The following is a 57,671-nucleotide window of genomic DNA, read 5'->3' as shown; positions in this document are numbered from 1 at the left end:
TCGCAGCGCGCGTCGTGGGTGAGCACGGCACCGGAGACGTACGGCTGCCACGCCTGCGCCGCCCAGTGCAGTTCGCCGCGTTCGGGTTCCGCCTTGAACAGCAGCAGGTCACCTCGGAAAACGCCGGGCCGGAAGGTGTACCGGCGCAGGCGGGTGTTGTCGGTCAGGGTCTCCGCCAGAGCCGTCACGAGGGGCTCTTCCAGCAGAGCGGCCAGCGCGCTGCCCCGGTCGCGCAGGATTTCCGCCGCGCGGGCCGGGTCGGGGCCGCAGGCCGTGCCGGGTCCGCGTGCCCTTCCGGAATCGGGGCGGCCGACCGAGTCGACGAAGAGTTCGGCCACGTCCTGCGCGGTGTGGCGCGGAAGTGCGCGGTCGGGGGCGGCCTGGAGGGGAGCCGAGTCCAGCAGGGCCAGGAAGGCGACCTCTTCGCCCTGCTCCTGGAGGCGGGTGGCCATCGCGTGGGCGACGGCGCCCCCGAAGGACCAGCCGAGCAGGTGGTAGGGGCCGGAGGGCTGGACGGTGCGGATCTGCTCCAGGTAGTCGGCGGCCATGTCCGCGATGGCCGCCGGGCGGGCGGCGGGCTCGGTCAGGCCGCGGGCCTGGAGGCCGTGGACCGGGCGGTCGTCGAGGTGACGCATGAGGCCGGCGTACGGCCAGCTGATGCCCGACGCGGGGTGGACGCAGAACAGCGGCGGGCGGCTGCCCCGCGGGCGCAGCGGCAGCAGGACGCCCAGTGCGTCGGCGGTGGCGGTGGCCTCGTCGCCCGCGGCGCCCAGGGCCCGTACCAGCCCGGCGGGCGACTGGGCCTCGAACAGGGCGCGGATGCCCGGGTCGGTGCCGAAGACCGCCCGGACGCGGCTGGTGAGGCGGGCCGCCAGCAGCGAGTCGCCGCCGAGGTCGAAGAACCCGTCGTCGGGGCCCACGGACGGCAGGCCGAGCACTTCGGCGAAGAGCGCGCCCATCATCTCCTCGGGAGGGGTGCCCGGTGCCCGGCCGTTCTCCGCCGTGGTGAAGACGGGGGCGGGCAGCGCGCGCCGGTCCAGTTTGCCGTTGGCGGTCAGCGGCAGGTCGTCCAGGAGGACGACGGCGGCCGGGACCATGAACTGCGGCAGCCGGGCCCGCAGGAACCGCCGTACCTGCGCGGGGTCCGGCTCCGCGCCGGGCGCGGGGACCGCGTACGCGACGAGCTGTCGGCGGCCGGGGGTGTCCTCACGGACCGCCACGGCGGCGCGGTGCACGTCCGGGTGGGCGAGGACCGCGGCCTGCACCTCGCCCGGCTCGATCCGTACGCCGTTGACCTGCACCTGGTCGTCCAGCCTGCCGAGGTACTCCACGACGCCGTCCGGGCGCTGCCGTCCCAGGTCGCCGGTGCGGTACATCCGTTCGCCGGGCGCGCCGAAGGGATCGGCGACGAAGCGTTCGGCGGTGAGCGCGGGGCGGTGCAGATAGCCGCGGGCCAGGCCGGTGCCGGTCAGGTGGATCTCGCCCGGCACCCCCGGCGGTACCGGGCGCAGGGTGGCGTCCAGGACGTGTACGCGGGTGTTCCAGACGGGCCGTCCGGCCGCCACGTCGGGGCCGTGCGCGACGGCGTGCAGACTGTCGCCGCTGGCTTCGGACGCGCCGTAGAGGTTCACCAGCCGGGCGTGCGGGAGGGCTTCGGCGAACCGCTGCGAGAGGGCGGGCGGCAGGGCCTCGCCGCTGGTCACCCACAGGCGGCAGGTCACCAGCAGCCCCGTGTCCCCGTCCAGGAGGGCGGCCAGCAGGCTGGGCACGACGGTGATGCGGGTGGCGCGGTGCCGGGCGACGAGGGCGGCCAGTTCCGCCGGGCTGCGGGCGGTGAGGGAGTCCGCGAGGATCACCGGCGCGCCGTGCAGCAGTGCGCCCAGCAGTTCGGTGGTGCCGTCGATGAAGCTCAGCGTCGTCTTGGCGAGCACCGGCTGCCCGGGGTGCCAGGGGTAGGCGCGGGCGCACCACAGCAGGCGGTTGACGCATCCCCGGTGCAGGCCGACGACGCCCTTGGGGGTGCCGGTGGAGCCGGAGGTGTAGATGACGTACGCGGGGTGCAGCGGTTCGAGGGGGGCACGCCGGTCGGCGTCGGTGAGGTTGGTGGCGGGGAGGTCGGATGCGGGGAGGTCGGCGGCGGGGAGGTCGGCGGCGGGCGTCCCGTCCAGGACCAGGCGCGGGATGTCCGTGGCCGGGAGCGCCGGTGCGGTGGCCCGGTCCGTGACCAGCAGGACGGGACGGGTGTCGCCGAGCATGAAGGCGAGGCGTCCGGCGGGGTGTCCGGGGTCCAGGAACAGGTAGGCGGCGCCCGCCTTGAGGACGGCGAGGACGGCGGTGACCATGGCCGGGGTGCGGGGCAGCGCCAGGGCGACGACGCTTTCCGGCCCGGCGCCGCGGGCGGCCAGCAGGCGGGCCAGGCGGTTCGCCGAGGCGTTCAGTTCGGCGTAGGTGAGGGTGCGGTCGTCGGAGACCAGGGCGGGCGCGTCGGGTGTCGTGGCCGCCCGGTCCTCGAAGAGGCGCGGGAGGACCAGGCCGGGCACGCCGTGCGCGGTGTCGTTCAGCTCGCGCAGGGTGCGCCGTTCACGGTCGGTACGGAGGTCCGTACGGCTGATCCGCCGGCCGGGGTCGTCCGCCGCGGCGTCGGCGATCCGGCGCAGCCGCGCCACGAAGGTCTCGACGGTGGGGCGGTCGAAGAGGTCGGTGCTGAATTCGACCATCGCCTCGACACCGGCGGGGGTGCCGTCCGGCGCGCGGTGTTCGGTGGCGTTGATCTCCATGTCGAGCCGGGCGGTCCCGGTCCCGGCGGACAGCGGGGTGACGGTGACGCCGGGCAGTTCCCGTTCCCGGCCGGTGGCGGACTGCCAGGTCAGCAGCGTCTGGAAGAGCGGGTGGCGGGCGGCCGTGCGGGGCGGGTTGAGGGCTTCGACGAGGCGCTCGAAGGGGACGTCCTGATGGGCGTACGCGGCGAGGTTCACGTCCCGTACGCGGGCGACGAGTTCGCGGAAGGCGGGGTCGCCGGAGGTGTCGGTCCGCAGCACGAGGGTGTTGACGAAGAAGCCCACGACGTCGTCGAGCGCCGCGTCGGTCCGTCCGGCGGCGGGGGTGCCGATGGGGATGTCGGTACCGGCGCCCAGCCGGGTCAGCAGCGCGGCCAGCGCGGCCTGCACGACCATGAACACGCTCGCCCCGCAGTCCCGGGCGAGCGCGGCGAGCCGCCGGTGTGCCGTCGCGTCCCAGGAGAAGGCCAGAATCTCGCCACGTCCCGAGGGCACGGCCGGGCGCGGCCGGTCGGTGGGCAGCGTCAGCTGGTCGGGCAGGTCGCGCAGGTGCCCGGTCCAGTAGGCGAGCTGTTCGGCGAGGAGGCTGTCCGGGTCGTCGGGATCGCCGAGGAGTTCGTGCTGCCAGAGGGTGTAGTCGGCGTACTGGACGGGTGGCGGCGGCAGGCCGGGCAGGCGGCCTGCGCGGCGGGCGGTGTAGGCGTGGGCGAGGTCGCGCCACAGGGGGCCGAGGGACCAGCCGTCGGCGGCGATGTGGTGGACGACGAGCACCAGGACGTGTTCCCCGGGGCCGAGGACGAGCAGGTCGGCGCGGAGCGGGAGTTCACGGGTCAGGTCGACGGACCGGCGGGCCGCCGCGCGGACCCGCGCGCTCACCTCCGCCTCGTCCGCGCCGGTCGCGTCCGTGACGGTGACGACGGCGTGCGCGGCGTCCCGGCCGAGCACCTTCTGCCGGGGCACGCCACCGGTCTCGGGCAGTACGGTGCGCAGCACCTCGTGCCGTTCCATCACGTCCACCAGCGCCGCACGCAGCGCTGAGGCGTCCAGCGGGCCGGTGAGCCGCATGGCCAGGGGAATGTTGTACGTGGCGCTCGGCCCCTCCATACGGTGCAGGAACCAGAGGCGGCGCTGGGCGTGGGACAGCGGCACCGTCTCCGGCCGGGCCGCGGGGCGCAGCACGGGCCGGGCCCGCCGGGCGGTACGCAGGCGCCCGGCCGTGCCGGCGACGGTCGGGGAGGCGAAGAAGCCCCGGAGGTCGAGTTCGGTGCCGAGGACGGCGCGGATGCGCCCGGCCAGCCTGGTGGCCAGCAGGGAGTCGCCGCCGAGGTCGAAGAAGTCGTCGTCCACCCCGGCCGAGGGCAGTCGCAGTACCTCGGCGAACAGGCCGCACAGCACTTCTTCTTCAGGTGTGCGGGGTGCGCGTCCGGCCGGTGCCGGGGTGAAGCCCGGGTCGGGCAGGGCGTCCCGGTCAAGTTTGCCGCCGAGCGTCAGCGGGAGCGTGTCCAGCGTGACGACGGCGGCCGGGACCAGGTGATCGGGCAGCCGGGCGCGCAGGAACTCCCGTACGGGGCCGGGTCCGGGCGCGGGGCCCTCCGGTGCGGCGACCACGTAGCCGACGAGCCGCGCGGTGCCGGACGCGTCCGTGCGGACGGTGACGGCGGCGCGGGCGACGGCGGGGTGGGCGGTGAGGGCCGCTTCGATCTCGCCCGGTTCGACGCGGAATCCGCGTACCTTCACCTGGTCGTCCGCCCGCCCGGCGAACTCCAGCTGCCCGTCGACGCGCCACCGTGCCAGGTCCCCGGTCCGGTACATCCGCTCCCCCGCGGCCCCGAACGGGCACGCCACGAACCGCTCGGCGGTCGGCCCCGGGCGGTTCGCGTAGCCCCGGGCCAGTCCGGCCCCCGCCAGGTACAGCTCCCCCGCGACGCCCGGCGGTACCGGCCGCAGCGCGGCGTCCAGCACGTAGGCGCGGCTGTGGGTGACGGGCGCGCCGATCGGCGGGGTGCCGGTGCTGTGCAGGGGCTCGCTGAGGGTGGCGCAGACCGTCGTCTCGGTCGGGCCGTACGCGTTGATCATGCGGCGGCCGGGCGACCAGCGGGCCACCAGCTCTCCGGTGCCCGCCTCGCCTCCGATGACCAGGGTTTCCAGGTCCGGCAGCGCGGTGTGCGGGACACCGGCCAGCACCGTCGGCGGGACCAGGCAATGCGTGACACGCTCCCGGGCCAGGAAGTCCGCCAGGGCTTCGCCGCCCAGCGGACCGGCCGGCGGCACGACCAGGGCGGCCCCCGACGCGAAGGCCATCAGCGTCTCCATCACCGACGCGTCGAAGCTGGGTGAGGCGAGCTGGAGCACCCGGCTGCCGGGGCGCAGGCCGAAGCGGGCCACCTGGGCGGCGGCGAGGGCGTGCAGGCCCGTGTGGGTCACCACGACGCCCTTGGGCGTGCCGGTGGAGCCGGAGGTGTGGATGACGTAGGCGGGGTGCGCGGGCCGGAGGGGCGCGAGCCGGTCGGCGTCGGTGGGGTCGTGGTCCGGCTGCCCGGCGAGGGAACGGATCGTCCCGGCGGTGTCCAGGACGAGGTGCGGCGGCCCGTCCGGCGGCACCTTGCGGGCGGCGTCGGCGGTGGTCACGACGACGACGGGGGCGGTGTCGCGGAGCAGGTACGCGATCCGCTCGCGCGGCAGCGCGGGATCCACGGGCAGGTGGGCGGCGCCCGTCTTGGCCACGGCGAGGGCGGCCCGGACGGCCGTGGCGGAGCGCGGCAGGCAGAGGGCGACGACGCGTTCCGGTCCCGCGCCGCGGGTGGTCAGGAGGTGGGCGAGGCGGTTGGCGTCGGCGTTGGTCTCCGCGTACGTCGCCGACCGCGCCCCTTCGACGAGGGCGGGCGCGTCGGGTTCCCTGGCGGCCCGTTCCTCGAACAGCGTGGGCAGGAGGCCCGTCGGCAGTCCGCGTGCCGGGCCGCTCCACCGGTGCAGCAGCAGGCGGCGCTCGCCCGCGGAGAGGATGTCCGCCTGCCCGATGGGCCGGTCGGGCCGGGTGACGACCGCCGTCAGGAGCCGTCGCAGCCGTACGGCCAGGATTTCGGCGGTGCCGCGGTCGAACAGGGCGGTGGCGAACTCCACCGAACCGTCGATCCCGGCGGGCCGCCCGCCCGGTCCCCGCTGCTCGGTGAGGCGGAAGGAGAGGTCGAACTTGGCGGTGCCGGTGTGCGCCTCCTCCCGCTCGACCGCCACCCCGGGCAGGGCGGGCGCGTCGCCGGACGCCGTGTCCACGGCGAGGGCCACCTGGAAGAGCGGGTTGCGGTCGGCGGAACGGTCCGGGTTCAGTGCCTCGACGATCCGTTCGAAGGGCACGTCCTGGTGCGCGTACGCCCGCAGGTCACGCTCCCTGACCCGCTGGACCAGATCGTGGAACGACGGGTCGCCGGAGGTGTCGGTGCGCAGCACCAGCGTGTTGACGAAGAATCCGACGACCTCGTCCAGTGCGGCGTCGGTACGGCCTGCGACGGGTGTGCCCAGTGGGATGTCCGTCCCCGCTCCGAGCCGGGTCAGCAGCGCCGCCACGGCGGCCTGCACCACCATGAACACGCTCGCCCCGTGTGTCCTGGCCAGTTCCATCACCCGGCCGTGCAGCTCCGTGTCCCACCGGAACGGGACGACCGCGCCCCGGCGGCGGGGGTCGCTCGGCCGCGAGCGGTCGTACGGCAGCGTCAACTGGCTCGGCAGACCGGCCAGTTCCTCCCGCCAGAACGCGATGTGCGGCGCCGCGTACCCGGTGTCCCCCGCCACCTCATCCCCCGCCGCCTCCCGCTGCCACAGCGCGAAATCCGCATACTGCACCGGCAGCGCAGCCCACTCCGGCGCACGGCCGCCTGCCCGCGCCTCGTACGCCGTCGCCACGTCCCGCCACAGCGGCGCCATGGACCACCCGTCCGCGGCGATGTGGTGGACGAGGAGCACCAGCACCGACTCGCCGCCGTCGGCGCACGGGAACAGCGACGCACGGAACGGGAGTTCCGCTGCGAGATCGAACCTGTGGCGCGTCGCGCGGCACACCGCGCTCGCCAACACCTCGGCCGACCGGTACGCGGCCGGTGCCCGGACGAGGAAAGGCCCGACGGCCGGCCGCGTCACCTGGTACGGCTCGCCGTCCGCCGCCTCGGCGAACACCGTCCGCAGCACCTCGTGCCGCTCCATCACGTCCCCCAGCGCCGCGTCCAGCGCGTCGGCGTCCACCGCGCCGCGCAGCCGCAGCACCAGCGGCACGTTGTACGCGGGGCTCGGCCCCGTCATGCGGTGCAGCGTCCACAGGCGCCGCTGGCCGAACGACAGCGGCACCCGGGCGGGCCGGGGGCGCGGGCGGAGCGCCGGGCGCGGGCGGGCCGCGGTGCCGAGCCGGGCGGCCAGGGCGGCGGGGGTCGGTGTCTCGAAGACGGCGCGGAGTTCGAGTTCCGCGCCCAGGGCGGTGCGGACCCGGTCGACCAGCCGGGTGGCGAGCAGGGAGTGGCCGCCGAGCGCGAAGAAGCCGTCCTCGGCGCCGACCGCGGGCACGCCGAGCACCTCGGCGAACAAGCCGCACATCGCCTCTTCCCCGGGCGTGCGGGGGGAGCGGCCGGAGGCGGCGCGCTCAGCGGTGTCCGGGGCGGGCAGCGCACGGCGGTCCAGCTTGCCGTTGGGGGTGAGCGGCAGGGCGTCCAGGACGACGACCGCCGAAGGCACCAGGTGGGCGGGCAGCCGGTCGCTCAGGTATCGGCGCAGCCCGCCGGGCGTCGGCGCCCCCGCGCCCGAATCCGCGCCCGTTCTCGTTCCCGTGCCCGTTCCCGTGTCTGCGAGTGACACGTACGCGACCAACCGCCGGTCCCCCGCACGATCCTCACGCACCACCACCACAGCACGAGCAACACCCGGATGACCAACAACAACCGCCTCCACCTCACCCGGCTCCACACGAAAACCCCGCACCTTCACCTGCTCATCCACCCGCCCAACAAACTCCAACTGCCCATCACCACGCCACCGCACCAAATCCCCCGTCCGATACATCCGCTCCCCCACCCCACCAAACGGACACGCCACAAACCGCTCCGCCGTCAACCCCGCACACCCCACATACCCCCGCGCCAACCCCACCCCCGCCACATACAACTCCCCCACCACACCCACCACCACCGGCCCCAACCCCCCATCCAACACAAACACCCGCACCCCAACCAACGGCACACCAACCGACGGCACACCACCACCAACACCCAACACCCCCACCGACAACAACCCCGACATCAACACACACACCGTCGCCTCCGTCGGCCCGTACGCGTTGACCATCGAGCGGCCAGGGGCCCAGCGTTCCACCAGGTCGGCGGGGCAGGGCTCCCCCGCCACCACGAGCGTGATGCCCGCGGGGAGGCTGCCGGGGGCGAGCGCCGCCAGGGACGAGGGCGGCAGCGTCAGATGGGTCACGCCGTGCGCGGCCACGGTCTCGGCCAGGGGGGTGCCCGGCAGCAGGCGGTCCGGGGGCGCGGTGACGAGGCAGGCGCCCGTCAGGAGAGCCATGCACAGCTCCCAGAACGACGCGTCGAAACCGGGTGAGGCGAAGGCCAGCACCCGGCTGCCCGGCCCGGCGCCGAGGCGTTCGCGCTGGCTCGCGGCGAGGGAGGCGATGCCGCGGTGGGAGACCACCACGCCCTTCGGCGTCCCGGAGGAACCGGAGGTGTGGATCACGTAGGCGGGGTGCGCGGGCCCAAGGGGCGCGAGCCGGTCGGCGTCGGTGAGGTCGGTGTCCGGCCGGTCCGCGAGGGCGCGTCCGGTGTCGTCCGCGTCCAGGAGGAGGCGGGGTACGGACGACGGGCCGGGGAGCGCGGTGCCGGTCGCGTGGTCGGTGACCAGGAGGGCGGGGGCAGCGTCGTCGAGCAGGAAGGCGATGCGCGCGGCCGGGTGGGCGGGGTCGAGGGGCAGGTGGGCCGCGCCGGCCTTCAGGACGGCGAGCACGGCCGTGACCAGGTCCGGGGAGCGCGGCAGCGCCAGCGCCACCACGCCTTCCGGGCCCGCGCCCCGGGCGGCCAGCAGCCGGGCCAGGCGGTTGGCGCGGGCGTTCAGTTCCGCGTAGGTGAGCCGGGTGTCGGGTGACGCGACCGCCACCGCGTCGGGGGTACGGGCCACCTGGGCCGCGAACAGTGCGGGCAGCGTCGCCGCGGGTACCTCGCGGGAGGTGTCCTGAGCGGTCCCCAGCAGCGCGTGCCGTTCGGCGGAGGTCAGGATCTCCAGGCTGCCGATGGGCCGGTGCGGGGCTTCGACGGCCGCCTCCAGCAGCCTGCGCAGGCGCGCGAGCAGGCTTTCGACGGTGGCCGGGTCGAACAGGTCCGTACGGAACTCCGCCTCCCCTTCGAGTCCGGCCGGAGCCCGCCCGTCGTCCCGGCGCTCCCGTACGGTGACGGTGAGGTCCATCTTCGAGGTGCCGGTGGCGAGGTGGATCTGCTCGGTCCCGACGCCCGGGAGCCCGTACCCGGCCGGGGCTGTGCCGTTCATGGCGAGGGCGATCTGGAAGCGCGGGTTGCGGTCGGCCGCGCGCTCCGGGTTCAGCGCCTCGACCAGCCGTTCGAACGGTACGTCCTGATGAGCGTAGGCCCGCAGGTCCGTCTCCCGCACCCGGCCCACCAGTTCACGGAACGCGGGGTCGCCGGAGGTGTCGGTGCGCAGCACCAGCGTGTTGACGAAGAACCCCACCACGTCGTCCCAGGCCGCGTCGGTCCGGCCCGCGACCGGCGCCCCCAGCGGGATGTCCGTCCCGGCCCCCAGCCGCGTCAGCAGCGCCGCCAGCGCGGCCTGCATCACCATGAACACGCTCGCCCCACACCCCCGGGCCAGCTCCACCACCCGGCCGTGCAGCTCCGCGTCCCACCGGAACGGAACGACCGCGCCACGGTGGCCACCGGCTGCCGGTCGCGGACGGTCGTACGGCAACGACAACCCGTCCGGCAGACCGGCCAGTTCCTCCCGCCAGAACGCGATGTGCCGCGCCGCGTACCCGGCATCCCCCTCCGCCTCATTCCCTGCCACCTCCTGCTGCCACAGCGCGAAATCCGCGTACTGCAGCGGCAGCTCACCCCACTCCGGCGTGCGACCCTCTGCCCGCGCCTCGTACGCCGTCGCCACGTCCCGCCACAGCGGCACCATGGACCACCCGTCCGCGGCGATGTGGTGGACGAGGAGCACCAGCACCGACTCGGCCCCGGGGCCCTGGAAGAGCTCGGCGCGCAGCGGCAGTTCGCCGGACAGGTCGAACGCGTACCGCGCGGCCTGCGTCACCTCGGGCAAGTCGGCCGACGCCTTCCCGACGGACGTCACCGTCAGGCAGGGCCGGTCCGCGTCATGGCCGCGCACCACCTGGTACGGCTCGCCATCCGACGCCTCGGCGAACACCGTCCGCAGCACCTCGTGGCGTCCCACCACATCTCTCAGCGCCGCGTCCAGCGCGTCGGCGTCCACCGCGCCACGCAGCCGCAGCACCAGCGGCACGTTGTACGTCGCGCCGGGTCCCTCCAGCCGGTGCAGGAACCACAGGCGCCGTTGCGCGGACGACAGCGGCAGCCGGGCAGGCCGTCCGGCGCGTACGACGGGGGGACGGGCGGCCGCCGCTCCGTCCACGCGCCGTGCCAGCGCAGCCGGGGTACGCGCCTCGAACAGGGCACGGATGGTCAGCTCCCGGCCCAGCGCCGCGCGGGCCAGCCCGGCGAGCCGGACCGCGAGGAGGGAGTGCCCGCCCCGTGCGAAGAAGTCGTCCTCGGCACTCACCTCCGGCAGCCCGAGCACGTCGGCGAACAGGCCGCACAGAATCTCCTCGCGGGCGTCGCGCGGCCCGCGTCCCGCCGTGGCCCCCCGGGGTTCGGGAAGGGCCCGTGGGTCCAGCTTGCCGTTGGGGGTGAGCGGCAGGGCGTCCAGGACGACCACGGCCGAAGGCACCAGGTGGGCGGGCAGCCGGTCGCCCAGGTAGCGGCGCAGACCGCCGGGCGTCGGCGCCCCCGCATCCGAATCCGCGCCCGTTCTCGTTCCCGTGCCCGTTCCCGTGTCCGCGAGTGACACGTACGCGACCAGCCTCCGGTCCCCCGGACGGTCCTCACGCACCACCACCACAGCATGAGAAACACCCGGATGACCAACAACAACCGCCTCCACCTCACCCGGCTCCACACGAAAACCCCGCACCTTCACCTGCTCATCCACCCGCCCAACAAACTCCAACTGCCCATCACCACGCCACCGCACCAAATCCCCCGTCCGATACATCCGCTCCCCCACCCCACCAAACGGACACGCCACAAACCGCTCCGCCGTCAACCCCGCACACCCCACATACCCCCGCGCCAACCCCACCCCCGCCACATACAACTCCCCCACCACACCCACCACCACCGGCCCCAACCCCCCATCCAACACAAACACCCGCACCCCAACCAACGGCACACCAACCGACGGCACACCACCACCAACACCCAACAACCCCACCGACAACAACCCCGACATCAACACACACACCGTCGCCTCCGTCGGCCCGTACACATTCACCAGGCGGTGTGTGGCGGCCCACCGCGCCGCCAGTTCGGCGGAGCACGGCTCCCCCGCCACCGCGAGCGCGACCTCCGGCGGCAGCGCCCCGGCCGGCAGTCCGGCTAGGACGCTCGGCGGCAGCTTCAGGTGGGTCACGCCGAACCGTGCGACGGCATCGGTGAGTTCCCGGCCGGCGAGGAGGGTGTCCGCGGGCGCGACGGCCAGGGTGGCTCCGGAGAGAAGTGCGGTGCACAGGTCGGACACGGAGGCGTCGAAGCTCAGCGAGGCGAAGAGCAGGACGACGCTTCCGGGGCCGGTACCGAAGCGGTCGATCTGTGCGGCGGCGAGTGCGGCGATGCCTTCGTGCGGGACCTGTACGCCCTTCGGACGGCCGGTCGAGCCGGAGGTGTGGATGACGTAGGCGGGGTGTTGGGGCAGCAAGGGCGTGGTGCGCTCGGTGTCCTGGACGGGGGTGCCCGGGAGCGTGCCGAGCAGGGTGCGGGTGTGCGGGTCGTCCGGTGTCAGGCGGGGCTCCGGGCCCGGCGGCAGGGTCCCGGCGGTGGCACTGTCCGTGAGCAGCAGCACCGGGCGGGTGTCGCGCAGCAGGGACGTGATCCGCGCGGCCGGGTAGGCCGGGTCCAGGGGTACGTAGGCGGCTCCGGCCTTCAGGACGGCCAGGACCGCGACGATCAGTCCGGCGGAGCGGGGCAGTGCGACGGCCACCGTCCGCTCGGGGCCCGCGCCGTACGGGATGATCAGCCGCGCCAGCCGGCCGGCCGCCGCGTCGAGTTCGGCGTAGGTGAGCGCGGCGTCGGCGCTCCGTACCGCCGTGGCGTGGGGCGTCCGTGCGGCTTGGGCTTCGAAGAGGGCGGGCCAGGTTCGCGGGGTGGGCGCGGGGCCTGGCCGGGCGCTCCAGGTGTGCAGTACGCGGGTGCGTTCCGCGGGTGAGAGGACGGGGAGGCGGCTCACCGGCCGGTCCGGGTCGTCCGCCGCTGCCTTCAGGACGCGGACCAGGCGGTGGAGGGTGGCCGCCGCGGCAGGTGTGTCGAACACGTCGGAGCGGTGGCCCAGTTTGAGGCTCAGCCGTTCGCCGGGCAGGACGGCCAGGCTCAGCGGGTAGTGCGTGCCGGAGGTGATCCGGAGGGCCGAAGCCCGCAGCGGCCCCGTACCCCTGCCCAAGGTCTCCGAGGGGAGGTTCTCGAAGACCAGGAGGGTGTCGAAGAGCTGGTCGTGCCCGCAGAGGCGGTGCAGCCGGGGAAGCCCGAGGTGCTGGTGGGGCAGCAGCCCCGCCTGTTCGTCCTGGAGGCGGGACAGGGCCTGGGCGAAGGGGCGGGCCGCGTCGAGGCGTACCCGTACCGGCACGGTGTTGTTGAACATCCCGATCATGTCCTCGACGCCCGGGACGTCCGCGGTCCGGCCGGAGACCGTCGTGCCGAACAGGACGTCGTCCTGCCCGGTCAGAGCGCGCAGGACCACGGCCCAGGCACCTTGGAACACGGTGTTCAGCGTCAGTCCGTGGCGGCGGGCCAGGGCGCGCAGGGACGCGGTCAGCCCGGTGGACAGCATGGCCCGGACGCTGTCCTGCGCCACCGTCGCATCCGTCGCATCCGTCGCATCCGTCGCGCGACCGGGTGCCACGAGGGTCGGCCCGGCCACTCCGGAGAGGGCCTGCTGCCAGGCGGCTTCGGCCACCGTGCGGTCCTGCGCGGCGAGCCGGAGCAGGTACTCCCGGTAGGACGCCGGGGCGGCCGGACGTACGAGGCCGCCGCCCGCCGCGTGGACCGCGAGCAGCTCCCGCAGTACGAGCGGCCCGGACCAGCCGTCCAGGATCAGATGCTGGGCCGTCAGCAGCAGCCGGTGCCGGGCGGGACCGAGCCGCAGCAGGGTGAGCCGCAGCAGCGGGCCGCGGGCGAGGTCGAAGCGGGTGGCGCGGGTGCCGGACGCGATGCGGTCCGCGTGGGTCGCCTGTTCGTCGCCGGTCAGGTCCGCGAGGTCGTGCTCGGCCCAGGGCAGGGTGACGGCCCGTGGGTGCGGCACCACCTGGACGGGGGTGCGCAGGCCGTCGTGCCGGAAGGTGACGCGGAGGGCGGGGTGGCGCTCCAGTACGGCCTGTCCCGCCGCGCGCAATGTGCCCGGGTCGAGGGGGCCGTGCAGGTCCACGGCGAGCTGGCTGGTGTAGACGTCCGGGGCCCGCTCGTCGTACAGGGCGTGGAAGAGCAGCCCTTCCTGGAGCGGGGTGAGGGGCCAGACGTCGGCCAGGTCCGGGCAGTCGCGCGTCAGCTGTGCGGTTTCGTCCTCGGTGAGGCCGGTGAGGGGGAAGTCGGCGGGTGTGCGGCCGTCCGCTTCCGGCGCCGTGGCCCGGTCCGTGAGTGCGGTGAGCAGGCCGGACCAGGTGTCCGCGAGGTCGCGTACCTCGTCGTCGGTGAACAGGGCGCCGGGCCAGGACCAGGTCGCCGTCAGGACCGGGCCGCCGGGCCGGTCCTCGGCCAGCACGTCCAGCTCGACGAGGTGGGTGACGGGCTGCGCGGGGTCGGCCTCGCCGGTGATGCCGCCCGCGCCGGGCACCGGCGCCCAGTCCCCGGTCTTCCGGGCCGGGCGGCCGAGGTTGTTGTAGCGGATCAGCGGGCGGGTCCCGCCGGCGAGGACCGGGGCGGTCTGGGGGTTGAGGTGGCGCAGCAGGCCGTAGCCGATGCCGTTGCCGGGGACCGCGCGCAGTTGTTCCTTGACACGCCGGTAGGCCCGGTCCAGCGCGGGTCCGCCGGAGCGGAGCCGGGCGGCGTCGGCGCTGCCCGGGTCGAGGCGTACGGGGTGGACGCTGGTGAGCCAGCCGACGGTCCGCGCCAGGTCGGCACCCGCGGCCGCGCTCCGCGCCGTACCGCTGCCGGGCTCCGCTCCGCCTTCCGCGCCGGCCCCGCTCTTCGCGTCGTCCCCGGTCTTCGCGTCGTCCCCGCTCTTCGCGTCGTCCCCGGTCTTCGCGTCGTCCCCGCCTTCCGCGTCGTCCCCAGTCTTCGTCTCGTCGCGGCCGTGCCGTTCGATGTCGAGGAGTACGGCGGTCTCCGGGCATCCCGTCCGGCGGCGGCGCCAGTCGGCGACGGCCAGGCCGAGGGCGGTGAGGAGGAGGTCGTCGGTCCTGCCGTGCAGGGCGGCGGGCGCCGGGCCGAGCAGCGGGGCCGTCCGTTCCGGCGGCAGGGTCAGGGTGAGCCGCCGGACGGTGCTCGCCAGGTCGCGGGCCGGGTCGTACGGGAGGCGGGACAGGGGTGGTTCGGCGGTGCGGGTCATGCCGGACCACAGGGGAAGTTCGGCGACGCGGTCGTGCCGCTGCGCCAGGTCGGCGAGGTGCCGCGACCAGGAGCGCAGCGAGGTGCCCACCGGTTCGAGCGCGGAGGAACGGCCTGCTGCGGCGGCCTCCCAGGCGGCTTGCAGGTCGGGCAGCAGCACGCGCCAGGAGACGCCGTCCACGGCGAGGTGGTGGACCGTCAGCAGCAGCCGTCCCGGCCTGCCGGGACCGGCATCGAACCAGACGGCCTGGACGAGACCCGCGGTCCGGCCCGACTCCGGGTCCAGGCGGTCCCGTGCGGCGTCCTTGTGGCGGCGTACGGCGGCGTCGAGCGCGGCGGCGTCCAGCTCCGCTGCGTCCACCCGGCGGACGAAGTCCGGGGCGGGGCCTGCGCCGCCGCCCACTCCGCTGCCGGTGTCCGTGCCTGCACCGGGCCCCGCCCCGGCCCCAGCCCCGGTTCCGGGCAGATCGATATCCAGCGTCCAGGCCACGCCGCCCACCCGGGTCAGCCGCAGCCGCAGCGCGTCATGGTGGTCGGTCAGCGTACGCAGCGCGGTGGCCAGGTGCGGCGTGCCGAGTCCCGGCGGCACCTGGAGCAGGACGGACTGGTGGCAGCCCGCCACCGGTCCGCCGGTCTCCCGGAGGGCGTGCATGACGGGGGTGAGGGGCAGCGGACCGCTGTCGTGCCCGGCAAGGGTGGCAGGCCTGGTGGGGGCAGTGGGCCCGTCCTGCGTTTCGCCCGCGCGCGCGGCGAGGGCTCCGGCGGTCCGGTGACGGAAGACGTCGCGCGGGGTGAGGGCGAGCCCTGCCCGCCGGGCCCGGCTCACGAGCTGGACGGCGCTGATGCTGTCGCCGCCGAGGCCGAAGAAGTCGTCGTCCACGCCTGCCGTGCCGGTGCCGAGGCCGAGCACCTCGGCGAAGAGACGGCACAGCGTCCGCTCCCGGCCGTCGCGGGGTCCCCGGCGCGAGGAGGCCCCCGCGTAGTCGGGCTGCGGAAGCCGGGCGCGGTCCAGTTTGCCGCCGGTGGTCAGCGGCAGCTCCTCCAGGACGACGACCGCGGCGGGCACCAGGGGGTCCGGCAGCCGCTCGGCCGCGTACCGGCGCAGTTCCCGCGGGTCGGCGGCCCGTCCGGCGGCGGATGTCACGTACGCGACGAGCCGCCGGTCGCCCGGCCGGTCCTCGCGGACGACGACCGCGGCCGAGGCGACCGTGGAGTGCGTGCTCAGCGCGGCCCGCACCTCCCCCGGTTCGACGCGGCAGCCCCGTACCTTGACCTGCTCGTCCGCGCGGCCCACGAACTCCAGCGAGCCGTCGGCGCGCCCGCGGACCACGTCCCCGGTCCGGTACATCCGCTCCCCCGGCGGCCCGTACGGGCAGGCCACGTAGCGTTCCGCGGTGAGCGCGCTCCGGCCCAGGTAGCCGCGCGTCACTCCGGCGCCCGCGACGTAGAGTTCCGCCGCCGCGCCCGGTGGGGCCGGGCGCAGCGCGTCGTCCAGGACGTGGGCGCGGATGCCGCCCAGCGGTCGGCCGAGGGCCGGTGCCCGGTGGTCCGGCAGGGGCCCGTCGAGGAATCCGGCGACCACGAACACCGTGGTCTCGGTGGGTCCGTACGCGTGGACGAAGCGCGCGCCGGGCAGCAGTTCGCGGCCCTCCCGCGCGGTGCGGGACGTGAGCGCTTCGGCGCCGAGTTCGACGCGGCGCAGGCTCAGTTCTGCGGCGAGTCCGGGTTCCTCGCGCAGGGCCTGTGCCAGCTGCTCGAAGGCGGTCGGCGTCTGGTGGAGCCGGGTGACGCCTTCCCGTACGAGCAGCCGCAGCAGTTCCGCCGGGGAGCGGCTCTCCTCGTACGGCACCACGACCAGTCGGGCGCCGTGCAGCAGGGGGCCCCACATCTCCCAGACCGAGAGGTCGAAGGTGTGGGAGTGGAGCAGCGGCGCGACGTCGTCGGAGCGGAAGCCGAGTGCCTGCGCGTCGCTGAAGAGGCGGGCCACGGCGTGGTGCGGGACCACCACGCCCTTGGGTTCGCCGGTGGAGCCGGAGGTGTGGATGACGTAGGCGGGGTGCGCGGGCAGGAGGGGCCGGACGCGTTCGTGGTCCCGTACGGGCGTGGTGGAGTACCGGCGGAGGGCGTCGGCCTGCTCCGGGCCGTCCCAGACGAGATACGGGACGGGGGACGCTGCCGCCGGTGTCCGGGTGGTGAGCAGCAGCACCGGGCGGGCGGCCCGCAGGATCCCGGCGTTGCGTCCGGCGGGCTGGCCGGGTTCCAGCGGCACGTAGGCGGCGCCGGACTTGAGCACCGCGAGCACGGCGACGACGAGGGCGGACGAGCGCGGCAGCTCCAGCGCCACGAACCGTTCGGGTCCGGCGCCCCGTGCGATGAGCAGCCGTGCGAGCCGGTTGGCGGCGGCGTCGAGTCCGCCGTAGGTCAGGGTGGTGTCACCGCAGGTCACGGCCGGTGTGTCGGGCGTGCGGGCGGCCTGGCGTGCGAACAGGTCCGGCAGCAGCGCCTGGCGCGTCCTTCGGCCTGCGGTCTCCTCCGGGGTGGCTGCGCGTTCTGCTGCCGTACGCGTGTCGAGGTCGCCGATGGGCCGGCCGGGGTCGGCGGTCGCGTCGGTCAGCAGGTGCCGCAGCCGCTCCAGGAGGGTGTCGACGGTGGTGGGGTCGAAGAGGTCGGCGTCGAAGTGGGCGACGCCGGTCAGGGTGCCCGTCCCGTCGGCGGCGCCCGGCGTCTCCGTGACGCTGATTTCCAGGTCGGTGACGAGGGTGCCGGTGTCCAGCTCCCGGGCCACGGCGGTGATGCCGGGCAGTTCGGGCGGGGCGGCGGGGGTGTGCTGCCAGACCAGCATGGTGGAGAACAGCGGGTGGCGGTCGCCCGGACGGTCCGGGCGGAGCGCTTCGACGACCCGTTCGACGGGTACGTCCTGGTGGGCGTATGCCTCCAGGCCGGTCTCGCGTACGCGGGCCAGCAGGGTGCGGAAGTCCGGTGCGCCCGCGGTGTCGACGCGCAGCACCAGGGTGTTGACGAAGAAGCCGACCAGGTCGTGCAGTGCCTCGTCGGTGCGTCCGGCGACGGGGGTGCCGATCGGGACGTCCTCGCCCGCGCCCAGCCGTGTCAGGAGCGCGGCGAGTCCCGCCTGCACCACCATGGACGGGGTCGCGTGGCACTCCCGCGCCAGCGCGCGCACCGCTTCCAGGAGCGCCTCGTCCCACCGGAAGCGGCAGGTGCCGCTGCGTCCGGTGGGCGTGCCGGGGCGCGGCCGGTCCCAGGGCAGCGCGAGCCGGTCCGGCAGCCCGGCCAGCTTCTTCGTCCAGTAGGCGAGCTGGACGGCGGCCGTGGTGGTGCCGGTTCCGTCGTCCGTGTCGAGCAGTTCGCGCTGCCACAGGGCGTAGTCGGCGTACTGCGCGGGCAGCGGGGGCCAGGTCGGCGGGCGGCCCTGGCTGCGCTCCTCGTAGGCGTGTGAGAGGTCGCGCCACAGAGGGGCCAGCGACCAGCCGTCCGCCGCGATGTGGTGCAGTGTCAGGGCCAGCAGGTGGTCCTCCGGTCCCAGGACGAACAGCCGGGCCCGTACGGGCGGTTCGGCGGCGAGGTCGAACCCCTGGCGGGCGGCCTCGTGCACCAGGCCCTGGACGGCGTCCGGGGTGGTCCCGGTGACCGTCATCTCCAGGCGTACGGCATCGGGGTGCAGTACGGACTGCCGCGGCCCGTCGGCGCCCTCCGGGAAGACGGTGCGCAGCGGTTCGTGGCGCGCCATGACGTCGTGCAGCGCCGCTTCCAGTGCCTGCCGGTCGAGGCGTCCGGAGAGCGTGAGGGTGAGCGGGACGTGGTGGGTGGGGCGCGGCCCTTCCAGGTGGTGCAGGAACCACATCCGGCGCTGCGCGAAGGACAGCGGCAGCTCCGCGGGGCGCGGGTTCCGGGCCGTCAGCGCGGGACGGCGGTGGCCCCCGGTGGTCAGCCGCGTGGCCAGGCCCGCCGGGGTCGGTGCCTCGAACACCGCGCGCAGGCCCAGCTCCGTGCCGAAGGCCGACCGCACCCGGTTGACCAGCCCCGTGGCCAGCAGCGAATGTCCGCCGAGGTCGAAGAAGTCCTGGTCCGGGCCGACTTCGGCCCGGCAGAGGGTCTCCGCGAAGAGGCCGCACAGGATTTCCTCGCGGGCGTCGCGCGGTGCGCGTCCTTCGGGGCCGCGGTGGGTGGCGTGCGGGTCCGGCGCGGGCAGTGCGTGCCGGTCCAGCTTGCCGTTCACCGTCATCGGCAGCTCGTCGAGGACCACGACGGCGGACGGGACCATGTGGTGCGGCAGCCGGGCCGCGACGGCCTCGCGTACGGCGGTGCCCAGCGCGGCGTCGGCCCGGTGCCGGGCCGGTTCGCTGGTCAGCGCGCGCAGGGAGCGCAGGTCGCCGCGGGCGCGTACCGCCGGGCGGTGGACGTCGGTGTACGCCACGCCGTCCGCGGCGGAGAGCGGCGTCACGGGGCGCGCGCTCTCCTCCGTACGCCCGTCGTCGTCCCGTTCCGCCTCCCTCAGGAACACGGCGTCCAGGCTTCCGTCGTCCGCCTCGGACCAGGTGACGAGCGCCTGGCAGCCGGCCGCGGCAGCCAGGCCGTGGAGGTCTTCCGGATCGACGGCGGGCCCGGTGCCGGGCGGTCCCGCGGCTGCTCCGTCCTCGTCCAGACGTCCGTTGGGGATGCCGCTCACCCGCAGCGCGCCGGGCCGCCCGGTGCGCAGCCGGGCCGCCAGCGAGGGCAGACCGGGCACCTCGCTCCCCCACCGCGCACAGGGCACGTCGGCGAGGGAGACGGCGGAGAGCGGGCCTTTGCGGAGCACCACGTCGTACCGGTAGCGGCTCAGCTCGTTGTGGTGCCGCCCGCGTTTGACGCGGATGTCCACCGCGCTCACCCCGGGCAGCGGCCCGTCCGGCAGGGCCGTGAAGAAGCCGGGTGCGACCAGCAGTTCCTTTTCGCGGGCCAGGCTTCGCCGGACCGCGGCGTCGTCCGGCGCGGTGCCGCGTACGCCGCGTGCGGTCGCCCGTCGCCGGTGCAATGCGGTGTGGAAGCGGCGGGCCAGCCGGAGGTCGCGTACGTCGCCGACGAACAGGGCGCCGCCTGGTACGAGGCGGTCGAGCGCGCCGCGCAGCACGGCGAGGAGGTAGTCGGCGTCGGGGAAGTACTGGGCGACGGAGTTCAGTACGACGACGTCGAAGCCGCCCTCCGGCAGCCCCCGCGTGTCGTCGGCGGCCTGGCAGGTCAGTGTGGTGCGGGCGGCCAGCGCGGGATGCGCCGCGAGCTTGCCGCGCAGCCCGGTGACGGCCTCGGCGGACAGGTCGGTGCCCCAGTAGCTCTCGCAGTGCGGGGCGAGCCGGGCCAGGAGCAGGCCGGTGCCGACGCCGATCTCCAGGACCCGGCGGGGCCGCAGGGACCGCACCCGCCCGGCCGCGGCGTCGCACCACTCGCGCATCTGCTCCGGCGGGACGGGCCGCCCGTCGACGCTGCTCCGCCACCCGGCGAAGTCCTCGCCCAGGGCCGCGGACCGACTGCCGGTGGCGGCGTACAGGTCGTCGTACACCTGCCGCCAGACCGCCGTCGCCTCGTCCGTGTCCGCCGCACGGGCGGCGGTCCCGGCCCGCGTGGCGTCCGGGTACGGAACGACGTAGCCGACCAGGCACGGCCCGCCGTCCGCGTCCCGGTGCACGGCCACCGCGGCCTGAGCGACGTCCGGGTGGGCCGCGAGCGCGGCCTCCACCTCCCCCGGCTCGATACGGAAACCACGGATCTTGACCTGGTCGTCGCAGCGGCCGGCGAACTCCAGCCCGCCGCCGGGACCGCGCCGCACCAGGTCGCCGGTCCGGTACATGCGCGCGCCGGGCGGGCCGTACGGACAGGCGACGAACCGTGCGGCGGTCGGCCCGGGGCGGTTCAGGTAGCCGCGCGCCAGGCCCCTGCCCGCGACGTACAGCTCGCCCGTGACGCCGGGCGGCACCTCGTCCAGCCGGTCGTCCAGCACGTACAGCGCGAGGTCGGGAACGGGCTCCCCGATGGCGCTCGGCGCGCCGGGCCGGGCGATGGACCGGTCGTAGGGGGCGTAGGTGGCGTGCACGGTGGTCTCGGTCGTGCCGTACATGTTGACCAGCAGCGGCGCGTCGTCGGGGTGCCGGTCGTACCAGTCGGCGAGCCGGGCGGGGTCGAGCGCCTCACCGGCGAGGACGACCGTGCGCAGCGGGGCGTCCCGCAGGGCGCCGGGGTTCTCGCGGTCGGCGGTCAGCAGCGCGCGGAAGGCGGTCGGTGTCTGGCACAGGACGGTGACCCGCTCGCGGGCGAGCAGCGCCAGGAACTCGGCGGGCGACCGGCCCACCCGGTACGGGACGACCACGAGCCGGCCGCCGGTCAGCAGCGCGCCGAACATCTCCCACACCGAGACGTCGAAGGCGCAGGAGTGGAAGAGGCTCCAGGTGTCGTCCGGACCGCAGCCGAACCAGTGCGCGGTGGAGGTGAGCAGGCGGACGACGTTGTCGTGGGTGGTCACCACGCCCTTCGGGGTGCCGGTGGAGCCCGAGGTGTGGATGACGTACGCGCAGTCGTGCGGGTCCGGCCGCCCGCCGCGGTCGGCGTAGGTGACGGGCGCGGGCGAGGCGCCGTCCAGGAGCCGCCGCGTCCCGTCGTCGTCGAGCAGCACCGCGGGGACGCCTCCGGGGCCGCCGCCCGCCGCGGGCAGCACGCCGGCCACCTCACGCACCGTCAGTACGGCGACGGGTGCCACGTCCCGCAGCAGGAGGGCGATGCGCTCGGCCGGGTACCCGGGGTCCAGCGGCAGATAGGCCGCGCCGCTCTTGAGCACCGCCAGGACGGCCACGACCAGGTCCGCCGTACGCGGCAGCGCCAGCGCCACCACCCGCCGCGGGCCGGCGCCCCGGCCGAGGAGCACCCGGGCCAGCCGGTTGGCGGCGGCCTCCACCTCCGCGTACGTCATCCGTACGTCCTCGTGCACCAGGGCGACGGCGCCGGGCGTCCGGCCCGCCTGCCGGGTGAAGAGTTCGCCCAGCGTCGCGGGCGGCGTGTCCGGGGCGCCGCCCGGCGCCTCACCGGGCAGTGCGCCGTCCTGTTCGTCGAACGTCACTTTCGCAGACCTCTCGCACAACGGGCGCGCGTCAGGGGATCGCGGGGCCACAACAGCGGTGTCGGGAGCGGAGCCGGGAGCGGCGGCACCTCGCCGGGGCCTCCGGGAACGGCCGGGCAAAGGCGCCGCCGGATCAGCTCCAGTACTGCAAGGGCTCGTCGGGCCCCTTGCAGGCGATGAACGCGGCCATGCCGACGCGGTGCCCGTCCCGGGCCGGGGTGACGCCGTGCAGCATCCGGGAGCTGAAGAGGACCAGGTCGCCCGCCTGCGGGTGGATCACATGGACCGGGGGTTCCACGGTCGCCGGGTCCAGTCCCTCGACCTCCAGGATCGTGCGGGTCTCCGCGCTCGTGGGGTCGCGCCGCCACAGCTGGAGGTCGCCGCCCTCCTCCGGCACCTGGAGATACACGTTGGCGACCAGCTGCTCGGTCACCCCGGCGATCTCCGGGGCGTCCGTCTCCTGCTCGATGTGGTCGTTGTGCGGAGGGAAGACCGAGGCCGCCGGGCGGAACACGCGCAGCGCGCCGACGAAACACGGCCGGCCGCGCAGCCGCAGCAGATTGGCACCGGCCGGCCAGCATTCCTGGAGCAGCAGCCGTACGTGGTCCACCGGGGAGAGATACGGCGCGAACAGGGCGCGCACTTCATGGGTCGAGGGCAGTGCGGCGTCGTGGTACCGGTCGGTCAGTTCGGGATTCCACGCCGTGTCGATGTGCGGCATGTGAACTCGTCCCACCGTACTCGTATATTTCTTGTGATAATTCCCCAGCGCCTTGTGCCGCACGGCTTTCCGGGCCACTTCCGCGGCGATCCGCCGGTCGCAGAAGCCGGGTACGTGAATGGCGGCGATCTCTCTGCGGGTCAGACGCAGCAAGGAATCCGGAGTCAGCTCGTGCGCGAAGTCGCCGTCCCCGGGGGCGTCGCACGCCACGCGGACACCGGCATCGGAAGAAGTCGAGGTCACGTCGTCACTCTCCACTCGGCATGGGAAGAGAATTCGAGGCAGCGCTGAAGCATATGACCAAACCCATTGCCTTTCCGCTCCCTTCCCTGCGCACGTGCCCGGTTCCTCCTGCCGCCCGTGCCCGGTTCCGGAAAACCCGGGCACGTCCCGCACAGCCTCTCCCGGCCCGCCTCCCGTCCGCACCGCACTCTCCGGCAGCCCGCTCCATCGGGGGAACGAGAAGGCCCCTCATGGACGAGTGCCGGTGGAACGACGTTCCGACAAACTGCGGAGAAGAATGAACATCCCGGTCCCGCCGAAGACCGTGCCGGTCCGCCGGAAATGGTTCCGGTCCCGCGTCAACCGGTGCCGCTGGGCACCACGCAGTCGGCCGGCTGGGGCTTCTTCTCCGGCCAGCCCAGACCGACGAACGCCACCCTGCGGATGTGCGGGTCCAGCTGGACCACGGCCACCGGCTTGTCGTAGGCGTTGCCCCCGTTGGTGAGGCAGATCCAGCCGCTCGTGCCGCGTACCCGGTGCGCGGCCTCCAGGCGCGGCCACTCGGCGGCGACGCGTTCCCGGGACGGTATCGACCCGACGGCCTGCGCGTTCGCCAGGAATACGGCTTCGGCTATGGTGCGCACGCCGTCGTGGACCAGCATCGTGCGGGAATCCTCCAGCTGTACGGGGCCGATGTCGCCGACGGCCTGCCGGCCGATCAGGCCGCGCAGCTCCCGGAGTTCCTCGCGCGGGTCGGTCAGATAGGCCGGCCGGTCCGCGGCCGACGGCTTCCTGCCCGTTTCCGCCTGCCGGTCCTTTTCCCACATGCGCAGCGCCGTGTCCCAGGCGTCGGGATGGCCGGGAGCCGCGTACTGCACGGTTATCGTGGGATTTCCGCCGTCGCCCCGCAGTTTCTTCCAGTCGGCGTCGCTCAGATACCGGTCCAGTGTCGCCGCGCCCGATCCGCTGACGATGGTGTACTTCTTCCCGTGGCACGGCACTTCGGAGAGTTTCAGGGCGAAGAGCCGGAGGTGGACCGGGCGGCCGGCGAAATAGACGATCCGCGCGTCGGATTCGCAGATGTTGTGGCCGATCAGCGCGAAGTGGTTGGCGGTCTGGCCCGGTTCGGTGATGCCCGGCGATTCGTACACCTGGTCCTTCGGGCCGGGCGGGCCCGGTTCCGGCCGGCTGAACGCCTTGGCGAGCGATTCGTCGTAGATGTCGTGCGGCCGGGTGTCCTTGACCAGGACGGTCTCCGCGTCCCGGAGCCCGCCGTGGAAATTGGCGAGCGCGTCCGCCTGCTGCCGGTTGGTGGGGATGATGCGGGCCAGTCCGGGGAAGCGGAGCGGGCCGCTGGGATTGTCGGGATTGGCGATCTCGTCGGCACTGACCCGGCTGGCGAGGACCGGGATCTTCAGCTCGCCGGTCAGCCGCGCGATGGCCGTTCTGGTGGCGCCGAGACTCAGGTTGAATCCGGTGACGGCCCGCAGATTGTCCCGCTCGGAATCCGCCATGGCCGCCAGCTGGTCCACCACCCTTTCCTGCTGCGCGTAGTCGGCGCCGGGATTGGCCAGTACGAGGCGCAGCAGCGGGGTCTTCTCCGTGCGGTTGGCCCGGTACTGCGCCAGGTACGCTCCCTGCAATTCGCTGCGGAGCTGCTTGCGTTCGGCGGGCACTTTCGGCTGGAGGGGCAGCATCATCGCCACGGTGACGCTGTTGTTCCGGTCGGCGACCCGTTTGTTCTCCTTGCGGATCGCCTCGGTGACCTGCCGGATCTCGCCGGTTCCGAAGTCGTAGCCGGAGCCGTTGACGCCGATGCATTCACCGGCACTCCGCACGACTCCCTCGGCGCAGAGATCCGGTTCCCCGATCTTCGCGGGGAGGAGGACGGCGGCGGGGACGACCACGGCCAGAACGACGAGCGCCGTGAAGGCCTTGCGGATCCAGGTGGCCCAGAACGTGTTGTACAGCCAGTTCTTCAACGCCGCACCCTCCCTTACCCGATGTGTCTCGTGCAGGTGCACGGTCTGAGCGGTTGTCTGTTGACGAGCCGGTCGCTCCAGTCGCGGGCCGTGTGGGTCAGCGTGCCCGCCCCGGCGGCGGGCTCCTCCCCCAGCCGCTCCAGCAGCTTGGGCAGGGTGTCGGTCACGGCTTCGTCGAGGGGTCCCGTACGGTCCTCGCAGAGGCGTACGGCGTGCAGCAGCCGGTCGATGCGCTTGTGCCGCACGTCGCCGGGCACCTCGGCCTCGCCCAGCGCCCGCGCCCGCCGGTCGTCGGCACGGCCGAGCAGCGGTGCCTCCGCGATGGCCAGCAGTTCGTCGCACCAGACCCGTGCGCTGCGGGTGAGGAAGGTGCGGTCGAGGTAGTCCGTGACCGCCTCCGCGTCGCCGACCGCCAGATGGTGGTGCATGCCGTGCGCGGCGGCGGAGCCGAAGAGTTCGTCGGCCGCGTCGTCCTCCAGGGCGCGGTAGTGGTCCCGCAGCAGGCTCTGGCCGGCGTGCCAGGCCGCGCCGTCCGCGCGCAGCCGGTACAGGCGCCGCATGAGCAGGCGGCGCAGGCCGAGGTCGCCGATGAAGTGCCGGGGGCAGTGCGGCCAGCCGCTGTCCCCCAGCAGCTCGGCGATGCGGTACGCGGACAGGCGCTCGTCCCGGCCCGCCTGCACCTCGCGCATCAGGACCTGGGCGCATTCCGCGTCGTGGGCCACCGACAGATGGCTGAGCAGGTCGAGCCAGTGCCCGCGCTGCTCCGGCGGGAGTTCCTCCGGCAGCTGCCGGACGATGAGGTCGTCCAGCAGGAGTTCGGCGACCGGTCGGCCTTCCGCGTCCTCCCCCGCGCGTACCCGCGCGTCCAGCAGGGCCCAGTCGGTGCCCTCGCCGGGCTCCCGGAACGTCAGCGACGCGGTCGCCTCCCCCAGCCGGGTCACGAACAGCGGGCGTCCGCCGCTCAGCCGGTGGATGCCGCTGTCGATGCGGAGCTGGGCGGCGTTGTCGCCCTGTGCCCGCCGCACCTGGAGGCGGGCCGTCTCCCGCGACTGCTGGTCACGGGTCAGCATCGGCATACGGACGAGAAGAACGCCCCGGGACAGGGGCGTGAGGCCGGGGACGCCGCCGGCCGGACGGCTCCACCGCGGCAGGCCCCCGTCGGAGGGCCGCCAGCTGACGGGAGTGTCGTCGTCGGTGCCCCCGGCGTCACCGACGTGGTAGAGGAAGCGCCCGCCGTCCTCCCGCCGCGCGGTCGCCATGACCACCAGCCGGTCGTGGTGCCCCCGCTCGCGGTCCTCCAGCACCGGTCTCACCAGCCGTCTGCCCAGGGCGTTGTCCGCGTGGTCGAGCAGCAGGGCGGGGCGGCCGGCCCGGGACAGCCGGCCCAGCAGCGATACGTACGCGGCCTCGATGTCCTGCCGCAGCGCGCGGAAGAGGAAGCCCTCGGCGACCTCGCGCGCTTCGCCGCCCTGCTGGAAGTGGGAGGCCAGGGAGTGCAGTCCCAGCTTCGGGTGGCCGCCCGCGCCCGTGTACTCGCCGTAGCACGCCGCCAGCAGTGCCTTGCCTTCCTGGGAGGTGCGGGCGAGCAGTTCGTCGAGGACGGCGTTGATGAACGGTACGGCTCCCGGGTGGGCCACCAGTCCCGCGACGACGCCGACGTAGGCCCTGCCCGCCCGGTTCAGCACCCCGCGCCAGAAGGAGCCGCGCGGCAGCAGCTCGTCGTGCCGTTGCACCTCGCTGACCAGGGTGGCCGTGTCGGCGAGCGGGTCGCCGGCCGCGACGGCGGCGAGCCCCGCGTACAGGCGCGGGGTGGCGACCGCCCCGCCGTCGCCCTGCCACGCGCCGAACTGCCGGGCGATCTCGCGGAGCACCTCGGTCGTCACCGAACGCGTCTGTGGGTGCTGCTCCGCCTGCTCCCGGTACACCGTCAGGCCGCAGTCGATGTGCGCCGTCGGTACGTGCCGGCCGTACGCGTTCCGTACGCACGCCAGGAGCCGGCCCTTGCCCATACCGGGCCCGCCGACGAGCAGGACCACGGGCAGGTCGGGGCCGTGGAGCGGCTTGCGGTTGCGCCCCTCGCGGGTCTTGCCCAGCAGCCGGGCCAGCAGCCCGTCGTCGTCGAGCAGTTTGCCGAATCCGAGATCGTCAGGCACGGGCCCCCCGAGGCGTCACCGACCGCACCGCTTGTGATGACACGTCAGGTTAGTGCAGACCCGGGCCTTCGGGGGAGAGTTGCTCCCTCCCGAACCTCCCGTCACGGCACCGCCGTCCGCTACTCCTCTCCCGTCTCCCCCTCGGCACGGATACGGCCGACCAGCCGCTCGTACCGCTGCCGGGCCGCCTGCGGAGTCCCCAGCCCCAGCCCGAACGCCACCTCGGGCCAGGTCATGCCGCGCCCGCGCGCCATCCGCAGCAGTCCGGCCTCCAGCTCGTCCAGTTCGCCGCGCACCAGCGGGAGCAGGCTCAGCGCCGCGGTGACGTCCGCCCGGTCCACCTCCGGCTCGCCCTCGGCGAGCCGCGCCGCCCCGCTCATCAGGAACGACACCAGCCGTACGGCCTCGTGCGGCCCGAGGACCGACGGGTGCGCCTGCCGTCCGCGCTGCGCCGGGGTGGCGGCGTGCCGCTCCGCGATCCGGAACAGCGACGCGGGCACCCGTTGTGCGCGTGCCTGCTGCGCGTCCGGCAGCGAGAAGGGGTCCGTGCGGGGGTCGTCGTCCTGCTCGAAGGTGGGTGCCATGGAGCGAGCATGGCGCCACTACGACACCTTGTCAACGGTTCATTGTGAACAACTTGTTTGCTCGCTCTTCGCTCTCTCCGACGGAATCCGACAGGGGCTGGTGGAACGAGGGCACCTTCCGGGGCGGCGACGGCAACCGCTACTGGGTGCGCCGGGACTTCGTGAACTGCTGAGGCCCACACCGGCGGGGGGCGGGCCGGGGCGCCGTCGTCACCGGCCTTCCGCCGCCGAACGACCCCGGCCCGCCTGGGCTTCGTTCGTCTTCCCCGAGGAACGAAGCGAGTCGATACTGCCCACCGCCGCCACCACCATGCACACCGTCGAAACGATCACCCGGACAGCGCAGCGCCGGGCGTGCGGCAGGGGTTCTCAGGAGGCGGGCTCCGGCACCCCCACCGTCTCCGCCCTGCCGCGCGCGCCCGCAGCCACACCGGCCGGCCGGGCGACGACGGCCGGAGCCGGGGCTGTCAGGAGCGTGAACCACACGGTTTTCCCGACGGTGTCGGGTCGCGTTCCCCAGGCGTCGGCGAGTGCTTCGACGAGCATCAGGCCGCGGCCGTTCTCCTCCGCGTTGTCCGCGAGCCGGGCCCGGGGCCGGGGCGTACTGCCGTCCACGACTTCCACGCCCAGTTCCCGGACGCTGTACCAGACGCGCAGCGTCAGCGGCCCGCGCGCATGGCAGACGGCATTGGTCAGCAGTTCCGACGCGAGCAGCATCGCGGTGTCGGCGAGCGCGGTCAGGCCCCACATCCGCAGCGTGCGGTGCAGGAAGCGGCGGCCCTCCGGGACCGAGGACGGCTCGCCGGCCAGATCCACGGCGGCCGTGTCCAGCGGGGCGGTGGGGAAGCCGACGAGCAGGAGCGTGACGTCGTCGGAGTAGGTGGCGGTGTCCGGGAGGAGGGTGTGCAGGACGTGGTCGGCGGCGTCCTCCAGGTCCGTCGAGGTCCTGAAGACATCGCTCAAGGTGGTGGTCAGTAAGCCCAGTTGGGTCTCGATGTCGCTGCGGGGCGTCTCCACGAGGCCGTCCGTGCAGAGGGCCAGTGTCGTACCGGCACGCAGCGGCAGGCGGACCTCCTGGTGCGGTACGCCGCCCACGCCGAGGGGGATGCCGGTCGGCACCGGCAGCGCGCTGACCGTCGCGTCGGGCGCGATGAGCCAGACCGGCAGGTGTCCGGCCGAACAGGCGGTCACCTCGCCCAGCGCCGGGTCCGCCTCCAGGTAGGTGCAGGTGACGAACTGTTCCGGCAACCCGCGGGTGAACGTGTCGAGCGTCTGGATCAGCTCGCACGGCGGAGTCCCGGCCAGGGCCAGCGCGCGGGCGGCGGAGCGCAGTTGGCCCATGACCACGGCCGCGTCCAGGCCGCGCCCCATGACGTCTCCGATGATCACCCCGACCCGCCCGGCGCCCAGGTCGATCAGGTCGAGCCAGTCGCCGCCCACCCCCTGGCCCTGGGTGGAGGGCAGGTAGCGGGTCGCGGCGCGGGCCCCGGGGATCTGTTCGGAGGCGCCCATCAGGCGCAGGGCGAGGGCGATGTGCCGCTGCTGCGCGTACAGTTCGACGAGTTCCCGCTCGGCCTTCTTGCGGTCGGTGAGGTCCCGCGTGATGGAGCAGGCGGCGTGGATGACGCCTTCGCGGGTACGGACCGGCCAGAGCGACACGTCGACGTCCAGCACCCGGCCGTCGCTGGTGGCCCGGCGCGTCTCGTAGTGCTCGATCCGCTCCCCCCGGCCGATCCGTTCCAGCAGCCCGGCCTCCTCGTCCTTGAGGTCCGGCGGAATCAGCAACCCGATGTGCTGCCCCACCACTTCAGCCGCCCGGTACCCGTACAGCCGCTGCGCCGCCGTGTTCCAGAACGTGATCCGACCGTCCAGCGTCTTGGTCAGGATCGCGTCCTGCGAACACTCCACCAGCCCCCGGAACAGCTCGACCTCGCCCGCGCCGTTCCGCGGGGCCTCCACTGACGTCATTCGTGCCTCACTTCGCATGACGCATCGACGCCCCGGGCGGCAGGAGTGCGGCTTCCCGTCACGGACCTGCGGCCGGCCCGGGTACGTCCCCGCCGTGCCCCGCAGACCCTTGCCTGCGAGGGTGCGGATAGTGGAGCATGCGCCGTCCAGCCTCATCGGGTTTGTTCGCTTTTGGACGCGACTGGACTGAACCTTTACGCTTCCCCGTCTGGTTGCGCTTGATTTCGTGAGGCGGTCGCGTGGTGCGGCCGGGCAGCCGGGTCAGGCCGGGGAGCGGTCCCGGCCCGGGAGACGGTAGATGTTCTCCGCCCGGATGCCTTCGAAGTCCTCGACGAGGTTGAAGGAGACGCGCTCTCCCGACGTCAGCGTGCGGGCCGGTTCGTCCCCCTGGATGGCCAAGCGGTAGGCGAGGACGTCCGGCCCTCCGCCGGTCTGGGCAACCAGGCCGGCGCCTCGTTCGTGGTCGAACCACTTGACGATGCCGTGGGGCACAGCGATCACCTCTGTCGGATGGAGCGGGCAAGACATCCCACGGGTGCCCCCTCACCGGTTGTTAAGGGAGCGCATCGACAGGCGCACGTAGCTCGGACCCGGCGCCCGGCACGGCCTTCACTACGGTTCGCACCGTCTCCCCGCCGGAGCCCGAGCCGGTACCCACCCGGTCACCGCACGGCGGGCGCGGCCGGACCGCGTCCCCGCCCCGGACCTACCGGACCTTCGGCGCCGCCCGCACACCGGCGTACGCGCAGGGCGTGCCGTCCCGCAGGGTGGCGAACACCACGGGCATCCAGTCCTCGCCGATGGACGGGCCGTCCCCTTTCGCCGCGGCGCCCCGCCCCGGCCGGTTACGCCACGCCCGCGGCGTCCAGCAGCACGGCCGCCGTGGTCACGGCCAGCCCGGCCAGGCTCTCCACTCCGGCGCCGGCGCGAGCGCTCGCGCCGTCGAAGACCAGGGTCAGCTGCCGCGCCAGCAGCCCGGGGTCGGGTGCCCCGCCCCGCTCGGCCTCGGCGCGGAAGGCGTCGGTCAGGTGCCGCTTGACCTCCTCGGCGACGATGCTCGCCGGGTGCCCGGGGTCCTTGAGCTCGACCTGCGCCGCCAGGAAGGGGCAGCCCCGGTAGTCGGCCGTCTCCGCCAGCTTCTCCAGCCGCTCGAAGACGTACAGGATGCGGGTGCGCGGCGGCCCCGCGTCGACGCTGCGCAGGGCGAGCTGCTCCTCGTACGCCGGGGCGCGCCGCCGCAGACTGGCCGCGAAGACCTCGTCCTTGCTGTCGAAGAGCTGGTACATCGAGCGCTTGGAGACCCCGGCCGTCCTGCACAGCGTCTCGACCCCGATGGAGGCGCCCTCGCGGTAGAAGAGTTCGGCCGCCGCGTCGAGCAGCCGGTCCCGGGTGGACGCCTTGTCTGTACTGGACATGTGGGGAGAATATCGCGCCGCACGCCCCCGGAAACCGATCGGTGCACCATGCCCGGCGCGCGGTGCGACGCACTCCCGGTTCCGGACTCCCTGGTGCAGCCGAAGTCGAACCCGCACCCCGGGGCACACCCCCGGACCTCGATCGTTTAGCGTTCCCCCATGAGAAACCGATCGGTTTCCCCCCGATCGACGCCACGAGACGCCGGAGGACACGTGACAATCGCCGCCATCGAGCACAGCTACGTAGAAGTCAACGGAGTCACCCTGCACATCGCCGAACAGGGCGAAGGGCCACTGGTCCTGCTGCTGCACGGGTTCCCGGAGAGCTGGTACTCCTGGCGCCACCAGTTCGGCCCGCTCGCCGCGGCCGGATACCGGGTGGTGGCACCGGACCAGCGGGGTTACGCCCGCAGTGAGCAGCCCGGCGACGCCGACGCGTACACCCTGCTGCATCTGGCCGGCGACGTGATCGCCCTGATCCACGCCCTGGGCGAGGAACAGGCCGTCGTCGTCGGCCACGACTGGGGCGCACCCGTCGCCTGGGTCACGGCCATGCTCCGCCCGGACGTCGTACGGGCCGTCGCGGGACTCAGCGTGCCGCCCATTCTGCCCGCGGGCATGGCGCCGCCGGAGGCCGCGCGGCAGCACTACGGCGACGGCTTCTACCAGCTCTACTTCCAGCAACCGGGCGTCGCGGACGCGGAATTGGCGCGGGACCCCGCCTCGACGTTCCGCCGTATCCTGTCCAGCGGTTCGGGCGACAACCCCGCCACCGCCACACCGCGCCCCTGGATCGTGCCCGACGGTTCGGCCCTCATCGACTCGGTCCCCGAGCCGGAGCGGCTGCCCGCGTGGCTCACCCCGGACGACATCGACGCGTTCGTCCGCGAGTACGCCAACCACGGGGAGCGGGCGTTCACCGGCCCCCTCAACTGGTACCGGAACATCCAGCGGAACCACGAGCTGCTGACGGCCTTCCGGGGCCGCGGCATCGACCAGCCCGCGCTGTACGTCGGCGGAGACCGCGACATGGTGATGTCGCTGCACGGCATCGACGAACTCCTCGCCTCACTGAAGACGGTCGCACCGAAGCTGCACCGCAGCATCACCCTCCCCGGCTGCGGGCACTGGACCCAGCAGGAACGGCCCGCCGAAGTCAACGCCGCCCTGCTGGACTTCTTCGGCCATCTGCCCGGCCCGGCACCGGCCCGCGCCTGACGTCCGGGTCATCCCTCCCCCGGCCGGGCCACGCGGTAGAGGTGGTGCGCGCGGCCGGAGGCAGGGCTGTCCGGTTCGAGTTCGACTTCCGCGACACGGCGCAGCCCGGCCTTCTCCAGGGCCCGCCAGGAGGCCCGGTTGGCGGCCGGTACGGGGATCAGGACGGCCGGGGCGTACGGATAGTCGCGCCACGTCGCCCGTACGACGGCCCGGATCATGCGCGGGCCGTGCCCCCGCCCCACCTGCTCCGGATCGCCGATGAGGTAGTCGAGGGTCACCGTTTCACCGCTCACCTCGGTCACGGCGGCCAACTCGGCCAGGTATTCCGGGTAGTCGGCGAGCCGGCACCGCTGGACCAGGCCGAGGGGGCGGCCGTCGAGGAGGACGAGCAGGTCCTCGGAGGGCTCTTCGCCCCTGGCCGAGGCGCCGAAGTCGCGCGCCACCGCCTCCGCCGAGGTCTCGTGGTTCCACCACCGGGCCACGTGCGGCTGCGCCAGCCAGCGTTGCAGGAGCGGGAAGTCGCCTTCGGTGGCCCGGCGCCAGGTGATCATCGCGGAGCCGGGCGCCGGAGCGAGGGGACCGGGCGCCGGAGCGTGACGGGTACGTCCATGGACGGAAGGTAGCTCTCGCCCATGGGTCCACGACACCGGTTTTCGACGGCGGAAGCCCTGACCAAGCCCTGACCTCGGCCGTCCGAGCGTCGTCGGGCGACGGACGCCGCTCTGAGCGCCGTCAATCGACGGACGCTCCCTCCCCTTCGGTTCCCTCCTCCCCTTCAGTCCCTTTCTCCCCATCGGCCCCCTCCCGCCCCTCGGCCTCCTCCGTGTCGGCCCGGGGCAGCACCACGACACCCCACGTGACCATGACCGCCCCGACCCCCTCCGGGATCAGCCACCAGCCCGCGCGTACGTGCTCCCCGTACACCAGGATCCCCAGCGCCAGACTGACCAGCGCCTCCCCCAGGGTGAGGGCGGGCTGCGAAGCCACCAGCGGACCGGACTCCATGGCGTTGGCCAGCAGAAACAGCGCGCACGCTCCCGCCGCCACGAAGGCGTACGTCTGCCAGCAGGTGAAGAACGCGCCGGGGCCGTGCCGGTCGAAGGTTTCGGTCGCCGCCTTCATCAGCGTCGCGGTCAGGGCGTAACCGATCGCGGAGGCGCAGCTGAAGAGAGCCGCACGGGCCTTGCCGCGGGGCCTCGGCAGGGCGGCCAGTACACAGGCGGCCATGGCGCCCCCGGTGATGAGCAGCGTCAGCACCCACGTCCCGGCGGACACTTCGGTGCCGCCACCGGAGGGGGCGGCCGCGGCCAGCCCCAGCCCGAGTCCGGCGGCCACCGTGACCGAGGCCGCCCAACCGGCCGCAGGCAACCGCCGCCGCGCCACCGCACTGGCGATGACCAGCGTGAACGGGAGCTCGGCGACCAGGATGGGCTGCACCAGCGACAGCGAGCCCAACGTCAGGGCCAGGGCCTGGCACGCGGCGGCACCGACGATGACGGCGATGCCGCCCAGCCACGCCGGGCTGCGCAGCAGGTGCCGGAACAGCCGGACGCTGAAGGCGTCGCCCGGCGGCACTTCGCGGGCCGCGATCCGCTGGAGCACGGTGCCCGTGGCGTTGGCCGCGGCCGTCAGCAGGGCGCACAACGCGGCGAGCACAGCCTGCACCGAAAACTCCTGCGGTCGCGCGCGACGGCCACCGGCCGCCACTGCTTCCACGGTGCCGGACCGGCACCTGACCTGCAATTATGCGGGATCCGGGGGCGTCCGGGCAGTTGTGTTGCGCCGGCCGGGGGGTTTCGCCGGCGAATCACCCGTTCGCAGCTTTTTGCGGCTTGATACTTGCTGTGAGGCTGGAAGGACTCATGGTGACCGTCCCCACCACCGAGGAGAGAACTCCATGATTCTGTCCATCTCCGGCGTCGTTCTGCTCGGCCTCATCGTCTTCCTGTTCTTCCGCAAGGACGGACTCAAGGTGTCCCACGCCCTGGTCTGCGCCCTGTTCGGTTTCTACCTCGCGGGCTCCGCCATCGCGCCGAGCATCAAGGCCGGCGGGGCGAGCCTGGCCAACCTCCTGGGCGGCATCAAGCTCTGACCGCGGCCCTCTCTCCCGCGCACCGTCCGGCGGGCGGCACCCGGCCGCCCTCGGGTCCCGGAGCGACCACCGCACGATCCCCCAGGAGATGATGTGGCCCGGCGTCCACTGCCCCGCATCCTGACCGACAGCGCACCGATCGCCCGCGGCCGCGAGTTCGCGCGTACCGCGGCGGACGGCGCGGCCGACGTGTTCCACCCGCTGATCACGATCAGCCGCGGGCTGCGCCGGCTGCTGGCCGCCGGGCGGCGGCGCTGGTCCTCGACGCCCAAGGAGCGGCGCGGCACCCTGCTGTTCTTCGCCGCCGGCAGCGTCCTGGCGGTGGCGCTGGTCCCGTACGGGCCCGTGCTCGCCCTGGTCACGGTCATGGCGGCGGCGGCCTGGGCGGGCCGGGAGCAGCCGGCCGAGGAGCCCGCCGCCGGTCCGGGAGAAGCGGAGACCGGCCGCCTGCGGGCGCTGTACGAAGCGCTGGTGCCCTACTTCGCGATCGAGGGCGACCCCCACCCCCTGTACGCCCACGACGGGGACTGGGAGGGCGCCTTCGTCGAGTACGCCTTCGACGAGGCGGGACGTCCGGCCCTTCTGACGCTGAGGTACCCGGCGTACTTCACCGACGGCGACACCGCGTCCCGGGCCCGTATCGAGCAGGTGCTGTACGCCAAGTCGGGGCGTGGCAGGGAGTACCACTTCGGGTGGGACGAGGAGTCGAACCAGCTGACGGTGACGGTGCTGCCCCCGCTGCCGACCGACATCGCGGCACAGCGGTTCGTGACGACGCACGGTGAGACCGTCCTCGGGTTCACCGACTCCGACGCCGTCCAGCGGACGCTGCCGGTGGAGGCCGGGGAGGGGGCCCGGGACGAGCCGCCCGTGGTGTGGCGGACCGGTCTGCGGTCGACCGAGCCCCACCTGCTCGTGCTGGGGCAGCCGGGTTCGGGCACCACGACGCTGCTGCGGTCCATCGCGCTGCAGGCACTTCCGTACGGTGACGTCCTGGTGATCGACGGCAGCGGGACCGGCGAGTACGCGTGTCTGGCGGAGCGGACCGGTGTCATGGGGGTCGAGTCCGGGCTGTCGGGGGCGCTCGCGACGCTGGAGTGGGCGGCGCACGAGACCGAGCGGCGGCTGATCACCGCCAACCGCGCCCGGCAGGCCGGGCGGCAGGCTCCGGACGACATCCGCTGGCCCCTGTGGATCCTCCTCGACCGGCCCACCGCGCTGGCCCATCTCGCGGCGGCCGAAGGGCGCGAGGACCCGCAGCACCTGCTACAGGTGCCGTTGCGGCACGGCCGGGCGGCCTACGTCACGGTGGTGGTGGCCGACCAGATCGACAGTGCCGGACTGCTGAGCGAACCCGTGCTGACACACACCCGGGCCAGGGTCGTGCTGGGACCGGCCGCCCCCGAAGAGGTACAGGCGGTGCTGGGAGCGCCGCCGCACACCACGCCGGCCGCCGACGTACCGCCCGGACGCGGCTACGCGCGGCTGGGCACCGGGCCGGTGCACCGCCTCCAGGTCCCGGCCACACCCGACCCTTTCGACGACGCCACGAGCGAAGCGCACCGGCAGGCAGTACTGGACCTCCTTCCGGAACCCGCGGCTCCGCTGACGGGGGACACACCCGAGGACGCGACCGAGGACCTGACCACGGCGGCCGGTACAGCCGGAGCGGAGCGGGCCGTCGGGGCGGAGCAAACCGTCGAGGCGGAGCGGACCACCAGGGCGGAGCGGGCCATCGGGGTGGACGTGCTGTTCGGAGCCACCGGCCCCGCCCCGCCGTCCGCCCCCTCGGAGACCACGTGACCGGTCAGCGGCCACGCCTCAGCCGGTCCGTCCAGCGGCCCCGGCGTGAGCGGCGGGAACGCTGCTGGAGCGGCCGGCGCGCCGCCGCGCCCACCGGTCCCGTTCCGCCGGGCGTCCGTCCCCAGTGACCGTCAGGTGACCAGGCCGGTACCGTACGTTCCGCTTGGGCCCGGATCTCCACGTGCGACGCGTGAGCCGTGGCGCGGAACGCCTCCTCGTACGAGGCCAGGGCCGCGCTCGTGGCCCCACCCGCGAGGCCCCGGCGGCGAATGTGCACGGCCAGCCACGCGAAGCAGCCCAAGGCCACGGCGAAGAAGCCCATGATGATCAGTAACGGCAGGGTCGCATCCATGGACACGAGCGTAGTCGGCCGCGTGCAGCCCTCCTTGGGCCACCATCCCGCCGGACGCTTCCCCAGGTGACACGGTTGATGCACGCGAAACCACAGCCATGCCCGCTCACGCACGCACGGTGGCAGGGCCGAGCCGCAGCTCGTCACAGCGCACCGCGGCAGGGGCGTCCTCAGGCCACGAAGCTGTGCGGCGTCTCGACCTCTCCGGCGGCCGTTCCCGCCCCCACGTGGCGGGCCGCGGCGGCCAGCCGGGACGCGGCCTCGTCGGCGACGGCTCCGCTGACCGTGAACGGCAGCCGGACGAACCCCTCGAACGCGCCGTCCACGCCGAACCGCGGCCCGGAGGGCACCCGTACGCCGAGCCGCTCCCCCGCCTCCGCGATCCGCGAGCCCGAAAGGCCGCCGGTGCGCGCCCACAGGGTGAGGCCGCCGCCCGGCACGCTGAACTCCCAGTCGGGCAGATGGCGCCGGAGCGCGGCGACGATCGCGTCGCGGTTCTCGCGGGCCTGGTCGCGGCGGATCTCGACGGCCTGCTCCCAGCCGTCGCCTTCCAGGAGCGAGGTGATGGCGAGCTGTTCGAGGACGGGCGAGCCGAGGTCGGCGAAGGCGCGGGCGGCGACGAGGCTGCGGATGATGTCGGGGGCGGCCCGTACCCAGCCGATACGCATCCCGGCCCAGAACGCCTTGCTGACCGAGCCGACCGTGATGACGTTGCTGCCCGCGGGGTCGAAGGCGCAGACGGACCGGGGCATCTCGATGTCGTCCAGGCGGAGTTCGGCCATGGTCTCGTCGACGACCAGGACCGTTCCGGCCGCGCGGGCGGCGTCCACCAGGCGGCGGCGCTGGTCCTCGGTGGCGAGGGTGCCGGTCGGGTTGTGGAAGTCGGCGACGACGTACGCCATGCGGGGCGCGGCGTCCCGCATGACCTGGCGCCAGGCCGGAATGTCCCAGCCGGCGAGGCGGTCGGTGAGGGCGACGGGCACCAGCCGGGCACCGGCGTCGCGCATCAGCTGGAGGATGTTGGCGTACGACGGGGAGTCGACGGCGACGCGCTCGCCGGGCCGGGTGATCTGGCGGCAGATGGCGGCCACCGCGCCCATGGCTCCGGTGGTGACCATGATCTGCTCGGGCATCGTGGGGATGCCGCGGGCGGTGTAGCGGTCGGCGAGCGCCTGGCGCAGGGCGGGCAGGCCTGCCGGGTAGTCGCCGTGGGTGTGCGCGTACAGCGGAAGGTGTTCCATGGCGCCCTGCACGCCGCGCGTCAGCCACGGCTCGGGGGCCGGGAGGGCGGCGCAGCCGAGGTCGATCATGGAGCTGGCGGCTTCCGGCGGCAGAGGTTCCAGGCCGCGGGTGGGCAGCGGGTTCCCCGCGGGGACGGCGGTCCAGCTGCCCGAACCGCGGCGGGACTCCAGGAAGCCTTCGGCGCGCAGCGCTTCGTAGGCCGCGGCGACGGTGGTGCGGCTCACGGAGAGAGCGGCGGCCAGTTCGCGTTCCGCGGGCAGGCGGGCGGCGACCGGTACCCGGCCTTCCAGGACGAGGAGGCGTACACCGTCCGCGAGGCCGCGGTAGGCGGGGATGCGGCGGCCGGCCGGAGCCACGGCGTCACGGGTGTCCTGCGACCGGAGCAACCGGGCAAGTTGTGACGCCCCCACCGCTGAAGTCCACTGCGCCATCGTGAGCAGTCCACCTTTCCCGAATTGGCCATGGAACCTGATCAACTCCGAGCCACAGAGTGTCACGTGCCAGTCCAATCATGCCAGGAGGGGGAACGCCTTGTTCAGCGCACGGAGGTCCGACGCCGTGGAGGACACAGAGGAGACAGGCCGGCGGCTGCCACGCCGCCTCGTCCACCTCTACACCGGACTGGTGCTGTACGGCCTCAGCATGGGACTACAGCTGCGCGCCGGGCTCGGCCTGGAGCCTTGGAGCGTCCTCAACCAGGGCATCTCCCGCCATACCGGCCTGTCGATCGGCACGATCACGATCGCCTCCGGCGCGCTGATCCTCCTCCCGTGGATCCCGCTACGGCAACGCCCCGGGCTGGGCACGGTCTCCAACGTCGTGATCCTCGGCCTGGTGATGGACGCGACCATCGCCCTCGTACCGGAGATCACCTCGCTCGCCTTCCGCATCCCCCTGCTCGCCGCCGCGATCCTGCTGAACGGTATGGCGACGGGGCTCTACATATCCGCCCGTTTCGGTCCCGGGCCGCGCGACGGGCTGATGACCGGCCTGCACCAGCGCACGGGCCGGCCGCTGCGCCTGGTGCGGACCTGCATCGAGGTCGCCGTGCTCGTGGCCGGCTTCACGCTCGGCGGCTCGGTGGGCGTGGGCACCGTGCTCTACGCACTGGCCATCGGCCCCCTGGCCCAGTTCTCGCTGCGCTTCTTCACCATCGGCGGGCGGGGCGGCCGCGTGGTGGCGTCGTCCGCGCCGGTCTCGGCACCCGCACCGTCCTCCTGAGCCGGGCGGGGCGGAGGCAGAAGCGGGACCGGGGCAGGAACCGGGACCGGGGCTGGGGCCGGGGCCGGGGCCGGGGCAGAACCGGAGCAGGAACCGGAGCCGGGGCAGGAACCGGGATCACCCCTTCGCACCCCTCCCCGCCCCGGGAGCAACTCCCTTACCCTTGTACCGATTTATCGCCGCACGCCCCCTCCCCCGATCTTCCCGACTGTTACGCTCTCTCCATCAAACACCCCTCTGACCTGGCCTTTTGCTGCCCGCAACGAGGGGCACGACCACCAAGGGAGCGGCTGTGAAGATCGGGATCAACGTCCTCAACTACGGGGCGGACACCACACCCGAGGGCATCGAGACATGGGTGCGCGGCGCCGAGGAGCTGGGCTACCACCTGGCGATGATCTCCGATCATGTGACGCTGCCCCCGGAGGTCGCCGGTGTCTTCCCGCCGCCGTTCTACGACCCGTTCACCACGCTCGCCTGGCTCGCGGGCCGGACCAGCACCATCGAGCTGGGCACCACGGTCGTGGTCCTCCCGTACCGCCATCCCCTCCAGACCGCGCGGGTGACCGCCAACCTGGACCGGTTCAGCGGCGGCCGGCTGGTCTTCGGTGTGGGCGTCGGCTGGTCGCAACAGGAGTACGCGGCGCTCGGCATCGATTTCGCGTCCCGCGGCCGGATCACCGACGAGTACCTCGCCTGCATCAAGGAGCACTGGACGCAGCCGGTGGTCTCCTTCCAGGGCGAGCACGCCGCGTACTCCGGCATCACGACAGGGCCCGCCCCGGTGCGCGATCCGCACCCGCCGGTCTGGGTCGGCGGCCTCAGTGACGCCGCGCTGCGCCGGGCCGGGCGGTTCGGCGACGCCTGGCACCCGTACACCCTGGGCGCGGACGCGATTCGCGAGCGGCTGCCGGTGCTGGAGGCCGCGGCGGAAGCGGCCAGCCGGCCGACGCCCGCGGTGACGCCGCGGATCGCCCTGCACCTCACGGAACGGCCCGTGCAGGCGGAGTCCCGGCTGCCGGGCCACGGGTCGGTGGACCAGGTCCGCGCGGACCTGGAGGCACTGGCGGAGCTGGGCGTCCCGTACGTCGTCCTGGACACGTTCCTGTCGAGCTACGCCGGGCCGGTTCCTCCGGAGGAGAGCCCCTGGCACGACCTCACCCAGCTGGAGACCGCGGCCGAGCAGATATTCGACCTTCCGGGCGAGACGCTGCGCTGAGGGCGGCGGAGCAGGATCTCCGGGCCGAAGGCGCCGGGCGGAGGGCACCGGGCCGGGGACGCCGAACCGAGGGCTCCGGGCCGGGGACTCCGGGCCGGGGACTCCGGGCGATCCGCCGCGGTCCCGCCCGCCCGCGCACCGAGGCGCGGCGCCGGAGGCCCGCCGCGCGCCGGATACCGGCCGCGCCCCGTGGCCGGTTGCCGACGAACCCCCCGTCCGCCCTGTATATCCTCTGGCCAATGCGCTCCCAGCAGTTGACCACCCGCGGGTTTCCCGTACGGCACCCCTACCTCGACCACCCGGCCCCGCTCGCCTTCGCCCACCGGGGCGGCGCCGCGGACGGACTGGAGAACACCGCCGCGGCCTTCCGGCGCGCGGTGGCGCTCGGCTATCGCTACCTGGAGACCGACGTGCACGCCACGTCGGACGGCCGGCTCGTGGCCTTCCACGACGCGACGCTGGACCGGGTCACCGACGCGGGCGGGGCGATCGGACGGCTCCCCTGGCGGGCCGTCCGCCGGGCGCGGGTGGCGGGCCGGGAGCCGCTGCCGCTCTTCGAGGAGCTGCTGGAGGAGTTCCCGCAGGCCCGCTGGAACGTCGACATCAAGGCGGAGGCGGCGCTCCGGCCGCTGCTGGACCTGCTGCGCCGCACGGACGCCTGGGGCCGGGTGTGCGTCGGGTCGTTCTCGGAGGCCCGGGTCGCGCGGGCCCAGCGGCTGGCCGGTCCGCGGCTGGCGACCTCGCTCGGCACGCGCGGGGTGCTGGGGCTGCGGATGCGCTCGTACGGCCGGGGCGTGCCCCTGGACCGGCTGCTGGGGGCGGCGGTCCGGCGCAACGCGGTGTGTGTGCAGGTGCCGGAGCGGCAGTCCGGCGTCCGCGTGGTGGACCCGCTGCTGATCCGGGCCGCGCACGCGTGGCGTTTGCAGGTGCACGTATGGACGGTGAATGATCCGCGCCGGATGGCGGCTCTTCTGGATCTCGGGGTCGACGGGATCATGACCGACGACATCGGCGCACTGCGGAAGGTGCTGACCGACCGGGATTCCTGGCCCGCGACGTGAGGCCGGTCCTCTCGGAGGAGCGCTCCGCACCGTCCTGACGAGGCGTTACCAGAGTGCGGCGGTCGCGCCGAAGGGGACCCGGATTTAGGCGTGGGGGGTGCGGGCCGGTAGTGTACGCCTTTGGCTCACCAGGCGGACCGTTACTGCGCGCTGAACTATGGAAAGCGCTGGGTGACATCTGCTGCCAGATGTGACAAACCGGGCATTGGTGGGTACAACAAGGGGCGGCACGAAGGAAGGCAGCGGCGCGCAGCGCCTCCATCAAGGTGGTGGGCGACGGGTGGGCACATATCCCGGTGACGGGAATCTTCACCGCCGACCGGACGTTGACCGGATGACGACGACAGCGACACCTGTCCTGTGGGCGACAAGCCCGGGAGGCACGATTCATGAGTGAGCGAGCTCTTCGCGGCACGCGACTTGTGGTGACCAGCTACGAGACCGACCGCGGCATCGACCTGGCCCCGCGCCAGGCGGTGGAGTACGCATGCCAGAACGGACATCGTTTTGAGATGCCGTTCTCGGTAGAGGCCGAGATTCCATCCGAGTGGGAGTGCAAGGTATGTGGTGCACAAGCCCTCCTGGTGGATGGCGATGGCCCTGAGGAAAAGAAGGGCAAGCCCGCGCGTACGCACTGGGACATGCTCATGGAGCGGCGCACCCGCGAGGAGCTCGAGGAGGTGCTGGCCGAACGGCTGGCCGTCCTGCGCTCCGGCACCATGAACATTGCCGTGCACCCGCGCGACAACAACAACAATCGCAAGTCCGCCTGACGAACGGACGCGCGAACGGGCCGGGGCCACTGCACCACGCAGTGGCCCCGGCCCGTTTCCGTATCCCTACGCATGCCGCGTCCGCACGCGCCCCCCGAACGCACCCGCCGGTGTGCGCGAGGTCACCTTCCACCTGCGGAATCATCCACGGGGCCGGGGCGCTGTAACGGGTGCGGGTGCCGGTGGGACAGTGTCCCCGGGCCTCACCATTCGCCCGTGGGGACGATCGTTCGGCTGAAGCCCCACGGAGCCTTTCGCCGAGAGGCGACCGCCATCGGCATCCGCACCCACGGACCGCCCCGGCCAGTACCCCCGACTGGCCGGGGCTTCGTCATACCCACGGGCCTCCGTCACGCCCGGCGGCCCCACAGCCCCGCGGCCCCACAGACCCACACCCCCGCGGACGCACCCTCCCGGCAGCGCCACTACGCTGCGCCACACCTCGGACACATGACGTATGCCGAAGTGGCCAATCCGCGCTCCCCCGCCCTCAGTTACCGCGCTCAGCGCGTCAGCGGCGGGTCCTCACGCCGCGGTGCGGGCTGCTCGTCCTCACGGACGACCTCGCCCTGGACGACCTTGCCGTCCGGCTGGTGCATACGGGCCTGCTGGAAGGCGTCCCCGAGCGTCCCCGGTGTGTAGCGCGCCTGGCGGGACAGGAGGCGCTCAGCGCGGCGGTGGAGCAGTTTACGGGTGGGCGGGAAGAGGCAGAGCAGCCCGGCCACGTCGGTGAGCAGGCCGGGAAACATGAGCAGCAGCCCGCCGAGCATGGGCAGCGTGTTGCCGCTCCCCGTGGAGGTCCGCTCCCCCGACCCCGGGGAAGCCGCGGGGTCCCCGCCCGCCTGCATGGTCTCGGTGAGGCTCTTCCAGGCCCGTCGGCCGGCCCGCTTGATCACGTAGCCGCCGGCGATCACACCGGCGAGGAGCAGCAGAAACACCGTCAGGCCGCCCGCCGCGTCGCCGACCAGGGTCAGCAGCCAGATCTCCAGCACCAGCCACGCGGCGACGCCCAAGGGAACGAACCGGCGGGCGCGCGAGCGCTTGGGCGGACGGGACCGGGGCGGCGGCGTGGCTGCGAACGTCATGGTTCAAGTGTGCCTGGCCCCGGCCGCTCCGCCCTCCCGCGGGTCGCCTTACGGACGCTCTACGGGCGCCTCACGGGCGTTTCACCGGCGCCTCACGCGCCGTCGAAGACGATCAGGCAGAACTCGTTGCCCTCGGGGTCGGCGAGGACCGTGGTCAGGGTGCCCGCGTCGTCGGACGGACCGCGCAGTACGCGCGCGCCGAGGGCCACCACCCTGCCGAGTGCGGGTTCCATGGCGGGCACCCGCAGATCGATGTGCATCCGGTTCTTGCCCCGCTTGGGTTCGGGCACCTCCTGGAGGAGCAGCTCGGGGGTGCGCCCCTCCGGGTCGGTCAGGGCGGTGTACGGCGGTGAGGTGCGCGCGATCCGGTAGCCGAGGGCCTGGCTCCAGAACTCCGCCAGCGCCTCCCGGTCGGCGCAGTCCAGCACCATGACCATCTCGCTCGGTGTCACCGCTGCCATCATCGGCTCCTCCCGCCCGTGCTCCTGATCACTTCCGTACGACCGCTTCCATACGACCGCCTCCGTACGACCGCCTCCGTACGACCGCCTCCGTACGACCGCCTCCGTACGACCGCCTCCGTACGACCGTTCCCGTACGGACCTGATCACTCCGGAACGCATGTGGCGGCGCCCGTCGGGCACCCGTACCGGACACCTTCCCCGTCCCTCTCACAAGGAGGCCACGCGATGGACAAGCGCAGCGAGACACCGGAGCAGGGCGGCAGCGCCATCCCCCGGGACCTGCCGGACCAGCAGGCGGACCCGCGGGGCACGCCGGACCCGTGGGAGGGCCGCAGCCCGGACGACGGGGACGACCGCGAGGAGAACACGGACGTCCCCGACACCGACGTTCCCGGTACGGGCCGCCGCGGCGCGGCGCACGACCGTGAGACACAGGCCGACGAGCCGACCCCGGACGAGCCCGCCGACTGATGCGGCGGGCCGGTGCGCCGGACGGCGCACGCCCTCCCGTCGGCCCGGGAGCCCCGCGGAACCGGTCCCGCGGGGCTCCCGGCACGCTCACAGCTCCCGCAGCGCGGGCAGCAGCTTCTTCCCGGCCCAGTCGAAGAACTCCCGCTGGTGGTCGCCGCCGACCTGCACCACGGCGATCTCCGTGAATCCGGCCTCCGCGTACGGACGCACCGCCTCGACGAAGTCGTCCACGTTGTCGCCGCAGGGGATCGTCCCGGCCACGTCCTCCTGCCGTACGAACTGGGTGGCTCCGGCGAACCCGGCCGGGTCCGGCAGCTCGGAGTTGACCTTCCAGCCGCCGGCGAACCAGCGGAACTGGTCGTGGGCGCGGCGCACCGCGGCGTCCCGGTCGGGGTCGTAGCAGATGGGCAGCTGCCCCACCCGCGGCTTGCCGGCGCCGCCGTGCTTCTCGAAGGAGGTGATCAGATCGCCCTTCGGCTCGGTCGCGATGACCAGGTCGCCGAGGCGGCCGGCGATCTCGCAGGACCGTTCCCCCGACACGGCCACGCCGATCGGCGGAGCCTGGTCGGGCAGGTCCCAGAGCTTGGCGGCGTCCACGTCGAAGTGATTGCCGTGGTACGTGACGGTGCCGCCCTCGAAGAGCGCCCGGATGATCTCCAGGGCCTCGGTGAACATCTCGTGCCGGGTGCTCTTGCCCGGCCAGCCCCGCCCGACGACGTGTTCGTTGAGGTTCTCGCCCGCTCCCACGCCCAGCCGGAAGCGTCCGCCGGAGAGCAGCTGCATCGTCGCGGCCTTCTGCGCGACGACGGCCGGGTGGTAGCGCACGGTCGGGCACGTCACGTACGTCATCAGCGGGATGCGGGAGGTGGCCTGCGCCGCGGCGCCCAGGACACTCCAGGCGTACGGGGCGTGGCCCTGGGAGGCCAGCCAGGGCGCGTAATGGTCGGAGGTCACCGAGAAGTCGAACCCGGTCTCCTCGGCCCGGACGACGTGGTCGACGAGATCACGCGGGCCGGCTTGCTCAGTCATCATCGTATAGCCGATTTGCACCATATGCCGCGAGTTTCCCGATCATGCGACCGCAAAACTCGGCCCCCGCGATGACGGCGGGCCGGGCCCGGAAGAGTACGCCCGACCGGCCCAGCGTGTGCTCCCGCGAACGCGAACGCGAACACTCACCTGCCCGGCCGACCGGCGGCGCACACCGGCCGACGCCGGGCCGCACCACTCGTTCGCCCGGCCCCGGCCCCCGAACCCGGCACCCGGACCCCGGCCTCGACCCGGCCCCTCAGCGCCCGCGGAGCTTGTTGACCCGGGAGCCGACGCCCCAGCCGGTGACCCGCCACAGGGCCTCCACGACGATGTCCTTGCTCATCTTGCTGTCGCCGCGCTCGCGTTCGACGAAGGTGATGGGGACCTCGACGACGTGGAAGCCGCTCTCGACGGCGCGGCGGGCCAGGTCGACCTGGAAGCAGTAGCCCTGCGAGGAGACCTCGTCCAGGCCGAGCCCCTCCAGGGTCTCCTTGCGGAAGGCCCGGTATCCGCCGGTGACGTCGCGCAGCGGCACGTCCAGCATGGCCCGGCAGTACGTGCTGCCGCCGCGGGAGAGGTACTCGCGGTGCTTGGGCCAGTTCACCACCCGGCCGCCGGGGACCCAGCGGGAGCCGAGCACGAGGTCGGCGCCCTTGAGGGCGGTGAGCAGCCGCGGCAGCTCCTCGGGGCGGTGGGAGCCGTCCGCGTCCATCTCCACCAGGACACCGAAGCCGTTCTCGATGCCCCATCTGAAGCCCGCCAGGTAGGCGGCGCCGAGCCCTTCCTTGCCCTTGCGGTGCAGCACCCGGACGTGGTCGTCCGCCGCCGCCAGCTCGTCGGCGACCTTGCCCGTGCCGTCCGGGCTGTTGTCGTCCGCGACGAGGATGTGTGCCTCGGGCACGGAGGTCCGTACCCGCGAGACGATCGGCTTGATGTTCTCCGCCTCGTTGTAGGTCGGAATGATCACCAAGGTGGTCCCGAGCGGACCGTACTGCCGCTGACCGCCGTCTTTCACTGCTGCCCCTTCTCGTCCTTCGTACGCCCGCGCCGGCCGATGACTGTCGCGGCGGCGCAGGACAGAAGCCCCACGATAGCGAGCACCCACTCGGGAATGGCACCGACGCGGTCGGCCACGGTCTTTTCGTCACGCAGAGGCAGGCTCGCCTCCAGCACCCCTTGGGTGAACTCCGGGATCTTGTGGGTGACCGTACCGTCAGGGGCCACCACCGCGCTGATCCCGCTGGTGGCCGCCGTGACGACGGCACGGCCGTGTTCCACGGCGCGCAGCTTGGACATGGCCAGTTGCTGTTCGGGCTGCCCGGTGCGGCCGTAGGTGGCGTTGTTGGTCTGGACGACGAGGGCGCGGGCGCCCGCGTTCACGGTGTCGTGGACGATCTCGTCGTAGGCGACCTCGAAGCAGATGACGTCGCCGAGCCGGGCGGGGCCGATGCCGAGGACGCCGGTGTGGTCGCCGGGGTAGAAGTCGCGCGGCACCCGCTGGAACCGTGTGATGATCTTGCTGAGCTGCTCCCGGAACGGCACGTACTCGCCGAAGGGCACCGGGTGCTGTTTGGTGTACGAGGCGCCGGGCCCCTTGACCGGGTCCCAGACGATGCCCTGGTTGAAGACGTAACCCGGCTTGTCCGGGTGGTTGACGAGGGCGCCGACGAGGACCGGCACACCGATCGCCTTGACCGCCTCGTCGATGCGGTCGTACGCCTGCGGATAGCGGAACGGGTCGAGGTCGGAGGCGTTCTCGGGCCAGATCACCAGGTCGGGCTTCTTCGCCTTGCCCGCCTTCACGTCGGCGGCCAGCTTCTCCGTGGCCGTGGCGTGGTTGCCCAGGATCTGCATCGGGCGGCCGAGGAAGTCCATGCCGGGCCGCTGCACGTTGCCCTGGACGACGGCGATGTCGACGCGGTCGTCCGCGTCGGTGTGCACCGGGACCAGGAGACCGGACACCGTGACCGCGGCGGCCAGGCCGACGGCTTCCACGGCGGGCAGGGCCGCCCGCACCGTCCTGCCGGGTCCGCGGCGCAGCCCCCACAGGACGACGGCCGCCGCGGCCAGCAGCGCACCGCTGAGGGCCACGGCGAAGGTGACCAGCGGAGCGCCGCCCAGGGCCGCGAGCGGGGTGAAGGGCGAGCCGGTGTTGGCGAAGGCGAGCCGTCCCCACGGGAAGCCGCCGAAGGGGACGCGGTCGCGGGCCCACTCCTCGGTGACCCACAGACACGCGGCCCACACCGGCGCGTACTTCACGCGGGAGGTGACGGCCAGGCCCGCGCCGAGCAGGACCATGTACAGAGCCTGTACGAGGGCCAGCCCGAACACCGCGTCCCAGCCGACGACATGCAGCCACTTCAGCAGCAGGAAGAAGAACGGCAGCCCGAAGGCGAGACCCGTCCAGGAGCCCTGACGGGCCGTCCGTCCGCGGGTGAGCAGGCCGAGGGCCGCGACGCCGACGAGGGACAGCGGCCACAGGTCGTACGGCGGGAAGGCCAGCGCGAGGACCAGGCCGCTCAGGACGGCGAGTGCCGTACGCGGTGCCTCGCGGCGGACCAGCGCCGCGAACCGGCGACCACGCCCGGCAACGGCTGGTGGTGGGGTGTCGGAGCCCGATGGCACGGTCGCGGCCTTCCTTGCAGGTCATGCGGTGGTGTGCAGACCGTACAACGGGGTTGTGCGATTGCGGACCGGGGGTGACAAGGGGTATAAGGCGCGCCACCCGTGGCACGGCGGGGAGCAGGGCACACCGCCGCGCGGTGCGGATCGGGGCCCGGCGCCCTTCGGGCCGACCTGGGACCCGCTGGCTGCGGGTCGACCGAGAGCCGTTGTCTACTGAGCAACCGGGCCCCACCCGGGTCGCACCTTCCCCCTCGCTCTTGACGAGCAGGGAGGGACCCCCATCCGGCCGAAACCTTTCCGTCGTCCCCGTGCCGCAGGTGCTGGACCTGGCTCCCAGTGGCGGTGTGCCGGTGCGGCACGCCGTCCCATGGCCCAGCTGCGTTCGACGACTGCGCGGAGGTCTCCCGGTCGGACGTCCTGTGGTGGACTCGGCCGAACCTACCGGCCGCCGACCGTCTGCTGTCAACAGTTGCCCGGACTGCGTGGTTTTCGCGTCGCCCCAGGCCGGCGCCCGCTCTCCCAGGTGGGGCAGGCGCCCCCGGGCGCGTCCCGCGGTGGTACGCGCCCGCGTGAAGTCACTCGTTCGGCCGTCCGTACACCGTGCGACCGCCGACCACCGTCCGCAGGCATACGGGGAGGTCCTGACCAGGGGTCAGGTCGGGCAGGCCGGGGGTGCCGGAGCGGGGGTCGGTGGACCAGCGCTCGACCCGCTCGTCGGGCGCCTGTACGACGAGGTCGCCGGTGCGCCAGACCGCGTAGTCGGCGGGCGCGCCGGGCACCAGGACGCCCGCGTCGTCGCGGCCGATCGCGCGCCAGCCGCCGCGGGTGTGCGCGGTGAAGGCGGCACGGGCGGAGATGCCGTGCTCGCGGGTGCGGTGGAAGACCGCGGCCCGCACGGTGCCCCACGGGTCCAGCGGGGTGACGGGGCTGTCGGAGCCGAGGGCGAGCGGGACTCCGGCGCGCAGCAGGGCGGCGTAGGGGTTGAGGGTACGGGCGCGTCCGGCGCCGAGCCGGGCCGCGTACATGCCGTCCTCGCCGCCCCAGGCCGCGTCGAAGGCGGGCTGTACGGAGGCGGTGAGGGCGAACTCGGCGAACGCCGCGATGGTGGCCTCGGTGAGCATCTCGGCATGCTCGACGCGGTGCCGGGCGGCCCGGACGCGGGCCAGGCCGACGCGGTCGGCGGCGGCCCGTACGCCGTCGGTGACGGCGGTCAGCGCGGCGTCGCCGATGGCGTGGAACCCGGCCTGGAGCCCGGCTTCGGTGCAGGCCGCGACGTGGGCGGCGACGGCGTCGGCGTCCAGGTGGGCGGTGCCGGTGTGGCCGGCGTCGGCGTACGGGGTGTGCAGGTGCGCGGTGTGCGAGCCGAGGGAGCCGTCGGCGAAGAGGTCCCCGGCGGCGCCGAGCGCGCCGAGGGCGCGGATCCGGTCGGCGTCCTTTGCGTTGGTGACGGCTTCGGCCCAGTAGCCGACGACCCGCGGGCCGGGTTCACGGGCGGCGCGGGCCAGCAGGGCGGTGAGGTCGTCCTCGCTGGAGATGTCGGGTCCGGCGCACTCGTGGAGGGTGCCGATGCCCCGGGACGCGGCGTGCGCGAGGGCCGCCGCCTGGGCGGCGTCGCGCTGGGCGGGGGTGACGGTGGCGTACGCGGCGGCCCGTACGGCGTGGTGCGCGTCGCCGGTCAGCGGCTGCCCGGCGTGGAATCCGGACCGGTCGCGGACGCCGGGCACCAGGTCGAGGAGGGCGGTGGTGACGACCGCCGAGTGCACGTCGACCCGGGTCAGGTAGAGCGGGCGGCCGTCGGCGGCCGCGTCCAGCTCGGCGCGGGACGGCGGACGGCCCTCGGGCCAGGCGGTGGCGTCCCAGCCGTGCCCCAGGAGGACCCGGTCGGCCGGGCGGGCGGCGGCGTACTCCCGTACCCGGTCCAGCGCGTCGGGGAGCGTACGGGCTCCGGACAGGTCCAGGCCGGTGAGCGCGAGGCCGGTGGCCGTCGTGTGCACATGTGCGTCCGTGAACGCCGGGGTGACGAGTGCGCCGTCGAGGTGGACGACCTCGTCCACGCCGTCGGCGAAGGAGTCGGCCGCGCCCTCCTCGCCGACCCAGGCGATGCTGTCGCCCTCGACCACCATGGCGGTGGCGAAGGGGTCGGCGGGACTGTGGACCTCTCCGCCGCGCAGCAGGACGGTACGGGGCCGGGCCGGATCGGGGGTGCGCTCACTCATAGCGGACAGTTTGGCCCCTGCGGGCGGCAGGCCCGCGCGCGGGGTCGGGATCTTGACGCGCGTCCGGCCGGTGCCGTCCGCACGTCAGATGCGCGGTGGCCGGGCCTCGTACGGCGTGGAGAGCACGACCGTGGTGCGTGTGGAGACCCCGGCCAGCGTACGGATGCGGGTCAGCAGGTGTTCCAGCTCCAGGGGCGTGGCCACGCGCACCTTGAGGATGTAGTTCTCGTCGCCCGCGACGCTGTGGCAGGCCTCCAGCTCGGGCACCTCGGCGAGCCGGTCGGCGATGTCGTCCGGGGCGCTGGGGTCGAAGGGTTTCACCGAGATGAAAGCCGTCAGCGGCAGCCCCACCGCCTCCGGGTCCACGATGGCGGCATAGCCGCGAATGACACCGCGCTGCTCCAGGCGGCGCACCCGCTGGTGCACCGCCGAAGTGGACAGGCCGGTGGCCTTGCCCAGGTCGGTGTAGCTCATCCGCCCGTCCTTGACGAGCAGATCCACGATTTGTCGGTCCAACTCCTCCACCCGATCAACCTACTGTGCTCGGGCGCATGTGCGCACCGTACGCCGGATCGTGGACCCGTCCGCGCGGGTCGTGTGACCAATGCCACACGCGTGACCCCGTATCCCGCAGGGCTCGGCGATTATGCGCGGGGCATGAGGGGAATTGCTCGTGTTGGCCGGAGCCGCCCGTCACAGGAAGCCGGCGGCCCGTACGGCCCACCCGAGGGGGATGACCATCATGCGACGTCTGCAGTCCGAATCCGTGCCGCTCGGCCTCGACGCCCTGGAGGGCGACAGTCCCGGCTTCGCCGGCGAGGACGATCCGTACGATTCCTTCGAGACCTTGGAGATCTTCCGGGTGACGTGCCCGGACTGCGCCCAGCCGATCGCGATGCTGGCCGACGAGGACACCCTGCCCGAGCACGCGCTGTGCCCGACGTCCTGGAACCCCTTCTGCCTGACGGTGTGCGAGGGATCGGGACGGCCGGTGGCCGACGCCTCCTCCTCGGACGACTCGATGGAGACCCAGGAGGAGAACGCCGGCGTGCTGCTGAACCTCCCGGAGGGACTGGACTGGCGCCGGCAGCCGTTCTCGCACGTGGGCGGGCCGGGCACCCGGCCGGCGCGCGTGCCGCGGATGCGCAGGCCCTGAGGCCCGCGCCCGTCCGGCGGGAGCCGGCGGCCGCTCCCGCGTCACCCCACCCCGGCAGCGCTCCAGGGTCACCGGAGGCGCGACCGGCCCTCACCGGTCGCGACCCTCACCAGTAGCGGCCTTCGATCATCGCCTCCAGTGCGGCCCGGTGCATGATCAGCGCGTCCGGGTCGGCCGGAGCGGACATCTCCCCGAAGTGGATCCGGCGGTACGCCACGCGCAGCATGACGACGGCGTGCCGCAGGGCCGCGTAGAGGGTGTGGAAGTCCATGGCCCGTGGGGTGTGGCCGGTGAGCCGGGCGTAACGCTCCTCGACGTGGTCACGGCGCAGGAGGCCGGGCAGGCCGCCCTGGCCGCCGCTCTCCGCCAGGTCCTGGAAGAACCGGTGGAGGTAGATCATCCAGCCGAGGTCGAGTTCGCGCGGTCCGGGCACGGCCATTTCCCAGTCCAGCACGGCGACGGGCCTGAAGCCGTCGTAGACGATATTGCCGATCCGTGCGTCACCCCAGGTCAGCACGGTGTCGTCGGTACTGTCGGTGCCCACGGCTCCCGCTGTGCTGTCAGTACCCACGGCTCTCTCCGTGTCCGACGGCCAGTGGTCGGCGATCCAGGCGAAGCCGCGCTCGATCAGCGGTGACGGCTCCCGCCCCTCGACGACCCAGGCGTAGTACGCGCGTTGGGCCGCCACGTGCCGCCGCAGCGCGCTCCCGCTGCCGGGCAGGGCGAGGAACTCCGCGTCCGCCACGGGCACCTGATCGTGGATGCGGGCGAGGACGGAGACCGTGGCAGCTTCCAGGTCCGCGCGTTCCGCGTCGGTGGCGGCGTGCAGCCAACTCCCCTCGTATGTATAGGGCATGACGTCCGGCGGTACGCGGCCTTCGGCGCGCTCCATCACGAAGAACGGCGCGCCGAGCGGCGCCGGGTCCTCCTCCAGCCACAGAACGCGCGGCACGGGAACGTCGGTGTGCTCGGCCACCAGGCGCATCGTGCGGTACTGGCGGGCCATGTCATAGGTGGGGAATACCGTGTAAGCGGCGGGGTCGGCGGCGAGGCGCAGCGCGCAGGAGCGGACAGGCGGACGGGGGTGGTCGATGTCGAAGAGCAGGGTTTCGCTGGACATGCCGTTGGAGGCGGGGACGGTCGCGGCGACCGCCTGAGAGCCGGGCAGGCGGGTGGCCAGCCAGCCGGACAGGCGCCGGGTGGTCTCTCCGGGGTCACGGGTGGTGATGCGGGGCCGTGGGGCGCCGCTCATGGCCGGTCCCCGGCGGGGTGCGCGGCTCCGGGGGCGGTATCGGTGCCGGTGCCGGTGCCGGTCTCGGAGCCGGTCCCGGTCTCGGAGCCGGTCTCGGAGTCGGTGCCGGTCTCGGAGTCGGTCTCGATATCGGCGGCCGGGCGCGCGGCCTCGGTGTCGGCCGGTGCCGTGTCGGCGTGGCCGGTGAAGCCGCTGGGGTCGTGGCGGCCGAAGCTGCCGTGCTCGAAGATCCCGTATCCGGTGCGGCCGTCGAGGGTGAAGCGGGCCGCGTGGTCGGTGACGCCGTAGGCCGCCCGGGGGTGGGCGGTGGGGTCGCCGAGGTCGTAGGTGCGGCGGTCGGTCCAGCCGCGCCCGCGCCAGGTGCCGTGCTGCCAGTCGTCGGCGGGCGGGTAGCCCGCGCCGACGGCCAGGGGTGAGGAGGTGAGGATCTCGGCGGCGAGTTCGAGCGGCTTGCGGGCCGGGCCGGTGAGGTGGAGGACGGCCCGTTCGGGGTGGCGGGTGCCCGGCCGGTAGGTGATGTCGGCGTGCGGCCAGCCGAGTTGGACGTCGCGGGTGCCGTTGCGGACGAGCAGGGCCTCGTTGAGCGTACGGTGCCCGTCGGCGTCCTCCTGGACGACGACCATCACGAAGCGGTCGTCGAAGCGGACCGGGCACCAGATCCAGTGGAAGCCCTCCGGCCGCGCCTCCTCGGCGGCGCGTCCGCCGTCCTCGCCGGGTATCGGCCGCACGCCCCAGCTGCGGTCACGGGTCCCGGTCCACTCCCCCGCGGTGACGGCCAGTTCGGCGCCCCCGGCGCGGATGGTGCCGGTGCAGGTGCCCGCCTGGACGAACCGGCGGCCCTCCAATACGAGCCGTCCGCCGCGGTACTGGGTGTGGTGCGGTTCCCAGACGGCGGGGAAGGCGGCGTGCCACACGAGGTTGCAGGAGAGGCCGCCGGGGTCGGCCGGGTCGGCGGCGCAGCGCAGCCGGAGCCGTTCGAGAGGCCGCTCGACGGTGATCGTCAGTGGTCCGACGGTGAGGGCGAGGCGGTCGTCGGTGAGCGCGTCGGAGGCGCGCACGGCGTGCAGGCGGTCGCCGAGCCGCAGGGTCGCGTAGGCGTCGATGACACCGGTGTTGGGGTAGACACCGAGTCCGGCGACGAGGAGCGCGCGGCCGGTGTGGTCCATGACGTGGAAGATGCAGCGGTCGTACGCGTTGCGGTCGCCGGTGGCGACGTGCCGCATGGACAGGGGCGCCTGGTGGATCGGGTATTCGTCGAGCGCGATCGGGCGGTCGGTCACGGAACACCTCCTGGACGCGCGGGCGGAAGCGGTCCGGTGGCCACGGGGCGCGCGATCCCGCCTCGGCGGCGACCGTTTCCGCGGGCGGAATTGACGGTACGTCAGGAGTACGCGCGGGGCCAGAGCCGTACCCGCGCGAAGGCGGGGAAGCCCCGCGCCACGGCGCCGTGCCACGGCCCGGCCGCCTTCCCGGCCGCCGGTGGCCACGGACACGGGACCCCGGCTGCACTGTACGGCGAACGCGCCACCGTACAGTGGGGGAACGAAGACCATCGCGGACACCGGACACCGGCAAATGCAGCGGTGAAGGAACGAGGGGGACACCACACCATGACGACGGCCAGCTCCGCACAGGGTCCGAGCAGCCTGCACTGCCTGCGCTGCGGCCTGGAGGTGAGAGGTTTCACCGGCTGCCCCCGGTGCGCGGCGGAGGGCATCGGCGTCAACGCGCTGCCGCCGCTGGCCGATCTGAACGGCCTGGAGCTGTCCTCGTACCGCGGCGGCCCGTGGGGCTGGCCGGAGACGCTGCCGGTCAGCGGCCCGCCGGTGACCCTCGGCGAGGGCGACACCCCGAACGTACGGCTGCGCACCGACCCGGCCGCGCTCGGCGACGGGAACGCGCCGGAGTGCGGCAGCGAGTTGTGGGTGAAGTACGAGGGCGGCAACCCGACCGGGTCGCACAAGGACCGGGCGATGGCGGTGGGCGTGGCCGCGGCGCTGGAGACCGGCGCCGACACGGTGGCCGCGGCGTCGTCCGGCAACGCGGGCGCCGCGGCGGCCGCCTACGCGGGCCGGGCCGGACTGCGGTGCGTGGTCTTCACCGACGAGGGCGTGCCGCCGGCGCTGGCCGCGCAGATCGAGCTGCTGGGTGCCGAGCAGGTGCGGTGCGAGGGCGGTTTCACGGTCCGCAACGCCGCGATGGCGCGGGCCGTCGAGGAGCACGGCTGGTACCCGCTGACCAGCTTCTCCGCGCCGTCACCCGGCGGCAACCCGTACGCCGACGAGGGGTACAAGTCGGTGGCGTACGAGCTGGCGCGCGACTTCGCCGGGCGGCGGATCGGCGCGGTGGTCGTACCGACGAGCCGCGCGGACCTGCTGTCCGGGATCGAGCGCGGCTTCCGGGAGCTGGCCGCGGCCGGCCTGGTCGCGGCGGTACCGCGCCTGGTGGCCGCCGAGCCCGCCGGTTCGGCGCCCTTCACCGCCGCCCTGCGCCACGCCGACCGCGCGGCCCAGGAGCGTACGCGCGTGGAGTCCCACCGCACCGCCGCCTTCTCGCTCGGCGAGGAACGCCCGTGCTGGCAGGGGCTGGACGCGCTGTGGCGCTCCGGAGGCACGGCCGTCGCGGTGGCGGAGAAGGAGTTCGTGGCCGAACAGCGACGCCTCGCCGAGCAGGGCCTGCTGCTGGAGGCGTCGTCCGCCGTGGCGGTGTCCGTGGCCCGCCGGATGCTGCGCGAGCAGCCGGAGCTCGTGGTGGCGATCGGTACGGCGACGGGCATGAAGGGGCTGACCACCGCGGGCGCGTGAGAGCACCGCCGTGATCGTTCACACGGCCGGACCCGACGGCGGCAGACGGCTTCCCTGCCCGTCTGCCGTCAGCCCGTCCGCCGTCGGCCCACTCGCCGTCGGCCCGCCCGGCGCCTGAGTGGGCAGCGCTCCCGTACGGCCGTCAGTGCGGCCATCCGTACGGGAGCGTCGTAGCGCCCGGCCCCGGCCACGGCCACCCGGTGGTCCGCCCGATCCGGTCAGCGGGTCTCGGGGCCCGCGAGGTGGCGCGCGACGACCATGCGCTGGATCTGGTTGGTGCCCTCGACGATCTGGAGCACCTTGGCCTCGCGCATGTAGCGCTCGGCCGGGAAGTCGAGCGTGTAGCCGTACCCGCCGAGGAGCTGGACGGCGTCCGTCGTGACGCGCATCGCGGCATCGGTGCAGAACAGTTTGGCCATCGCCGCCTCCTTGGAGAACGGCACCCCGGCGTCCTTGAGGCGCGCGGCGGCCAGGTAGAGCGCGCGGCCGGCCTCGATCTGGGTGGCCATGTCGGCGAGCATGAAGCGCAGGCCCTGGAAGTCGACGACCGGACGGCCGAACTGCTGCCGGGAGGCGGTGTACTCCAGTGCCTCGTCCAGAGCGGCCTGGGCCACGCCGATCGCGCAGGCGGCGATGCCGAGGCGGCCGGAGTCCAGGGCGGACAGGGCGACGGCGAAGCCCTGGCCCTCGTCCCCGATGCGCCGGGCGTCGGGGACCCGTACACCGTCGAAGTGCAGCTGGGCGGTGGGCGAGCCCTTCATGCCCATCTTGCGCTCGGGTACCGCGGCGGTCAGCCCCTCCGCGTCGCCGGGCACCAGGAAGGCCGTGATGCCGCGGGCGCCCTTGCCGCCGGTTCGCGCCAGCACGGTGTAGAAGTCGGCGATGCCGCCGTGGGTGATCCACGCCTTGGTGCCGTCCAGGGTCCAGGTGTCCCCCTCACGGACCGCCCGGGTGCTCAGGGAGGCGGCGTCGGAGCCGGACGAGGGCTCGGAGAGGCAGTAGGCGCCGAGCAGGCCGCCGCCGAGCATGGCGGGCAGGTGGGCGGCGCGCTGTTCCTTGGTGCCGAACTCGGCGAGCGCGTGGCAGGCGAGGGTGTGCACGCTGACACCGAGGCCCACGGTCAGCCGTGCGGCCGCCAGCTCCTCCAGGACCTGGAGGTAGACCTCGTAGGGCTGCTCCCCGCCGCCGAACTCCTCCGTGTACGGGAGGGAGAGCAGCCCGGACTCGGAGAGCAGGGCGAAGGTCTGCCGGGGGAATTGCCCCGCTTCCTCCTGCTCGGCGGCGACCGGCTCGATCTCGCGCTCGATGAGGTCCCGCACCAATGTCAGCAGATCGCGGGCCTCCTCCGTGGGCAGCCTGCGGTCCACCGGCCGGGGGCCGTACTCGGTCATGGCGGCGCTCTCCTCCCTGTCGGGCGCTGCGACGGCGCCCGCGAGGGTGAGGCGGCGCCGCCGGTCGTGCACAGTGCTCGGCAGATGATCCCCCTCCGGGTCGCGGAGGGCGGTGACCTGCAGCTGTGGCGCTGTGAGTATGCCCGATCGACGGCGTTACGTCACTGGTTGATCGAGATCTTGTCCCGAGCGCCCGGGACTTCGTCAGCACCGGGGCCCGCCGGAGGCCCGCCCGGTGCCGTACCCCGTCACGTACGAACGCCACGCCGATCTCCCCACCCGCACCCCCACTCCCCCACGATCCACCCTCGCAAGGCGACCCACCTGGGCGGGCGTCCGGCACACCGCAGAGCGGGCGCCAACCCACGGAAGCTGTACGCGACGTGAAATTGGTCCAAACCATTGACCTCACTGGTCTAGTCCTTCTACGTTCTCCCCGCAACACTCAACGCGTCCATGCCCATTCGGATCGCGTGTCCGTCCCGCACCACCCTCGACCCCCCTCCGAGGAGACGACATGCCCAGACCGCTCCGTACGCGATCGTCGCGTCGGCTGATCGCCGCCACCACCGCACTGTGTACGGCCGCCCTGGCCGGCACCCTGTTCGCCGCCGGCACGGCCGCCGCCGACCCCACCGGCAGCACGGCCTCCGCCACTCCCACGGCCGCGTCCGCCCCGGCCGCCGGCACCCAGGCCGCCGGAAACAAGGTGGTCGGCTACTTCACCAACTGGGGCGTCTACGACCGCAATTACCACGTCAAGAACATCCAGACGTCCGGGTCCGCCGACAAGCTGACTCACATCAACTACGCCTTCGGCAACGTCCAGGGCGGCAAGTGCACCATCGGCGACTCCTACGCCGACTACGACAAGGCCTACACCGCGGACCAGAGCGTCGACGGCAAGGCCGACACCTGGGACGCGGGCGCGCTGCGCGGCAACTTCAACCAGCTGCGCAAGCTCAAGAAGCTCCACCCGAACCTCAAGGTCATCTGGTCCTTCGGCGGCTGGACCTGGTCCGGCGGCTTCGCCGAGGCCGCCAAGAACCCGAACGGGTTCGCGCAGTCCTGCCTGGACCTCGTCCAGGACAAGCGCTGGGCCGATGTCTTCGACGGCATCGACATCGACTGGGAGTACCCGAACGCCTGCGGCCTGACCTGCGACACCAGCGGCCGGGAAGCGCTCACCAACGTCGTCAAGGCGCTGCGCGGCAAGTTCGGCAACAAGCTGGTGACGGCGGCCATCGCGGCCGACGCCTCGGCCGGCGGCAAGCTGGACGCCGCCGACTACAAGGGCGCCGCACAGTACCTCGACTGGTACAACCCGATGACGTACGACTACTTCGGCGCCTGGGACGCCAAGGGGCCGACGGCACCGCACTCCCCGCTGACCGCGTACAACGGCATCCCGAAGGCCGGCTACAACACCACCGACACCATCAAGAAGCTCA

33 protein-coding genes (2 of these 33 running past the window's edge) are annotated in these 57,671 nt (G+C 73.7%); 11 read left to right on the top strand and 22 right to left on the bottom strand.

Annotated features, from left to right (window positions below; genetic code table 11):
- The 8 genes from A6A06_RS22600 to A6A06_RS22565 all read right to left on the bottom strand — a co-directional run.
- On the bottom strand, positions 1–21,698 hold the 5' portion of the coding sequence (locus tag A6A06_RS22600; RefSeq protein WP_073763070.1) for a non-ribosomal peptide synthase/polyketide synthase. 163 nt of this gene lie to the left of the window's left edge; only the first 21,698 of its 21,861 coding nucleotides appear in the window; the start codon lies at positions 21,696–21,698; the stop codon falls past the left edge of the window.
- A gap of 133 nt (positions 21,699–21,831) precedes the next feature.
- Positions 21,832–22,662 carry a 2OG-Fe(II) oxygenase gene (locus tag A6A06_RS22595; protein ID WP_079194227.1) on the bottom strand — a complete coding sequence of 277 codons (831 nt, stop codon included), beginning with the start codon at positions 22,660–22,662 and terminating at the stop codon, positions 21,832–21,834.
- Positions 22,663–23,000: 338 nt separating this feature from the next.
- The gene (locus A6A06_RS22590) at positions 23,001–24,623 is read right to left on the bottom strand and encodes an ABC transporter substrate-binding protein (RefSeq protein WP_073763068.1); all 1,623 of its coding nucleotides are present in this window, start codon (positions 24,621–24,623) and stop codon (positions 23,001–23,003) included.
- 14 nt (positions 24,624–24,637) lie between these two features.
- A complete protein-coding gene (locus A6A06_RS22585) occupies positions 24,638–26,776 on the bottom strand; it encodes a hypothetical protein (protein ID WP_073763067.1) in 2,139 nt (712 codons plus the stop codon).
- A gap of 119 nt (positions 26,777–26,895) precedes the next feature.
- The gene (locus tag A6A06_RS22580; protein WP_073763066.1) at positions 26,896–27,360 is read right to left on the bottom strand and encodes a DNA-binding protein; all 465 of its coding nucleotides are present in this window, start codon (positions 27,358–27,360) and stop codon (positions 26,896–26,898) included.
- Positions 27,361–27,729: 369 nt separating this feature from the next.
- The gene (locus tag A6A06_RS22575) at positions 27,730–29,328 is read right to left on the bottom strand and encodes a SpoIIE family protein phosphatase (RefSeq protein ID WP_079194226.1); all 1,599 of its coding nucleotides are present in this window, start codon (positions 29,326–29,328) and stop codon (positions 27,730–27,732) included.
- Between the two features lie 261 nt (positions 29,329–29,589).
- Positions 29,590–29,829 (bottom strand): cold shock domain-containing protein, encoded by a 240-nt coding sequence (locus A6A06_RS22570; RefSeq protein ID WP_242440873.1) that lies wholly within the window; start codon positions 29,827–29,829, stop codon positions 29,590–29,592.
- 344 nt (positions 29,830–30,173) lie between these two features.
- On the bottom strand, positions 30,174–30,743 hold the full coding sequence (locus A6A06_RS22565; protein WP_073763063.1) for a TetR/AcrR family transcriptional regulator: 570 nt from the start codon (positions 30,741–30,743) through the stop codon (positions 30,174–30,176).
- Between the two features lie 213 nt (positions 30,744–30,956).
- Between A6A06_RS22565 and A6A06_RS22560 the strand changes: the two genes are divergently transcribed.
- Complete coding sequence (locus A6A06_RS22560) at positions 30,957–31,961, top strand: alpha/beta fold hydrolase (protein WP_242440872.1); 1,005 nt, start codon at positions 30,957–30,959, stop codon at positions 31,959–31,961.
- Positions 31,962–31,969: 8 nt separating this feature from the next.
- Here A6A06_RS22560 and A6A06_RS22555 read toward each other — a convergent pair whose 3' ends face one another.
- A complete protein-coding gene (locus A6A06_RS22555) occupies positions 31,970–32,512 on the bottom strand; it encodes a GNAT family N-acetyltransferase (protein WP_073763062.1) in 543 nt (180 codons plus the stop codon).
- Positions 32,513–32,693: 181 nt separating this feature from the next.
- Positions 32,694–33,626, bottom strand: coding sequence for a DMT family transporter (locus A6A06_RS22550; protein ID WP_199931069.1), 933 nt, complete (start codon positions 33,624–33,626; stop codon positions 32,694–32,696).
- A 232-nt stretch (positions 33,627–33,858) separates the two neighbouring features.
- On the opposite strand from A6A06_RS22550, the gene A6A06_RS22545 reads away from it, so the two are divergent.
- On the top strand, positions 33,859–34,053 hold the full coding sequence (locus A6A06_RS22545) for a hypothetical protein (protein WP_073763060.1): 195 nt from the start codon (positions 33,859–33,861) through the stop codon (positions 34,051–34,053).
- 93 nt (positions 34,054–34,146) lie between these two features.
- The gene (locus A6A06_RS22540; protein WP_073763059.1) at positions 34,147–35,856 is read left to right on the top strand and encodes an ABC transporter ATP-binding protein; all 1,710 of its coding nucleotides are present in this window, start codon (positions 34,147–34,149) and stop codon (positions 35,854–35,856) included.
- Positions 35,857–35,860: 4 nt separating this feature from the next.
- Here the strand turns inward: A6A06_RS22540 and A6A06_RS22535 are convergent, their stop codons facing one another.
- Together A6A06_RS22535 and A6A06_RS22530 are read right to left on the bottom strand one after the other, a co-directional pair.
- A complete protein-coding gene (locus A6A06_RS22535; protein ID WP_073763058.1) occupies positions 35,861–36,208 on the bottom strand; it encodes a hypothetical protein in 348 nt (115 codons plus the stop codon).
- A gap of 170 nt (positions 36,209–36,378) precedes the next feature.
- The gene (locus tag A6A06_RS22530) at positions 36,379–37,881 is read right to left on the bottom strand and encodes an SCO1417 family MocR-like transcription factor (protein ID WP_073763057.1); all 1,503 of its coding nucleotides are present in this window, start codon (positions 37,879–37,881) and stop codon (positions 36,379–36,381) included.
- Between the two features lie 211 nt (positions 37,882–38,092).
- Here A6A06_RS22530 and yczE point away from each other — a divergent pair, with 211 nt between their 5' ends.
- The 4 genes from yczE to A6A06_RS22510 all read left to right on the top strand — a co-directional run bounded on the left by yczE (position 38,093) and on the right by A6A06_RS22510 (position 41,724).
- Positions 38,093–38,671 carry a membrane protein YczE gene (gene yczE, locus A6A06_RS22525; RefSeq protein WP_079194278.1) on the top strand — a complete coding sequence of 193 codons (579 nt, stop codon included), beginning with the start codon at positions 38,093–38,095 and terminating at the stop codon, positions 38,669–38,671.
- A gap of 292 nt (positions 38,672–38,963) precedes the next feature.
- A complete protein-coding gene (locus tag A6A06_RS22520; RefSeq protein WP_073763055.1) occupies positions 38,964–39,890 on the top strand; it encodes an LLM class F420-dependent oxidoreductase in 927 nt (308 codons plus the stop codon).
- Positions 39,891–40,129: 239 nt separating this feature from the next.
- Positions 40,130–40,951, top strand: a complete 822-nt coding sequence (locus A6A06_RS22515; protein WP_073763054.1) for a glycerophosphodiester phosphodiesterase family protein — start codon at positions 40,130–40,132, stop codon at positions 40,949–40,951.
- A gap of 389 nt (positions 40,952–41,340) precedes the next feature.
- Entirely contained in the window at positions 41,341–41,724 is a 384-nt protein-coding gene (locus A6A06_RS22510) for an RNA polymerase-binding protein RbpA (protein WP_031000331.1), read from the top strand.
- A 503-nt stretch (positions 41,725–42,227) separates the two neighbouring features.
- Here the strand turns inward: A6A06_RS22510 and fxsA are convergent.
- Together fxsA and A6A06_RS22500 are read right to left on the bottom strand one after the other, a co-directional pair.
- Positions 42,228–42,809, bottom strand: a complete 582-nt coding sequence (fxsA, locus tag A6A06_RS22505) for an FxsA family membrane protein (RefSeq protein ID WP_073763053.1) — start codon at positions 42,807–42,809, stop codon at positions 42,228–42,230.
- 92 nt (positions 42,810–42,901) lie between these two features.
- Positions 42,902–43,270, bottom strand: a complete 369-nt coding sequence (locus tag A6A06_RS22500) for a VOC family protein (RefSeq protein WP_073763312.1) — start codon at positions 43,268–43,270, stop codon at positions 42,902–42,904.
- Between the two features lie 228 nt (positions 43,271–43,498).
- Between A6A06_RS22500 and A6A06_RS22495 the strand changes: the two genes are divergently transcribed.
- Entirely contained in the window at positions 43,499–43,744 is a 246-nt protein-coding gene (locus A6A06_RS22495) for a hypothetical protein (RefSeq protein WP_073763052.1), read from the top strand.
- 87 nt (positions 43,745–43,831) lie between these two features.
- Here A6A06_RS22495 and A6A06_RS22490 read toward each other — a convergent pair whose 3' ends face one another.
- From A6A06_RS22490 to A6A06_RS22470, 5 genes are all read right to left on the bottom strand, one after another.
- On the bottom strand, positions 43,832–44,797 hold the full coding sequence (locus A6A06_RS22490) for an LLM class F420-dependent oxidoreductase (RefSeq protein ID WP_073763051.1): 966 nt from the start codon (positions 44,795–44,797) through the stop codon (positions 43,832–43,834).
- A 235-nt stretch (positions 44,798–45,032) separates the two neighbouring features.
- Positions 45,033–45,791, bottom strand: a complete 759-nt coding sequence (locus A6A06_RS22485) for a polyprenol monophosphomannose synthase (RefSeq protein WP_073763050.1) — start codon at positions 45,789–45,791, stop codon at positions 45,033–45,035.
- On the bottom strand, positions 45,788–47,401 hold the full coding sequence (lnt, locus tag A6A06_RS22480; RefSeq protein WP_073763049.1) for an apolipoprotein N-acyltransferase: 1,614 nt from the start codon (positions 47,399–47,401) through the stop codon (positions 45,788–45,790). Before lnt ends, A6A06_RS22485 begins: the two co-directional genes overlap by 4 nt.
- Positions 47,402–47,976: 575 nt before the next feature.
- Positions 47,977–49,617, bottom strand: a complete 1,641-nt coding sequence (locus A6A06_RS22475; protein ID WP_073763048.1) for an amidohydrolase — start codon at positions 49,615–49,617, stop codon at positions 47,977–47,979.
- Between the two features lie 84 nt (positions 49,618–49,701).
- Positions 49,702–50,142, bottom strand: a complete 441-nt coding sequence (locus A6A06_RS22470) for an Lrp/AsnC family transcriptional regulator (protein ID WP_026170119.1) — start codon at positions 50,140–50,142, stop codon at positions 49,702–49,704.
- A 208-nt stretch (positions 50,143–50,350) separates the two neighbouring features.
- Between A6A06_RS22470 and A6A06_RS22465 the strand changes: the two genes are divergently transcribed.
- Positions 50,351–50,773: a hypothetical protein gene (locus tag A6A06_RS22465; RefSeq protein ID WP_079194224.1), complete on the top strand. Its 423-nt coding sequence runs from the start codon at positions 50,351–50,353 to the stop codon at positions 50,771–50,773.
- A gap of 106 nt (positions 50,774–50,879) precedes the next feature.
- Here A6A06_RS22465 and A6A06_RS22460 read toward each other — a convergent pair whose 3' ends face one another.
- Both A6A06_RS22460 and A6A06_RS22455 read right to left on the bottom strand, forming a co-directional pair.
- A complete protein-coding gene (locus A6A06_RS22460; protein ID WP_073763047.1) occupies positions 50,880–52,025 on the bottom strand; it encodes a phosphotransferase family protein in 1,146 nt (381 codons plus the stop codon).
- The gene (locus A6A06_RS22455) at positions 52,022–53,305 is read right to left on the bottom strand and encodes a hypothetical protein (RefSeq protein WP_242440871.1); all 1,284 of its coding nucleotides are present in this window, start codon (positions 53,303–53,305) and stop codon (positions 52,022–52,024) included. The genes A6A06_RS22460 and A6A06_RS22455 overlap by 4 nt, the downstream gene beginning before the upstream one ends.
- Before the next feature lie 330 nt (positions 53,306–53,635).
- Between A6A06_RS22455 and A6A06_RS22450 the strand changes: the two genes are divergently transcribed.
- Positions 53,636–54,829 (top strand): pyridoxal-phosphate dependent enzyme, encoded by a 1,194-nt coding sequence (locus A6A06_RS22450; RefSeq protein ID WP_073763046.1) that lies wholly within the window; start codon positions 53,636–53,638, stop codon positions 54,827–54,829.
- Positions 54,830–55,047: 218 nt separating this feature from the next.
- Here A6A06_RS22450 and A6A06_RS22445 read toward each other — a convergent pair whose 3' ends face one another.
- Complete coding sequence (locus tag A6A06_RS22445) at positions 55,048–56,220, bottom strand: acyl-CoA dehydrogenase family protein (protein ID WP_073763310.1); 1,173 nt, start codon at positions 56,218–56,220, stop codon at positions 55,048–55,050.
- A 517-nt stretch (positions 56,221–56,737) separates the two neighbouring features.
- Here A6A06_RS22445 and A6A06_RS22440 point away from each other — a divergent pair.
- Positions 56,738–57,671: the 5' portion of a glycoside hydrolase family 18 protein gene (locus tag A6A06_RS22440; RefSeq protein WP_073763045.1), read on the top strand. The gene runs 350 nt beyond the window's last position; only the first 934 of its 1,284 coding nucleotides appear in the window; the start codon lies at positions 56,738–56,740; the stop codon falls past the right edge of the window.

The sequence above is a fragment of the Streptomyces sp. CB02923 genome (assembly GCF_001905005.1).
Classification (GTDB): domain Bacteria; phylum Actinomycetota; class Actinomycetes; order Streptomycetales; family Streptomycetaceae; genus Streptomyces.
The sequence above is the reverse complement of the archived record's forward strand: the minus strand, read 5'-3'. Positions and strand labels throughout refer to the sequence as shown.

What these genes read in the sequence shown, in the direction of transcription:
- A6A06_RS22580 (WP_073763066.1), bottom strand. Translation starts at nt 27,360, where the DNA reads ATGGCACCCACCTTCGAGCAGGACGACGACCCCCGCACGGACCCCTTC.
- A6A06_RS22575 (WP_079194226.1), bottom strand. Translation starts at nt 29,328, where the DNA reads ATGACGTCAGTGGAGGCCCCGCGGAACGGCGCGGGCGAGGTCGAGCTG.
- A6A06_RS22565 (WP_073763063.1), bottom strand. Translation starts at nt 30,743, where the DNA reads ATGTCCAGTACAGACAAGGCGTCCACCCGGGACCGGCTGCTCGACGCG.
- A6A06_RS22555 (WP_073763062.1), bottom strand. Translation starts at nt 32,512, where the DNA reads ATGATCACCTGGCGCCGGGCCACCGAAGGCGACTTCCCGCTCCTGCAA.
- A6A06_RS22545 (WP_073763060.1), top strand. Translation starts at nt 33,859, where the DNA reads ATGATTCTGTCCATCTCCGGCGTCGTTCTGCTCGGCCTCATCGTCTTC.
- A6A06_RS22535 (WP_073763058.1), bottom strand. Translation starts at nt 36,208, where the DNA reads ATGGATGCGACCCTGCCGTTACTGATCATCATGGGCTTCTTCGCCGTG.
- A6A06_RS22530 (WP_073763057.1), bottom strand. Translation starts at nt 37,881, where the DNA reads ATGGCGCAGTGGACTTCAGCGGTGGGGGCGTCACAACTTGCCCGGTTG.
- yczE (WP_079194278.1), top strand. Translation starts at nt 38,093, where the DNA reads ATGGGACTACAGCTGCGCGCCGGGCTCGGCCTGGAGCCTTGGAGCGTC.
- A6A06_RS22515 (WP_073763054.1), top strand. Translation starts at nt 40,130, where the DNA reads ATGCGCTCCCAGCAGTTGACCACCCGCGGGTTTCCCGTACGGCACCCC.
- A6A06_RS22510 (WP_031000331.1), top strand. Translation starts at nt 41,341, where the DNA reads ATGAGTGAGCGAGCTCTTCGCGGCACGCGACTTGTGGTGACCAGCTAC.
- fxsA (WP_073763053.1), bottom strand. Translation starts at nt 42,809, where the DNA reads ATGACGTTCGCAGCCACGCCGCCGCCCCGGTCCCGTCCGCCCAAGCGC.
- A6A06_RS22500 (WP_073763312.1), bottom strand. Translation starts at nt 43,270, where the DNA reads ATGGCAGCGGTGACACCGAGCGAGATGGTCATGGTGCTGGACTGCGCC.
- A6A06_RS22495 (WP_073763052.1), top strand. Translation starts at nt 43,499, where the DNA reads ATGGACAAGCGCAGCGAGACACCGGAGCAGGGCGGCAGCGCCATCCCC.
- A6A06_RS22490 (WP_073763051.1), bottom strand. Translation starts at nt 44,797, where the DNA reads ATGGTGCAAATCGGCTATACGATGATGACTGAGCAAGCCGGCCCGCGT.
- A6A06_RS22475 (WP_073763048.1), bottom strand. Translation starts at nt 49,617, where the DNA reads ATGAGTGAGCGCACCCCCGATCCGGCCCGGCCCCGTACCGTCCTGCTG.
- A6A06_RS22465 (WP_079194224.1), top strand. Translation starts at nt 50,351, where the DNA reads ATGACCATCATGCGACGTCTGCAGTCCGAATCCGTGCCGCTCGGCCTC.
- A6A06_RS22460 (WP_073763047.1), bottom strand. Translation starts at nt 52,025, where the DNA reads ATGAGCGGCGCCCCACGGCCCCGCATCACCACCCGTGACCCCGGAGAG.
- A6A06_RS22450 (WP_073763046.1), top strand. Translation starts at nt 53,636, where the DNA reads ATGACGACGGCCAGCTCCGCACAGGGTCCGAGCAGCCTGCACTGCCTG.
- A6A06_RS22445 (WP_073763310.1), bottom strand. Translation starts at nt 56,220, where the DNA reads ATGACCGAGTACGGCCCCCGGCCGGTGGACCGCAGGCTGCCCACGGAG.